The sequence below is a fragment of the Oceaniovalibus guishaninsula JLT2003 genome (assembly GCF_000299575.1).
GTDB classification, from domain to species: Bacteria; Pseudomonadota; Alphaproteobacteria; order Rhodobacterales; family Rhodobacteraceae; genus Palleronia; species Palleronia guishaninsula.
Window position 1 is genome coordinate 1 of sequence record NZ_AMGO01000062.1, and the last position, 55,988, is coordinate 55,988.

General features: G+C 66.0%; 52 protein-coding genes and 1 tRNA gene. 33 read left to right on the plus strand and 20 right to left on the minus strand.

Annotated elements, in window-relative coordinates; genetic code table 11:
• Positions 1 to 306 precede the first annotated feature (306 nt).
• The 9 genes from cas2 to OCGS_RS12845 all read right to left on the minus strand — a co-directional run bounded on the left by cas2 (position 307) and on the right by OCGS_RS12845 (position 9,112).
• A complete protein-coding gene (gene cas2 / locus OCGS_RS12805; protein WP_007427670.1) occupies positions 307 to 597 on the minus strand; it encodes a CRISPR-associated endonuclease Cas2 in 291 nt (96 codons plus the stop codon).
• Position 598: 1 nt separating this feature from the next.
• Positions 599 to 1,627 carry a type I-C CRISPR-associated endonuclease Cas1c gene (gene cas1c / locus OCGS_RS12810; protein WP_007427671.1) on the minus strand — a complete coding sequence of 343 codons (1,029 nt, stop codon included), beginning with the start codon at positions 1,625 to 1,627 and terminating at the stop codon, positions 599 to 601.
• Positions 1,624 to 2,235, minus strand: a complete 612-nt coding sequence (cas4, locus tag OCGS_RS12815; protein ID WP_007427672.1) for a CRISPR-associated protein Cas4 — start codon at positions 2,233 to 2,235, stop codon at positions 1,624 to 1,626. The genes cas1c and cas4 overlap by 4 nt, the downstream gene beginning before the upstream one ends.
• A 1-nt stretch (position 2,236) precedes the next feature.
• Positions 2,237 to 3,190 (minus strand): type I-C CRISPR-associated protein Cas7/Csd2, encoded by a 954-nt coding sequence (gene cas7c, locus OCGS_RS12820; protein ID WP_007427673.1) that lies wholly within the window; start codon positions 3,188 to 3,190, stop codon positions 2,237 to 2,239.
• Positions 3,187 to 4,956: a type I-C CRISPR-associated protein Cas8c/Csd1 gene (cas8c, locus tag OCGS_RS12825; RefSeq protein ID WP_007427674.1), complete on the minus strand. Its 1,770-nt coding sequence runs from the start codon at positions 4,954 to 4,956 to the stop codon at positions 3,187 to 3,189. Before cas8c ends, cas7c begins: the two co-directional genes overlap by 4 nt.
• On the minus strand, positions 4,953 to 5,612 hold the full coding sequence (cas5c, locus tag OCGS_RS12830; protein WP_007427675.1) for a type I-C CRISPR-associated protein Cas5c: 660 nt from the start codon (positions 5,610 to 5,612) through the stop codon (positions 4,953 to 4,955). Before cas5c ends, cas8c begins: the two co-directional genes overlap by 4 nt.
• A gap of 97 nt (positions 5,613 to 5,709) precedes the next feature.
• Positions 5,710 to 7,890 carry a CRISPR-associated endonuclease Cas3'' gene (locus OCGS_RS12835; protein ID WP_007427676.1) on the minus strand — a complete coding sequence of 727 codons (2,181 nt, stop codon included), beginning with the start codon at positions 7,888 to 7,890 and terminating at the stop codon, positions 5,710 to 5,712.
• A gap of 126 nt (positions 7,891 to 8,016) precedes the next feature.
• Positions 8,017 to 8,093: transfer RNA gene (locus tag OCGS_RS12840), tRNA-Pro, on the minus strand.
• An 11-nt stretch (positions 8,094 to 8,104) separates the two neighbouring features.
• Positions 8,105 to 9,112 (minus strand): DMT family transporter, encoded by a 1,008-nt coding sequence (locus OCGS_RS12845; protein ID WP_007427677.1) that lies wholly within the window; start codon positions 9,110 to 9,112, stop codon positions 8,105 to 8,107.
• Between the two features lie 142 nt (positions 9,113 to 9,254).
• Here OCGS_RS12845 and OCGS_RS12850 point away from each other — a divergent pair, with 142 nt between their 5' ends.
• From OCGS_RS12850 to galE, 8 genes are all read left to right on the plus strand, one after another.
• Complete coding sequence (locus tag OCGS_RS12850) at positions 9,255 to 10,265, plus strand: DctP family TRAP transporter solute-binding subunit (RefSeq protein ID WP_007427678.1); 1,011 nt, start codon at positions 9,255 to 9,257, stop codon at positions 10,263 to 10,265.
• Between the two features lie 46 nt (positions 10,266 to 10,311).
• Complete coding sequence (locus tag OCGS_RS12855; protein WP_007427679.1) at positions 10,312 to 10,836, plus strand: TRAP transporter small permease; 525 nt, start codon at positions 10,312 to 10,314, stop codon at positions 10,834 to 10,836.
• 166 nt (positions 10,837 to 11,002) lie between these two features.
• Positions 11,003 to 11,446 carry a hypothetical protein gene (locus OCGS_RS12860; protein ID WP_007427680.1) on the plus strand — a complete coding sequence of 148 codons (444 nt, stop codon included), beginning with the start codon at positions 11,003 to 11,005 and terminating at the stop codon, positions 11,444 to 11,446.
• 75 nt (positions 11,447 to 11,521) lie between these two features.
• Complete coding sequence (locus tag OCGS_RS12865; protein ID WP_040611048.1) at positions 11,522 to 12,823, plus strand: TRAP transporter large permease; 1,302 nt, start codon at positions 11,522 to 11,524, stop codon at positions 12,821 to 12,823.
• Between the two features lie 17 nt (positions 12,824 to 12,840).
• Complete coding sequence (gene cysQ, locus OCGS_RS12870; RefSeq protein ID WP_007427682.1) at positions 12,841 to 13,638, plus strand: 3'(2'),5'-bisphosphate nucleotidase CysQ; 798 nt, start codon at positions 12,841 to 12,843, stop codon at positions 13,636 to 13,638.
• 1 nt (position 13,639) lies between these two features.
• Entirely contained in the window at positions 13,640 to 14,437 is a 798-nt protein-coding gene (locus tag OCGS_RS12875; protein ID WP_007427683.1) for a 3-deoxy-manno-octulosonate cytidylyltransferase, read from the plus strand.
• A gap of 88 nt (positions 14,438 to 14,525) precedes the next feature.
• Complete coding sequence (gene galU / locus OCGS_RS12880) at positions 14,526 to 15,416, plus strand: UTP--glucose-1-phosphate uridylyltransferase GalU (RefSeq protein ID WP_007427684.1); 891 nt, start codon at positions 14,526 to 14,528, stop codon at positions 15,414 to 15,416.
• A gap of 4 nt (positions 15,417 to 15,420) precedes the next feature.
• Entirely contained in the window at positions 15,421 to 16,416 is a 996-nt protein-coding gene (galE, locus tag OCGS_RS12885) for a UDP-glucose 4-epimerase GalE (RefSeq protein WP_007427685.1), read from the plus strand.
• A 16-nt stretch (positions 16,417 to 16,432) separates the two neighbouring features.
• On the opposite strand, the gene OCGS_RS12890 is transcribed toward galE, so the two are convergent.
• From OCGS_RS12890 to hemN, 7 genes are all read right to left on the minus strand, one after another.
• On the minus strand, positions 16,433 to 16,897 hold the full coding sequence (locus OCGS_RS12890; RefSeq protein WP_040611042.1) for a PTS sugar transporter subunit IIA: 465 nt from the start codon (positions 16,895 to 16,897) through the stop codon (positions 16,433 to 16,435).
• A 36-nt stretch (positions 16,898 to 16,933) separates the two neighbouring features.
• On the minus strand, positions 16,934 to 17,512 hold the full coding sequence (hpf, locus tag OCGS_RS12895; RefSeq protein WP_007427687.1) for a ribosome hibernation-promoting factor, HPF/YfiA family: 579 nt from the start codon (positions 17,510 to 17,512) through the stop codon (positions 16,934 to 16,936).
• Positions 17,513 to 17,601: 89 nt separating this feature from the next.
• Entirely contained in the window at positions 17,602 to 18,360 is a 759-nt protein-coding gene (gene lptB, locus OCGS_RS12900; protein ID WP_007427688.1) for an LPS export ABC transporter ATP-binding protein, read from the minus strand.
• Positions 18,360 to 18,863: a lipopolysaccharide transport periplasmic protein LptA gene (lptA, locus tag OCGS_RS12905; RefSeq protein ID WP_007427689.1), complete on the minus strand. Its 504-nt coding sequence runs from the start codon at positions 18,861 to 18,863 to the stop codon at positions 18,360 to 18,362. The genes lptB and lptA overlap by 1 nt, the downstream gene beginning before the upstream one ends.
• A gap of 2 nt (positions 18,864 to 18,865) precedes the next feature.
• Positions 18,866 to 19,489: an LPS export ABC transporter periplasmic protein LptC gene (gene lptC / locus OCGS_RS12910; protein WP_007427690.1), complete on the minus strand. Its 624-nt coding sequence runs from the start codon at positions 19,487 to 19,489 to the stop codon at positions 18,866 to 18,868.
• Positions 19,490 to 19,575: 86 nt separating this feature from the next.
• On the minus strand, positions 19,576 to 20,187 hold the full coding sequence (locus OCGS_RS12915; RefSeq protein ID WP_007427691.1) for a ribonuclease D: 612 nt from the start codon (positions 20,185 to 20,187) through the stop codon (positions 19,576 to 19,578).
• A gap of 60 nt (positions 20,188 to 20,247) precedes the next feature.
• A complete protein-coding gene (hemN, locus tag OCGS_RS12920) occupies positions 20,248 to 21,597 on the minus strand; it encodes an oxygen-independent coproporphyrinogen III oxidase (protein WP_007427692.1) in 1,350 nt (449 codons plus the stop codon).
• 69 nt (positions 21,598 to 21,666) lie between these two features.
• Here hemN and fnrL point away from each other — a divergent pair, with 69 nt between their 5' ends.
• The 9 genes from fnrL (at position 21,667) to ccoS (ending at position 30,376) form a co-directional block, all read left to right on the plus strand.
• Complete coding sequence (gene fnrL / locus OCGS_RS12925; protein ID WP_007427693.1) at positions 21,667 to 22,395, plus strand: transcriptional regulator FnrL; 729 nt, start codon at positions 21,667 to 21,669, stop codon at positions 22,393 to 22,395.
• Between the two features lie 139 nt (positions 22,396 to 22,534).
• Complete coding sequence (ccoN, locus tag OCGS_RS12930; RefSeq protein WP_007427694.1) at positions 22,535 to 24,136, plus strand: cytochrome-c oxidase, cbb3-type subunit I; 1,602 nt, start codon at positions 22,535 to 22,537, stop codon at positions 24,134 to 24,136.
• A gap of 10 nt (positions 24,137 to 24,146) precedes the next feature.
• Positions 24,147 to 24,974, plus strand: a complete 828-nt coding sequence (gene ccoO / locus OCGS_RS12935) for a cytochrome-c oxidase, cbb3-type subunit II (protein WP_007427695.1) — start codon at positions 24,147 to 24,149, stop codon at positions 24,972 to 24,974.
• A gap of 51 nt (positions 24,975 to 25,025) precedes the next feature.
• Positions 25,026 to 25,220 carry a cbb3-type cytochrome oxidase subunit 3 gene (locus OCGS_RS12940; protein WP_420798915.1) on the plus strand — a complete coding sequence of 65 codons (195 nt, stop codon included), beginning with the start codon at positions 25,026 to 25,028 and terminating at the stop codon, positions 25,218 to 25,220.
• On the plus strand, positions 25,213 to 26,094 hold the full coding sequence (gene ccoP / locus OCGS_RS12945; RefSeq protein WP_007427697.1) for a cytochrome-c oxidase, cbb3-type subunit III: 882 nt from the start codon (positions 25,213 to 25,215) through the stop codon (positions 26,092 to 26,094). Before OCGS_RS12940 ends, ccoP begins: the two co-directional genes overlap by 8 nt.
• A gap of 121 nt (positions 26,095 to 26,215) precedes the next feature.
• The gene (ccoG, locus tag OCGS_RS12950) at positions 26,216 to 27,634 is read left to right on the plus strand and encodes a cytochrome c oxidase accessory protein CcoG (RefSeq protein WP_007427698.1); all 1,419 of its coding nucleotides are present in this window, start codon (positions 26,216 to 26,218) and stop codon (positions 27,632 to 27,634) included.
• A complete protein-coding gene (locus OCGS_RS12955) occupies positions 27,631 to 28,083 on the plus strand; it encodes a FixH family protein (protein WP_007427699.1) in 453 nt (150 codons plus the stop codon). The genes ccoG and OCGS_RS12955 overlap by 4 nt, the downstream gene beginning before the upstream one ends.
• Entirely contained in the window at positions 28,080 to 30,215 is a 2,136-nt protein-coding gene (locus OCGS_RS12960) for a heavy metal translocating P-type ATPase (protein ID WP_007427700.1), read from the plus strand. Before OCGS_RS12955 ends, OCGS_RS12960 begins: the two co-directional genes overlap by 4 nt.
• Positions 30,212 to 30,376 (plus strand): cbb3-type cytochrome oxidase assembly protein CcoS, encoded by a 165-nt coding sequence (ccoS, locus tag OCGS_RS12965; protein ID WP_007427701.1) that lies wholly within the window; start codon positions 30,212 to 30,214, stop codon positions 30,374 to 30,376. Before OCGS_RS12960 ends, ccoS begins: the two co-directional genes overlap by 4 nt.
• Here ccoS and glgB read toward each other — a convergent pair.
• The 4 genes from glgB to OCGS_RS12985 all read right to left on the minus strand — a co-directional run bounded on the left by glgB (position 30,373) and on the right by OCGS_RS12985 (position 39,520).
• Positions 30,373 to 32,565, minus strand: a complete 2,193-nt coding sequence (gene glgB / locus OCGS_RS12970) for a 1,4-alpha-glucan branching protein GlgB (RefSeq protein ID WP_007427702.1) — start codon at positions 32,563 to 32,565, stop codon at positions 30,373 to 30,375. The two genes, ccoS and glgB, sit on opposite strands and share 4 nt — an antisense overlap.
• Positions 32,562 to 35,846 (minus strand): maltose alpha-D-glucosyltransferase, encoded by a 3,285-nt coding sequence (treS, locus tag OCGS_RS12975; protein ID WP_007427703.1) that lies wholly within the window; start codon positions 35,844 to 35,846, stop codon positions 32,562 to 32,564. The genes glgB and treS overlap by 4 nt, the downstream gene beginning before the upstream one ends.
• A 2-nt stretch (positions 35,847 to 35,848) precedes the next feature.
• Complete coding sequence (locus OCGS_RS12980) at positions 35,849 to 37,834, minus strand: alpha-1,4-glucan--maltose-1-phosphate maltosyltransferase (protein WP_007427704.1); 1,986 nt, start codon at positions 37,832 to 37,834, stop codon at positions 35,849 to 35,851.
• Between the two features lie 66 nt (positions 37,835 to 37,900).
• Positions 37,901 to 39,520 carry an alpha-amylase family protein gene (locus OCGS_RS12985; RefSeq protein ID WP_007427705.1) on the minus strand — a complete coding sequence of 540 codons (1,620 nt, stop codon included), beginning with the start codon at positions 39,518 to 39,520 and terminating at the stop codon, positions 37,901 to 37,903.
• 76 nt (positions 39,521 to 39,596) lie between these two features.
• On the opposite strand from OCGS_RS12985, the gene OCGS_RS12990 reads away from it, so the two are divergent.
• The 16 genes from OCGS_RS12990 to uvrC form a co-directional block, all read left to right on the plus strand.
• Complete coding sequence (locus tag OCGS_RS12990; RefSeq protein WP_202948665.1) at positions 39,597 to 40,091, plus strand: TRAP transporter small permease subunit; 495 nt, start codon at positions 39,597 to 39,599, stop codon at positions 40,089 to 40,091.
• Complete coding sequence (locus OCGS_RS12995; protein WP_007427707.1) at positions 40,088 to 41,620, plus strand: TRAP transporter large permease; 1,533 nt, start codon at positions 40,088 to 40,090, stop codon at positions 41,618 to 41,620. The genes OCGS_RS12990 and OCGS_RS12995 overlap by 4 nt, the downstream gene beginning before the upstream one ends.
• A gap of 12 nt (positions 41,621 to 41,632) precedes the next feature.
• Positions 41,633 to 42,694 (plus strand): TRAP transporter substrate-binding protein, encoded by a 1,062-nt coding sequence (locus OCGS_RS13000; RefSeq protein WP_007427708.1) that lies wholly within the window; start codon positions 41,633 to 41,635, stop codon positions 42,692 to 42,694.
• 108 nt (positions 42,695 to 42,802) lie between these two features.
• A complete protein-coding gene (locus tag OCGS_RS13005; RefSeq protein WP_007427709.1) occupies positions 42,803 to 43,933 on the plus strand; it encodes a TRAP transporter substrate-binding protein in 1,131 nt (376 codons plus the stop codon).
• A 69-nt stretch (positions 43,934 to 44,002) separates the two neighbouring features.
• Positions 44,003 to 44,584 carry a TRAP transporter small permease subunit gene (locus OCGS_RS13010; protein WP_007427710.1) on the plus strand — a complete coding sequence of 194 codons (582 nt, stop codon included), beginning with the start codon at positions 44,003 to 44,005 and terminating at the stop codon, positions 44,582 to 44,584.
• Positions 44,585 to 44,615: 31 nt separating this feature from the next.
• A complete protein-coding gene (locus OCGS_RS13015; RefSeq protein WP_007427711.1) occupies positions 44,616 to 46,034 on the plus strand; it encodes a TRAP transporter large permease in 1,419 nt (472 codons plus the stop codon).
• Positions 46,024 to 47,388 (plus strand): amidase, encoded by a 1,365-nt coding sequence (locus OCGS_RS13020; protein ID WP_040611043.1) that lies wholly within the window; start codon positions 46,024 to 46,026, stop codon positions 47,386 to 47,388. Before OCGS_RS13015 ends, OCGS_RS13020 begins: the two co-directional genes overlap by 11 nt.
• Positions 47,385 to 47,537: a hypothetical protein gene (locus tag OCGS_RS15125; protein ID WP_007427713.1), complete on the plus strand. Its 153-nt coding sequence runs from the start codon at positions 47,385 to 47,387 to the stop codon at positions 47,535 to 47,537. Before OCGS_RS13020 ends, OCGS_RS15125 begins: the two co-directional genes overlap by 4 nt.
• Positions 47,538 to 47,603: 66 nt before the next feature.
• Positions 47,604 to 49,901, plus strand: coding sequence for a heavy metal translocating P-type ATPase (locus tag OCGS_RS13025; protein ID WP_007427714.1), 2,298 nt, complete (start codon positions 47,604 to 47,606; stop codon positions 49,899 to 49,901).
• Positions 49,898 to 50,308, plus strand: a complete 411-nt coding sequence (cueR, locus tag OCGS_RS13030) for a Cu(I)-responsive transcriptional regulator (protein ID WP_007427715.1) — start codon at positions 49,898 to 49,900, stop codon at positions 50,306 to 50,308. The genes OCGS_RS13025 and cueR overlap by 4 nt, the downstream gene beginning before the upstream one ends.
• Positions 50,309 to 50,321: 13 nt before the next feature.
• Entirely contained in the window at positions 50,322 to 51,083 is a 762-nt protein-coding gene (locus OCGS_RS13035; RefSeq protein ID WP_007427716.1) for a MauE/DoxX family redox-associated membrane protein, read from the plus strand.
• 58 nt (positions 51,084 to 51,141) lie between these two features.
• Positions 51,142 to 51,939: a S49 family peptidase gene (locus tag OCGS_RS13040; RefSeq protein WP_007427717.1), complete on the plus strand. Its 798-nt coding sequence runs from the start codon at positions 51,142 to 51,144 to the stop codon at positions 51,937 to 51,939.
• 4 nt (positions 51,940 to 51,943) lie between these two features.
• The gene (locus OCGS_RS15335; protein WP_007427718.1) at positions 51,944 to 52,108 is read left to right on the plus strand and encodes a hypothetical protein; all 165 of its coding nucleotides are present in this window, start codon (positions 51,944 to 51,946) and stop codon (positions 52,106 to 52,108) included.
• The gene (locus OCGS_RS13050) at positions 52,109 to 53,056 is read left to right on the plus strand and encodes a calcium/sodium antiporter (RefSeq protein WP_007427719.1); all 948 of its coding nucleotides are present in this window, start codon (positions 52,109 to 52,111) and stop codon (positions 53,054 to 53,056) included. It begins immediately after the preceding gene.
• Positions 53,053 to 53,835, plus strand: coding sequence for an SDR family oxidoreductase (locus OCGS_RS13055; RefSeq protein WP_007427720.1), 783 nt, complete (start codon positions 53,053 to 53,055; stop codon positions 53,833 to 53,835). Before OCGS_RS13050 ends, OCGS_RS13055 begins: the two co-directional genes overlap by 4 nt.
• Before the next feature lie 273 nt (positions 53,836 to 54,108).
• Positions 54,109 to 55,988, plus strand: a 1,880-nt coding sequence (uvrC, locus tag OCGS_RS13060; protein WP_040611044.1) for an excinuclease ABC subunit UvrC, incomplete at its 3' end; no start/stop codon positions are given.

Consider the following 55,988-nt stretch of genomic DNA (forward strand, 5'->3'; position numbering starts at 1 on the left):
CGACGACGAATTGGCCCCGGACGTTCGCAAGGCATTTGAGGTTTCGATCCACGCCCCCGTGTGGGGGGCGACCGTTCCAGGCATGGGCGGCGTTGCGACAATGATGGGTTTCGATCCACGCCCCCGTGTGGGGGGCGACCCCTCTCGCTTTATCACCTTGGCGGGGGGGAATAAATGTCGGGTGTTCCGCGAACCCCTTGCTCTTGCCGCCTCGTTCGTTGCCGCACGCATCCTTGCAGGGCCGACGGGCCAGAAAAACATGGCGCGCGAACCTTCGGGGCGAAGGGCGGGCGCTGGGGGTTCGCGTCACACGATCAGCAGGGCGTCGGGGTCGTCGGACGGCCTGGCGCCCACATGCTCGACCCGGCGGCGCCATTCACGGCCCAGAAAGTAGAACCGCAGGCTGTCCGTCTCGGCGTCGATGGCGTCCAGCAGGCGGGCGCGCATCCGGGTCCAGCGCGCCGGATCGACCTCGCATTCGAAGACCGAATACTGCACGCGCTGGCCGTGATCCTCGCAGATGCGGGCCACGCGGCGCAAGCGTTTCGCGCCGCCTTCGGTGGCGACCGACACGTCGTAGGTGATCAGCACCAGCACGTCACCAGATCCACGCGGGATAGCCGTCGATGTCGCCCCGCAGACACCGCGCCAGAAGCTGCGCCTGCACCTGCGCCACCAGCCCCAGGGCGATCCGCTCGTCCAGCCAGGCATGGCGCAACTCCACCCGCTTGCGGTCGTGATAGGCTTGCAGGACGGTGCGCCGCCCGCCCTCGGCCAGCAGGACGGCGCCCGTCTCCTGACGCTCGAAATCGCGGGCGGACAATTGCCGCCGGTTGATCAGCGACAGCGCCACGCGGTCGGCCAGGGCGGCGCGCAACTCCTCCATCAGGTCCAGCGCCAGCGACATGCGGCCGGGGCGGTCGCGGTGCAGGAACCCCATCTGCGGGTCCAGCCCGTGCGCCTCGCAGGCCGCGCGGGTGTCCAGCGCCAGCAGCGCGTAAAGGAACGACAGCACCGCGTTCACGGCATCGCGCGGCGGGCGGCGGTTGCGGCCGGCGAAGACGAAGGCCGGATCGTCGGTGCGGATCAGATGCGCGAAGACCGACCAATAGGCATGGCCCGCCTCGCCCTCCTGACCGCGCAGGATGTCGAGATCGGGCGCGACCAGCGCCAGCCGCGCCGCATCGGCCAGCCGCCTTTGCGCCGCCTCGACCGCCGCCGCGCCGGGATGGTCGGGATAGTCGCGCAGATGGCGGCGCAGGACGGCGCGCTGGTTGGCGATCTTGGCCGCGACGATCCCCTGCGCCACGGGCAGCGCGGCCACCGGGTCCGCGGTGGCGCGGTGCTGGGCGCGGCGCAGCAGCACATTGCCCGATTGCGGCCCCTCGATCCGCGCCATCAGCTTGCCCGACCACCCCAGCCACGCCATCGAGATGCCCTGCGCCGCCGCGAAATGCATCACGTCGGGCGAGGCCGAGGTTTCGCCGAACAGCACAATCTGCCCCAGCAGATGCGCGGGGCTGCGCTTGACCACGCGGCCGTCGATTTCCACCGCGACCGTCTCGCCGTCCTTGCGCAGCCTCGCGCCCTCGGTCGCGACATACAGCGTGTTGAGCAGGCGCTTCATTCCGGCACCCCCGCCCGCGCCAGCCGCCGCGCCACCCAGGTGGCGGCGATGCGCGGCGCCTGCGGGCGGCACAGCGCGTTCAGCGAACAGGCCTCGCACCGCCCCGCGTCATAGACCGGCGGCGGCAGGTCGCCATCGGCCATCGCGCCGCGCGCTTCGGCGGCCACCCTTGCCGTCAGCGCGCGCAGGTCGGGATCGAAGGCCACCGCCTGCCGCCGCCGGCGCCCGCCGTAGAACAGCGCGCCTTCGGGCACGGCGCGTCCAATCATTTCTTCCAGACAGATCGCCTGCGCGCAAAGCTGCACCTCGTCGGCGCGATGGGCCTTGGGACGGCCGCGCTTGTATTCCACCGGAAAGGCCCGCGGCCCGTGCATCTCGACCACATCGGCCACGCCATGCACCCCCAGCCGGTCGGACGCGACATGCACGGCGCGCAGCACCCGCATCCCCTCGCGGCTTTCGGGGATGCCGCTATCGGCCCGCTCGTGCAGCAGACGGCCCTCGGCGGTCAGGCGGTTTTCCTCCCACAGACGCTCGACATGGATCAGCGCGCATTGGCGCGGGCAGAACAGCCAGTGCTGCAACGCCGAGATCGGCAGGCTGTCCACCTCACCAGGGCTCGATAAGCGTCACCCCCTGCGGCAGATCGGCGTCGTCCACGTCGATCCGGTAATCGGAAAAGGCCCGCGCGGGCGGCCGATTGTGCAGGCCCCTGTCGCCCACCGGCACCGCCTCGCCGTCCACCATGCGGCTGACGGTGACGCGCTCGAACAGACGGTGCGCCTGCGCGTTGCCCAGATCGCTGTCGTGCCGGAAGGCGATCAGACGGCGCGCGGCCATCATGCCCCGCGCGGCGGAGCGGTCGAGATCCAGCATGTCGCGCAGCGCCGTCCACAGCAGATCCAGATCGGCCTTGGAAAAGCCCGTCCGCTGCGCCAGCTTGGCGTTGACGAAACCGTGCACCCGGTAAAGCCCATAGGGCACGACCGCCTTGCGGCCCATCGTCCGTTCCTTGTCGCGGTCCTTTTCGTTGGTGACGGACGACCGGGTGATCGACACCTCCATCGGCATGATCGGTTCTTCCGACCGCGCGAAGGACAGTTGCACCGGGCCGCGCACCTGCCCCGCATTGACGCCCGTGGACATGACGGCGCCGAAGGTGCGGATGTCCCAGAAATTGGCGCACATCCAGTCGGTCAGTTTGCGCGCCTCGGCATCGGCCTTGGGCAGCCTCGAATAATCGTTGGGCTTCTGCGGTGCGACCCCGGTGGCCTCCCAGGCCTCCTGATGCGCCTCGTTCAGGACCGCGCGCTCGGTGAAATAGATGCGGTGCGGCGCCGCGTTGCCATGCGCTTCGGCCACGTAATTGCGCAGCTTGCGCTTGATCGACACGTCGGACATCAGCCCCCGGTTCGTCTCGGGGTCCATGCGCGGCATGTTGCCCGCATCCGGGTCGCCGTTGGGATTGCCGTTCTCGACATCGAGGAACAGCACGAAATCATAGCGGTTCGCCAGCCCGACCCTGCTGGCGGCGTCCTGGTCCAGCGCCGATTGCTCGGTCATGCGTCCTCTCCTTCTTCCTCGATCAGCGCGTCGGCCGCGTCCTCGGCCTTGGCATAGAAGGCCGAGATCTGGTGATAAAAGCCGATGAAGAACCGCCCCTGCGCCTCCAGCGGCAGGGTTGCGGGCATCTCGCCCTCCAGCTTGTCGAGGATCGCGGCGACGGCCCGGTCGGCCTTGACGCCTGCCCCGGCCTTCATTCCCCCGGCTTTCCGCAGCGACGACAGGTTGTGCTCATAGCCCCGCATCAGCACCGGAAAGACCCGCGCCGGCGTGGCCGAGGCCGCGCCGAGATATTTCTGCCGCAGCCCCGCGCCCCGCTCCTGATAGCTTTTCTCGGCATAGCTGTAGGCGCCGAACAGCCGCCCCAGCAGATACGCGGCATCGCGCGCGTCCTCGTCCAGCGCCATCGGCACCTCCCTGTCGAAATTCCGCCGCAGAACGGCGGCAATCATCGCCGCGCGTCTGCCGTCCATGTTGCCGTGGCGCGCCCGGTCAGGCTCGCCCTCTATCCTTATGCGGCCCAGAAGGCCCGCCAGCAGCGTCGCGGGATAGCGTCCGCCGGTCAGGATCGCCCGCATCAGATCGCCGCCCAGCCCGGCGGGGATGTTCTTCGCGTCCCGCTGCGCCGCAAGGTCGTAAAGCAGCGCCCAGGGTTTCGGCGGCAGCTCCACCCCGCCCCTGACGAAGGGCGAAGGCGCGATGGCCATGTCGTCCCAGAACCGCGTCACCGAACGCGCGAAATCGCCCAACGTGCCCGGATACCAGTAGCGCACCGCCAGCCGCGCCGCGTTCGGCGCCAGCCCCAGCACGAACAGTCGCGCCTGCGGGTCGAGCGTCTCGTCGCTGCGCGCCGTCCCCGACGCCACCGCCTCGACCCTGGCGCGCAATTCCCGCTCGGCGGCCTCGTCATCGGTCCCCGATAGCATGGCATCGAACGTCCATTCCGCCTCTGGCTGGTCGGCCCAGAACGCCACCGTGTCCCCGCCGATCCGCAGATGGTTTCCCGACCCCTTCGCCAGCAGCGCGTTCAGCGCCGTGCCATAGGCGAAGGCCGCGCCCTCGGAGACCGGGGCGTTGTCGCCCTGCTTCTTGCCGTGGGACGTTTCGGCGTCGTTGTTGAACGACACCAGCGACGCGCCCGACGATTGCGCGCCCATCACGCCCTTGATCGACGGATGCAGCCGCGCCACCGGCCCCGCCCGCCCCGAGACGAGGCACATCGCCGCCCCCTCGCCGCCGCCCGCCAGCAGCGCCTTGGCCGCCGGCAGGTCGTGGACGAACGGCCCGTCGCCAAGGCGGAAGACCACGTTCTGATCCAGCAGACCGACGGCATCGGGAAAATCCGCAAACCGCTCGGGCACCCATGTCTGGCAAAAGCCACGCAGCGCAACCAGCGCCGGATCGTCGGCGCCGTCCAGCAGATCCAGATGCGCCGCGCGGAAGGCCTCGTGCTCGGCCAGCGTTCGCCTGCCCTGGCCCGGCCCGTCCGGCGTTTCGGTCACGCCCAGCACATAGGCCGTCTTGTCCCAGAACGTGTTCGGCTTCACCCCGGCCGTCCGCTTCACCGCCGCCGGAACCGACATCGCCCGCGCCTGCATCTTTCCCTTGTCATCCGGCGCCATCAGCGACCGGATCTTGCGCACCGACCCATCCTCGGCCAGCACCACCACCGCGCCGATCTTCTCGGTCGAGAATCCCGGCCGCGGCCAGCCCTCCTTCTCGGCGCGCGCCTCGTACAGCGCCGCCAGCTCTTGCAGGACCGTCACGCCATGCGCCCTTCGGCCAGGCAGCGGACCACGTCGATCACGCCGCCTTCCATCCGCGCGCGATAGAAGACCGATCTCCGCCCGTTGGCATAGTCGATATCGTGCAGCATCCAGCCCAGATCGCGGTCCTCGGCGATGGCTTCGGGGAAATCCTCGACCAGCTCGAAATCGGCCGGAAACTCGCGCACGCCCAGACAGGGCTGGTGAAAGCACTGGCCCTTTTCGGCCCGCCTGCGGAACATCTCGGCATGTTTGCCCGGATTGTCCTGCGGCCCGGCACGCGCCGTCATCTCGAAATGCGCCTCGATCCCGTAAGCCACATCCGCAAGGCACAGCATCGCGCGCTGCTGGCGGTCCTCGTCCACGGCCAGCGCGAGGCCGCCCAAATCGCCCGCCTTCATTGCCGCGCGCGCCTTGTTGGCGGGGATCTTCGACGCCACCTCGTTGCGGCGGATCGCCTCGAACCGGATGGGGCGCAGCACATGGATGCGGTCCACCACCCAGGCGATCGCGGGCTTCCAGTGGATCGCCTCGAGGATGCCGCGCGCCGCCGAGGGCGTCATCACATTATACGAGACACGCTCGACCTTCATCTCGGGTCGGGTGAAACACGCGTTCCGCCCGCGCACGAGCAGCCGGATGCCGGGGGCGGTCATGTCGGGAACACATCGTCGGATCTTTCAACCATAGGCGGAACCTTGCCGATGCCGCACAGTCCGTCAACGGGTTAATGGTTAACGCCGGCTAATCCTTTCAGAAAACCCCGCCCACATCGCCGCTCTCGCCCAGACCCGCATCGGCATTGTAAAGGTCGCTGGTCCGCAACACCGCGAACTGTTCCTCGAACCGCTCGGGCATCCACCAGGCAACCTGACCGCTGTCGCGCAGGGCTTTCCACAGACCCCACGGCACGTTGACGCTATGCGGCGCGACCAGCCGGGCCACCGCCCCGGCCGACCCGAAGCGCAGCGTCTTCTGCGTATCGGACGACGCCCCCCACGTGACGCCCCACATCCTGTCCCATACGATGACCGACCGTTCGCCGCCCGGAATGATGCGAAAGGCCGCCTCGATCTGCTCGAACGGGCAGCACGGTCCGGCCTTCCGGATCGCGTTCAGGATGCCGCGGATCCGCATAGGCCCGACCTCGGCGGCGTCCAGCGCATCCTTGCCATAGGCATCCCAAAGCCGCCGGAAATACGACGCGACCGCCGCCTCGCCGATCGGGTCGTCATGGCCCTCGGCCAGCACATCGCGTCCGATGGCGGCGAACTGTTCCACCGCCGGGGGCGCGGGATGTTCGGACCGGAACACCTCGACCAGGCCCGGCCCGTCCAGCCGCCCCTCGCGGTTGCACCGCCCGGCGGCCTGCGCGACCGAATCGATCCCCGCCGCCGCGCGCAGCACCACCGGGAAATCCACGTCCACCCCCGCCTCGATCAGCGATGTGGAAACCAGCCGCACCGGCGCCCCGTCCTTCAGCCGCGCGCGCACATTCGCCAGCACTGCCCGCCGATGCGCGGGCACCATCAGCGTCGAAAGATGCGCGGCCCCTTCCGCGCCGCGCACCGCATCGAACAGCGCGCGCGCCTGGCGGCGATTGTCCACGATGGTCAGGATCCGGTCCGCCTTGCGGATCTGGTCGGCCAGCGCCGCATCGTCCAGCGGCCCGGCATCGCGCACCTCGACCCGCTTCAGCGCCGCGAAAAGCCGGGTTGGATCGGGCGCGATCTCGCGCGCGCCCTCCAGCGCCTCGCAGCCTGGAAAGCCGCCATCCTTCGTCAGCGCCGGCTGCGTCGCCGTGGACAGCACCACGCTGGCGCCATACCCTTCCATAAGCTCGCGTAGGGCGGCAAGGCAGGGCCGCAACAGCGGCAGCGGCATCGTCTGCGCCTCGTCCAGCACGATCACCGCGCGCGCAAGTGAGGGCAGCTTGCGGCACCGTTTCTTGCGCGCGGCATGCAGGCTTTCGAAGAACTGCACCGCCGTCGTCACCACCACCGGCACGTCCCACGATGCGCCCATGACCCGGCGCTGTTCGGCTTCCGTCTCGTCCTCGCCGTCCCAGTCGGCGTTGGAATGATGTTCCAGCACCGCGTCCTCGCCAAGCACCCGCCGGAAGACATCCGCCGTCTGCTCGATGATCGAGGTATAGGGCACCACGAAGATCAGCCGCCGCAATCCGTGCGCCAGCGCGTGATCCAGCCCGAAGCCCAGCGAGGTCAGCGTCTTGCCGCCCCCCGTGGGCACGGTCAGCGTGAACAGCCCCGGCGCCTCGGCCGCCACGCCGCGCGCATGGGCCAGCACCCGGCGGCGCAGGTCGTTCACCGCGCCCCCGCCGCCCAGCCCGTCCATATGCGCATCGAAGCTGGCGCGCATCGGGGGCGTCAGGATCGTCGGCCGCTCGGGCACGGTCCGCCCCTCGGCCTCGGCATAGAACGCCGCCGTCTCGCGGTCGTCGGCATCGCACAGCACGCCGTAAAGCATGCGGACCAGGAATTGCAGGCGATAGAGGGCCAGCTCCGAATCCTCGCCAAGCCGCGCCGGCGGGACCGGCGTCGGGATGGCGCACCAGTCCGGCAGCGGCATGTCCTCGGCCGTCGCAAGGCGCGCTTTCAGCCGGTCGGGGTCGGGCAGGCGGCCGTGATGCCCCGCGACGATGCCCGCCAGCGCTCTCCCGAACCCGCCCATCCCCGCCAGCACGCGCGCGCCCTCGGCCGAATGTGCGACCTCAATGCGTTGCCCCTCCAGCTTGCGCTGGAAGGCGGGCTTGGCCTTGCCCAGATCGTGCAGCAGCCCCAGCATCCGGGCAACGTCCCCGCCGCCGAACGCCTCGGCGCGCGCCTGCGCGGCTTCGGCGACGCGCAGCGCATGGGCCTCCAGCGTCTCCCATTCGGCGAGGGGGCGGTCGGTGACGGAATGGGCGTATATCATCCGCCCTCCATGCCCGCCCCGGCCCGTCCCGGTCAATCGCGTCCGGCCCCCACACCCGCCCGCACGGATCCCACGGGAATCCTACGGGACTCTTACGCGGATAATACGTCGGAAAAGCGGGGATGATGGTCGGAGTGAGAGGATTCGAACCTCCGGCCCCTGCCTCCCGAAGGCAGTGCTCTACCAGGCTGAGCTACACTCCGACGCCCGCGACCTACTGCTTGCGGGGTTGCTTGGCAAGGGCTTCGTAACCCGGCGGCACCCGCGTCGCCCGCTCCCGCAGGATGGCGCTGATACGCGGCATCGTCCCTGTTTCGGATACCGTCCGCGTGGCCAGAACCGGCGTGGTCCGCGACACCCCCAACCGGCTTTCGCGCACCACGACATAAAGACCGCTCAGGATGATGACCGCCGCCCCGATCCATGTCAGCGCATCGGGAATCTCGTTGAAAAACAACGTGCCGAAGATCGCGGCCCAGATGATCTGCGAATATTGCATGGGCGCGACCACGGTGGCGTCGCCGCTGCGATAGGCGGCGATGATCATCAACCCGCCGACGAAGGCCAGCACTGCGATAACCCCCACCAGCGCCAGATCCGTCAGCGGCATCGGCACATAGACGAAGGGCAGGATGCAGGCCATCACCGCGAAGTTGGCGACCATCGGATACAGCATCAGCACGACGCCGCGTTCCTCCTTGCCGATCTTGCGCACGATCACCGACCCCACCGCCCCGCCGAACGCCGCCAGAAGCGCCGCCGCATGCCCGGTTTCCAGATGCGTCCCCCCAAAGGGCCGCAGCACGATCAAGACCCCCGCCGCCCCGATCACCACGGCCGCCCAACGATGCCGGCCGACGGATTCGCCGAGAATGGGGATCGACAGCACCGTCACCAGCAAGGGTGCCGCGAAGAGCAGTGCATAGGCCTGCGCCAACGGGATGGTCGAGAAGGCATAGAACGCCGCCGCCCCGGTCATCACCCCCGCCGCGGTGCGCAGGGCGACCCACCAGGGATGGATGGGGCGCAGGTGCCCTGATGTCGGATCGCGCATCAGCATCAGCGTCGCCAGCGGAAACCCGAAGACAACGCTGAAAAAGATGATCTGGAACGGCGCATAGACCGCCCCGAGGATCTTGATGATCGCATCGTGCGTGGCAAGCACCGCAAAGGCCCCCAGCGCATAGGCCGGCCCCTTGGGCAAGGAGGTGAAAGGCGACATCGGGCCTGAAGACGCCCAAGGCGCGCGAAGGTCAAGGGCCGCCTTGCATCCATGACGCGAATGGCGGCGGCAGGCCGCTTTTTTGATGTTTCCATCCGCCCGGCCGCGTGGTTCATTCGCCCGAACTTACCGGGGGACCGACATGGGAAAGATGCTTTTGATCGCGGCGCTGGCGTCGCTGGCGGCGGGATCCGCCGTGGCGCAGGACCTCAAGGACGAATACCGCGTTTCCACCGTCCTGCCCGCACCTTTCCCGTGGGGCCAGGCGGCCGAAAAATGGGCCGAACTGACGGCCGAGCGCAGCGACGGACGCATCAACCTCAAGGTCTATCCGGGCACGCAGCTGGTGCAGGGCGACCAGACGCGCGAATTCACCGCGTTGCGGCAGGGCGTCATCGACATGGCGGTCGGGTCAACGATCAACTGGTCGCCGCAGGTGACCGAATTGAACCTTTTCTCACTGCCGTTCCTGATGCCCGATTATGCCGCGATGGACGCGATCACCCAGGGCGAGGTGGGCGAGCGTATCTTTGACATCGTGCAGCAAAACGGCGTCGTGCCCTTGGCCTGGGCCGAGAACGGGTTTCGCGAAGTGACCAATTCCAAGACCGAGATACGCAAGCCCGAGGATATGCAGGGCCTCAAGCTGCGGGTCGTCGGATCGCCCATCTACAACGACATGTTCACCGCGATGGGTGCCAACCCCACGCAGATGAGCTGGGCCGACGCGCAGCCGGCGCTGACCACGGGCGCGGTGGACGGGCAGGAAAACCCGCTGACCATCTATACCACGCTCAACATGCAGGATCTGGGGCAGAACAACATCACCCTTTGGGGCTATGTCGCCGATCCGCTGATCTTCGCGGTCAACAGTCAGGTCTGGGACAGTTTCAGCGCCGACGATCAGGAGCTGCTGCGGCAGGCCGCCGTGGATGCGGGCGCGTTCGGTATCGAGGTGGCGCGCAAGGGCCTGACCGAGGACGATCAAAGCCTGATCGACGAGATCAGGTCGAAAGGCGTCAACGTCGTGACGCTGACCGACGACGAAAAGCAGGCGTTCAAGGATGCGACCGCGTCGGTCTATGAAGATTGGAAACAGAAGATCGGGCCGGACCTGGTCGATGCCGCCGAGGAGGCGGTCGCCAACCGCTGACCAGGGCAGGGCCGTCCCGCGACGGCCCCGAAGACAGGAGCGGCGCATGCCCGATCCCGAAGATCTGTCGCCCACACGGCAACCGTCCGGCACAGGCGACGAGCATACCGTCGTCCCGGTCAGGATAGAGGAGGCGCTGGGCGCCGCCGCGATGGCGCTGATCTGCCTTATCTCGATGGGCAATGTGATCGCCCGTTATGCGACCAGCGTGTCCTTCGCCTTCACCGAGGAATATTCGGTTTTCCTGCTGGTCTTCATGACATTCGTGGGCGCGTCTGCGGCCTTTGCCACCGGCGATCACATCCGCATCGCGTTCTTCGTCGACCGGATGCCGCCCCGCCTGCGCTGGCTTTGCGATGCCGTGTCGCTGCTGGCGGTGACGCTGATGTTCGCGCTGATCCTGTGGTATGGCGCGCGCGTGACCTATGACGAATGGTATTGGGGCGAGACGACGCCGGGGCTGGGCAACCCGGCCTGGATCTACACGATCTGGATGCCGATCCTGTCGGTAGCGATCCTGGCCCGCGCCTGGGGCCGCGGCTGGGCCTATCTAGTGCGGCGAAGGGGATGATCGGCGCGTCGATCCGCTGGATACACTCGGGTTGCCGGCATCCTTACCTAGCGGAAATCCGCCGGTGGAGCCTGCGCGATAGCGGCACCGATTTTCACCGCTTGCCCCTGCGCCGTGTTTCCGCTGCTACTGAAAGACGGTAACGGCAAAGAGGGAGAGATATCCGATGGCTTTCAATATCGGCGAGATTTTCAAGGAGTTGTTTTCCGACGACGGCGGCGGCGGATTCGCTCTGGCGATGATCGGCATGGGCCCCATCGGCTTCACCGACATCGGAAGATTCGGCGGCGCATACGATCTGATGCGGGGGGTCGGCGACAGCACGATGGAATTCGTCTTTGCCCCGACGCCCGGAGAGTTCCTTGATCATGCGCTAAACTATACCGAGACTTACCCTGACGAATACGAGTTGACCGCGCCTTCGGACCGCAATGGCAATACTGCCTCGATGACCCTTTACGATCACCACAACAACACGGCAACGACCTATTTCTATGGCGGTCCGAATGATTTCGGGGTGTTCGACTACGACCATTTCGACGGAGACGATTGGCATTATACGCCCAACAACTTCGGCTCGGACATGACCGACAGCTTTATCTTCTACTGACAGGAACCAGCCGCCCATGTCCGACCGCTTTCCGGGCCTGTCTGCATGGGCGGGACAAACGGCACCCTTGCCCAGATGATTGGTGCGAACCTGGCGCTGCTGGGCACGTTCGTGCTGTTGCTGGTCGTCGGCGCCCCCATCGCGGTGGCGCTGGGGCTGGCGGGGGCGGTCGGCGTCCTGCTGGGGCTGGACCTGACGGCTTTGGGCATGATCGGCGCCAACACCTATGCCGCCGTCGCCAAGTATCCGCTGATCGCGATCCCGCTTTTCATCCTCACCGGCGCGGTATTCGAGCGGTCGGGGGTGGCGGCGAGGCTGGTCGAGTTCGCGCAGGCCATCGTCGGGCCGCGCAAGGGCGGGCTGGCGCTGGTGGCGGTGCTGGTGTGTCTGGTCATGGGCGGCATGTCGGGGTCGGGGCCGGCGGATGCCGCCGCCGTCACCACGGTCATGCTGCCCGCGATGGTCAAGGCCGGCTATCCGCGCCCCTTCACGGCAAGCGTCGTCGCGGCATCCGCCTCGACCGCGATCCTGATACCGCCCTCGATCGCGATGATCGTCTATTCGGTGGTCATTCCGGGCGTCGATCTGCGCGCGCTTTTCGCCGCCGGCCTGATACCCGGACTGCTGGTCGGCGCGGCCATCGCGGTGCCGACCCTGCTGCTGAGCCGCCGGCACGATTTCGGCATGGGCGAAACGCCGGTGCGGCCGCCCTTCTGGGCCAGCCTGCGACGGGCGCTGCCGGGACTGATGGCGCCGGTCATCATCCTGGGCGGGCTGCGGTCTGGCCTGTTCACCCCGACCGAGACGGCGGTGGTGGCGGTCTTTTACGGCCTCTTTGTCGGGCTGGTGCTCTATCGCACGATGGGCTGGCGCGATGTCTATGACGTGCTGGCCGAAAGCGCGCGCATCTCGGGCGTGCTGCTGATCATCCTGTCGCTGGCGGGGCTGTTCGCCTGGGCAGGCTCGACCATGGGGGCGTTTTCGGCGACCGCCGATCTGATCCTGTCGGTCAGCGACAATCAGTGGGTCATCCTGATCCTGGTGATGATCGCCGTGCTGCTGGCGGGCATGGTGCTGGACGGGGTGTCGATCTATCTGATCATGCTGCCGCTGCTGGTGCCCATCGTGCAGGCCTTCGGCTGGTCCTATATCTGGTTCGGGGTGGTCATGGCGATCAACATCGCCATGGGGCAGTTCACGCCGCCTGTCGCCGTGAACCTGATGGTCACGGCGCGCATCGCGGGCGTGCCGCTGGAATCGACCTTCCGCTGGGTCGGCTGGCTGCTGCTGGCGATGGCCGTGGCGCTGGGGCTGGTGCTGGCCTTTCCGGAAATCGCGTTGTGGCTGCCCCGGTCGCTGGGCTATCGCATCACCTGAACCGCGATGGGGACGACATGGATCACGATACGCTGGAACGGGTGATGCGAAGGCTGGCGCTGTCGGCCGGCGACGCGATCATGGAGATCTACGGCTCGGACGATTTCGACGTGCGCGCCAAGAGCGACGACAGCCCCGTAACGGCGGCGGACGAGGCGGCGGATGCGCTGATTTCGGCCGGGCTGCGGGCGGCCTTTCCCGACGTGCCGCTGGTGACGGAAGAACAGGCCGCGACGCACGGACAGGACGTGGATACGTTCCTGATCGTCGATCCGCTGGACGGCACCAAGGAATTCGTCCAGCGGCGGGGCGACTTCACCGTCAATATCGCCTACGTCGAGGCGGGCCGTGCGGTGCGGGGCGTCGTTTATGCCCCGGCGAAGGGGCGGCTGTTCTATACCCGCGCCGACGGCGCTTCGGTCGAGGAAACCGGCTCGTTCGACGCGGATACGCGGGGCGGGATGCGGCCGATCGTGGTCAGCGACCCCGATCCGGCGGCGCTGATGGTGGTGGCGTCGAAATCCCACCGCGACGCGGCGACGGATGCCTATATCGGCAAATATCCGGTCCGCGACATGACCAGCGCCGGATCGTCGCTGAAGTTCTGCCTTGTCGCAACCGGCGAGGCCGATCTTTATCCGCGACTGGGGCGCACGATGGAATGGGACACGGCGGCCGGTCATGCGGTGCTGACCGGCGCCGGGGGCCATGTCGTGCGCTTCGACGATCATGCCCCGCTGACCTATGGCAAGCCGGGGTTCGAAAACCCGTTCTTCATCGCCCACGCGCCGGGTGTCGCGCTGAAAGGCGCCTGACGTGTCGGTCGTCATCGTCATCCCCGCGCGCTATGCCTCGACCCGTTTTCCCGGCAAGCCGCTGGTGCGTCTGCGCGGCCCGGACGGCGTCGCGCGCAGTCTGATCGAACGCACCTGGCGCGCGGGAATGGCCGTGACGGGTGCCGACCGCGTGGTGGTGGCGACCGACGACGACCGCATCGCCGCCGAGGCGCGCGGTTTCGGGGCCGATGTGGCGATGACCTCGCCCGATCGCGCCAACGGAACGGAACGCTGCGCCGAGGCGCTGGAATCGCTGGGCGATGTCGAGATCGTCGTCAACCTTCAGGGCGACGCGCCGCTGACGCCGGCATGGTTCATCGAAGACCTTGTCGCCGGTCTGCGCGCTGATCCCGGCGCGGGGGTGGCGACGCCGGTTCTGCGTTGCAACGGCGCGACACTCGACGCCCTGCGCGCCGACCGCCGCGAGGGGCGGGTCGGCGGAACCACGGCGGTGTTCGGCGCAGGCAACCGGGCGCTCTACTTCTCGAAGGAAGTCGTCCCCTATTGCGAAGCGCCCGGCGGACCCGACGATCCGACGCCGGTGTTCCACCATGTCGGCGTCTATGCCTATCGGCCCGAGGCGCTGCGCCTTTATACCAGTCTGCCGGCGGGCCCGCTGGAAGGGCTGGAGGGGCTGGAGCAGCTTCGCTTTCTCGAACATGGGCATCCCATCCTCTGCGTCGAGGTCGAGGCGCGCGGTGCCGAGTTCTGGGAATTAAACAATCCCGAGGATGTGGCCCGGATCGAGCGGATGCTTGAAAGACGGGTCGGCTCATAACGGCCTCACCCGGCGGCAGCATGTGGACTTGTCCACCGCATCCATGCGACATGCTGCGCCAACGAGTTCGATCGAAAGTAGAATCCCGATGACAAACAAGGTGACAAAGGCAATTTTTCCCGTCGCCGGCCTTGGCACGCGCTTCCTGCCCGCGACCAAATCCGTCCCGAAGGAAATCATGACCCTCGTGGATCGTCCCTTGATCCAGTACGCGATCGACGAGGCGCGAGCTGCCGGGATCACCGAATTCATCTTCGTCACGTCGCGCGGCAAAAGCGCGCTGGAAGACTACTTTGACCGCGCCCCCGAACTGGAAGCGGCCGTACAGGCCAAGAACAAGCCCGAATTGATGGATATTCTCGACCATACCAACATGGAATCGGGGGCCATCGCCTATATCCGCCAGCACCGGCCGATGGGGCTGGGCCATGCCGTGTGGTGCGCGCGGCGGCTGATCGGGGACGAACCGTTCGCGGTGATCCTGCCCGACGACGTGATCGCGGCGGAAAAACCCTGTTTGCAGCAGATGGTCGAAGCCTATGCCGAACGCGGCGGCTGCATGGTCGCCACGATGGAGGTGCCCGACGACAAGGTGTCGGCCTATGGTATCCTCGACGTCGAGGATCCGGCCGAGACTGTCCTGCGGGTGCGCGGAATGGTCGAAAAGCCGCAAGCCAAGGACGCCCCGTCGAACCTGGCCGTCATCGGGCGCTATATCCTGACGCCATCGGTCCTCGATACCCTCGACGGCCTGGGCCAGGGGGCCGGCGGCGAGATCCAGTTGACCGACGCCATCGCCGCCGAAATCGACGGATCGTCCGGTGTCAGCGCGCTGAAGTTCGAGGGCCAACGCTATGATTGCGGATCGAAGGCCGGGTTTCTTCAGGCGACCGTCGCATTCGGCCTGTCGCGTCCCGACTTGAACGGCGAATTCGCGGATTATCTGACCGAGCTCGTGGCGGCACGCACGGGTGGCTGAGCGGATGACGGACGATCGGCCTGTCATCCTGGTATCGGGTGGCGCGGGATATATCGGCTCGCATGCGTGCAAGGTCTTGTCGCAGCGGGGATATCTGCCGGTCACGCTGGACAATCTGGCGACCGGCTGGCGCGACGCCGTCCGCTTCGGCCCGTTCGAACAGGCAGATCTGCTGGATCGCAAGGCTGTCGATCGCGTATTTCAGGCCTACAAGCCTCGGGCCGTCATGCATTTCGCGGCGCTGTCCGATGTCGGCGAAAGCGCGCGCGAACCCGGCCGCTATTGGCGCGTGAACGTCGGCGGATCGCTGAACCTGATCGAAGCCGCCATCGCCGCGGGCTGTCTGAACTTCGTCTTTTCGTCCACCTGCGCGACCTATGGGGAACAGGACGGCGTGGTGCTGGACGAGGATTGCGCGCAGGCGCCGATCAATTCCTATGGCGCGTCCAAGCGCGCCATCGAGGACATGCTGCGCAATTTCGAGGCCAGTCACGGCCTGCGCCATGTGGTCTTCCGCTATTTCAACGTGGCGGGTGCGGACCCCGAGGGCGAGGTGGGCGAGTTTCATCGGCCGGAAACCCATCTGGTCCCGCTGATGCTGGACGCGATCGACGGCAAGCGTCCCGCCCTCACGCTGCATGGAACGGATTACGACACGCCCGACGGCACCTGCATCCGCGATTACGTACATGTCATGGACCTGGTGGACGCGCATGTGCGCGGGCTGAAATGGTTGGAGGACGGACATGCCAGTCGGGTCTTCAACCTAGGGACCGGACAGGGATTTTCCGTGCGCGAAGTTATCGCACGATCTGCCAGCGTGACCAACCGCCCCGTTCCCGTCACCGAAGGGCCGCGCCGGGCAGGGGACGCGACGGCGCTGGTCTCGGGCAGCCGCCGCGCCGAAGCCGAACTGGGATGGCGTCCCGCGCGCTCGACGCTGGAAAGCATGATCGCCGATGCCTGGCGCTGGCATCAGGGGCCCGGCTATTCGGCCTGACTGAAAAGCGGCGATTTCAAACCGGGATCGTGCGCCGTCCGGCAATCAGCATCGTATGCAGGGTGGCCGGGTCGTCATTGGCCCGCAGCATCGCGCAGAGTTCCGGGTCGCGCAGCGTCCGGGAGACGACGGCCAGCGACTTGAGGTGCTCGACACCCGCATCGAGGGGGGCGAACAGCCCGAAGACCAGATCGACCGGCTGCCGATCGACCGCGCCATATTCGACCGGCCGTTCCAGCCGCAGGAATACGCCATGCACCCGCGTCAGCCCGTCAAGGCGCGCATGGGGCAGCGCGACACCCTGTCCGACGCCCGTGGGGCCAAGGCTTTCGCGTTCCAGCAGACCTTCGATCACGCGGTCGCAGTCCATGCCGTAGACAGTAGAGGCGACTTCGCCCAAGGCGTGAAACAGACGTTTCTTGCTGGTCATCGCGGGGACCGTCCTGGTCGCCTCGGGCGCGAGAAGTTCGGAAAGTGTCATGCCTGCCTGCAATCCAAGCGCGACACGGGCCGCGCTTCAGGTTTTCGTATGAGGGTCGATCCAGCCGATGTTTCCGTCGTCCCGGCGATAGACGATATTGATCCCGCGATCCTGCTTTTCGTTACGGAAGACAAGCACCGGGGCGCCAGCCAACTCCATCTGCATCACCGCCTCGCCGACCGACAGCGAAGGCACCTGCGCCTCCATCTCGGCGATGATGATCGGCTGAAGCGTCTCGGGCTCCTCCGCGTCGGCGTCTTCGCTCGCCGCGAGGATATACGAGGCGCCGGCAAAGAGTTCAACGGGCTGTGACCTGTCGCGGTGATGGTCCTTCAGCCGGCGCTTGTAGCGGCGAAGCTGCTTTTCCATCTTGGCGTTGCAGGCATCGAATGCGGCATAGATTTCAGTCGCCTTGGCGGTCGCCTGAACGGTCAATCCGGTCGACAGGCGAACGACGGCCTCGCAGCAATATTCATGCGCATCGCGCGAGAAGACGACGATCGCTTCGGTCGGCCGACCGGGGTATTTCGCGATGACTTCCTCGATCTCGGTCTGCACATGGGTTTGCAGCGCCTCGCCGATATCGATCTGCTTTCCGCTGATCTGATAACGCATCTCGCCTCCTGTTCTGTCCGGTAATCGTGACGGGCGGTCGCCCGACCGTCCCGAAGATCAAGCCGCCGGGAAGGCAAGGGTTCCGGCACTCAGGATAGACGGAAACCCTGGCCCAGGTATACCCGCTGAACGCTTTCGTCCTGAACGACCTCGGCGCTGGTGCCGCTCATCATGATGGCGCCGTCATGCAGGATATAGGCGCGATCCACGATGCCCAGCGTCTCGCGCACGTTGTGGTCGGTGATCAGCACGCCGATGCCGCGCCGCGCCAGATCGCCGACCATTCCCCGGATTTCGGCAACGGCGATGGGATCGACGCCGGCGAACGGCTCGTCCAGCAGCAGATAGCGCGGGTCGGCGGCCAGGCAGCGCGCGATCTCGACCCGCCGCCGTTCGCCCCCCGACAGGGCCAAGGCGGGCGCGCGGCGAAGATGGGTGATCGAAAATTCGGACAGAAGCTGTTCCAGCCTCTCGGCCCTCCGCTTGCGACGGGGGACGTTGATTTCCAACACCGCGCGGATGTTGTCCTCGACGTTCAGCCCCCTAAAGATGGACATTTCCTGCGGCAGATAACCGATGCCCATGCGGGCGCGACGATACATCGGCAGCGTGGTGACATCCCGCCCCTCCACCGTGACCCGCCCGCCCTCGGGCACGACCAGGCCGGCGATGGCGTAAAAGCAGGTCGTCTTGCCGGACCCGTTCGGCCCCAGCAGCGCCACGACCTCGCCCCGTTGCAGCGACATGCTCACATCGCGGATGACCGGGCGTTTGCGATAGGATTTGCGAAGACGCTCGATCCGCAGGCCGCTGCCATCCGCCGCAAGGCTGAGATGCGGCTGAGGCATCAGCGATCCCCGGTCTCGAAGATGGTGCGGACCCGCCCCTCCATCTGTCCGGTGCCGGTTCCAAGGTCGATGGTCAGCGTTTCACCCGATAGCGCCGTGGTGCCCTGGGTCAGGATGACGTCGCCAGTCATCACCACCGATCCTGCGTCGATATCGTAAACCGCCCGCTGCGCTTCGGCCGCTTCGTGACCGTTGACCAGCGTGACGTTCCCTTCCGCCACCATCCGGGCGATGCGGCCCGACTGCGTTCCGGCACCGGCATAGAAAACCTCGACGCTGGATGCGGACAGCTTCATTTCGCCCTGCGTGATCAGGACGTTGCCCTGAAACACGGCCGTTCCGGCGGTCTGATCGACATTCAGGCTGTCCGACGCAACCTCGACCGGCAGGCTGGTATCCTGCCGCAATCCGCCAAAGCCCACCTCGGCCCCCTGTGGCCAAGCGGCAGCGGGAAAAAGCAGGATAGCGGCGGCCATCAACGACCGCGAAACGCTTTGGACCATCGTCACTCTCCGTCAGGGCCTGCTGAAAGGGTATCCGGGCGATATACCAGCTTCACCCCATCCGCGAAACGGAGAAGGTTGCGGTCCCCGTCCTTGCGCAGTTCCATCGACCCTGCCGCCAGAGTCCCGGCCGGCGCCTGACCCGTGACGGCGGTATCGGCGACCACCCGCGTCAGGTCCAACGCCGCGCGCAGCGCCTCCGTCCGCAGGTCATACCCGCTTGTCGTCACGATGCGGATATCGCCTTCCAGCAGCAGTTCGGACCGGCCGGTATCCAGTGTTCCGCGCCTTGCGGACAGATCGACACGCCCCCCGCCCGCCAGATCGAGCGTCGCCGTCAGGTCGGACACGTCCGTGCGGTCGGGATCGGCAGGATCGGGAACGGCTTCGGACGCGGTGACGGTGATCGCGCTGCCGTCGCGGGTCAGGCTGGCATAATCGGGGTTCTGCACGCGCCGTTCGCGCAGGATACGGTCCAGTTGGACTTCGGAATAGGGCAGATCGACCTCGCGCCCCCGGCGATCCGACAGAAGAAACAGCGTCGACAGGATCCCCAGGGCGATCAGCGGCAGAACGATCTTCAGCCAGGCGACGATACGGGAATGGCGATTGTCACGGGCAGCCATGAAAGGCCGTAAACGTGATGGCGTCAGGGGGCGTCATCGACAACATCTAGGCAAACCGCCACGGTCTTGCCACAGCCGCCGCCCGGTCAATGGGCGAATATGTCGATCTCGGCCCATCCGCGAAGATCCAGCATCGCGCGGGTCGGCAGGAAGTCGAAGCATCGCTGCGCCAGCTCGGTACGTCCCTCGCGCGCCAGCATGACGTCCAGCGCCTCGCGCAGGCGGTGCAGGTAAAGAACGTCGGAGGCGGCATAGGCCAGCTGCGCCTCGGTCAGTTCGGGCGCGCCCCAGTCGCTTTGCTGCTGGTACTTGGACACGTCGACGCCGACCAGTTCGGATAGTAGAACCTTCAGGCCGTGACGGTCGGTGAAGGTGCGTACCAGCTTGCTGGCGATCTTGGTGCAATAGACGGGCGACGCCAGCGCGCCGAAAGCGTTCTGCATCGCCGCGATGTCGAACCGTCCGAAATGGAACAGCTTGAGAATCGCCGGATCGGTCACCAGGCGGGCAAGGTTGGGGGCCTCGGTCTGGCCGCGCGCGATCTGGATCATATGCGCGTTGCCGTCGCCGCCCGACAACTGCACGACGCAAAGCCGGTCGCGATGCGGGTTCAGCCCCATCGTTTCGCAGTCGATGGCTACGACAGGGCCGAGATCCAGCCCGTCCGGCAGGTCGCCCTTGTAAAGATGATTGGCCATCGCACGTCCCCGGTCGTCGTCCGCGATCCTTAGACCGGGCGACGAGGGGGGACAAGCGCGCTAGACCGCCAGCGAGTGACGCGCGGCCCCCGTCGCATAGGCGTCGAACCCGACCGCGACGAGACGCACCAGTTCGCGGTGCCGCAGGACCGGCCCGCGCGGACCCGGATCAAGCAGTTCGGCAAGATCGGGATCGAGTTCGGCCACGCGCTGCCTGACGTGATCGGGCGACGTTCCGGCCCTTTCGGCAACGCCGTCGATGTCGATCTCGAACCGGCACATCAGGTCGTCGATCAACTCCGCGTTCAGGCGGTCGTCGGCGGTCAGGACATGCCCCTTGCACGTGGCGAACCGATCCTCGCCTATGGCCTTGGCATAGGTGCCGGTCGAAACCTGGTTCTGTGCATAACCCTGCGGAAACCGCGAGATGGCCGAAGCGCCAAGCCCGACGAGCACGGAAGCGTCATCGTCGGTATACCCCTGGAAATTGCGCCGCAGCGTACCGGCGCGGTGCGCCGCCAGCAGGCCGTCATCGGCGCGCGCGAAATGGTCCATGCCGATCGTCTCGAACCCGGCACCCTCGAACCGGTCGCGGGCAAGTTCGAACAGACGCAGCCGGGCCTCGCCGTCGGGCAAGGCGTGTTCAGGGATGAGAATCTGGCGCTTGGCGGCCCAGGGAACATGCGCATACCCGTAAAGCGCCAGCCGGTCCGGCCCAAGATCGAGCACCTGCGCGACGGTGCGCGACAGGCTTTCGTCGGTCTGGAAGGGCAGGCCGTAAAGGATGTCGAGGTTGAGGTTCTTCACCCCCCGTGCGCGCAATCCATCGACGGCGAAGCGCGTCGCCTCGAAGCTCTGGTCGCGGCCGATGGCCGCCTGCACCTCGGGGGCGAAATCCTGCACGCCGAGGCTGGCGCGCGTCAGCCCCGCGGCCGCCACGGCATCCAGACGGTCGTCGTCCAGAACGGTCGGGTCGATCTCGACCGAAAATTCGTGCGTCTCCGCGGCGGGCAGGATCGCATGGATCGCATCCGCCAGTTCGGTGATCATCGGCGCGGGCAGAATGGTCGGCGTGCCGCCGCCCCAGTGAAGCCGCGACAGGCGGATATCGGCGGGAAGGTGCCGGGCCAGCAGGTCCAGCTCGGCCCTCAGCGTATCGAGATAGCCGCGCAAAGGTGCGTCCGTTTGCGTGCCTTGCGTCCGACAGGCGCAGAACCAGCACAGCCTGCGGCAGAAGGGAATATGGATGTAAAGCGAGATGGCGCTGCCCGGCGCGATCGCCTCGACCCATTCGCGGAACGTGTTGTCCCTGACGCCCGTGCCGAAGTTCGGCGCGGTCGGATAGCTGGTGTAACGCGGCACCCGCGCGGTGAATAGGCCGTGACGGCGCAGAAGATCGAGCTTTGTCATCGGGCGACATAAGGACCTTTCCGCCGGCCGCGCCTTGATCCGTATCAAGTTCCCGCCGATATGGGGTGCATGGAACTTGCTCCGCTCGCCACACGTCAATGTCAGGATTGCCCGATTCGCACCCGCGCCGTCTGTTCGCGGTGTTCGGACGACGAGCTTGTGGCATTGGAGGAGATCAAGTTCTACCGCACCTACCCCGCGGGCAGCACGATCGTCTGGGCGGGCGATGCCATGCCATTCGTGGCCTCGGTCGTCAGCGGATGCGCATCGTTGACCCGCAGCATGGCGGACGGGCGCACGCAGATGGTTGGGCTGCTGCTGCAATCGGACTTCCTCGGGGATCCGTCGAGGACCGAGGCGCGGTTCGACGTTACCGCCGTCAGCAATGTGCTGCTGTGCCATTTCGACCGCGAAAGGTTCGCGCGCCTGACCGAGACGAACGCCCATGTGCGCGGCCGCCTGCTGGAAATGACGCTGGACGAGCTCGATGCGGCCCGCGAATGGATGCTGCTGCTGGGCCGCAAGACGGCGCAGGAAAAGGTGGCCAGCCTGCTTGTCATCTTCGCGCGGCGATTGGGCCAGCAGACCCCCGACGGGCTGCAATTCGACCTGCCCCTGACGCGCGAGGCGATGGCGAACTATCTGGGCCTGACGCTGGAGACGGTCAGCCGGCAGGTCGCCGTCCTTCGCAAGACGGGCGCCATTCGCACTCAGGGCGCACGCCATATGCTGGTTCCCGACCTCGATGCGCTGCTGGGGGCCAGCGGGGACGACGACGACGGCGATGTGCTGGCCTGACCGGCCGACGTTTAATTCGGCCGTATTGACATGGATCAAGGCGCCGCTGGTCGGCGCCTGACATTTCCGCGATATGAACGCTGCGCATCCGTCCCGGTTCCGGGTCGGCGCCTGAACCTGCGGAAAAACGGATCTGTCCATGAGCAACGTGCTTATTCTCACGGCCCTGGGTCTCGTCACCCTGTTTGCGGCCATTGCCGCGAACTGGGGCCTCGACCTCGCCTATCAATTCCATGCCGTGCTGATCATGCTGGTCGCCGCGGGTCTGTTCATCTGGACCCTGCGGCGGGTGGACGAACCCGTCTATGCCGATGCCCGCGTCCAGGCCGAACCCTATCTCGACGGGCCGATCCGGGCAGGCGTCATCGCCACCGCGGTCTGGGGCGTGGTCGGGTTCCTGGCCGGCACGTTCATCGCCTTCCAGCTTGCCTTTCCCGAACTCAACTGGGACTTCGCGCAGCCCTATACCAATTTCGGACGCCTGCGCCCGCTGCATACCAGCGCGGTGATCTTCGCGTTCGGCGGCAACGGCCTGATCGCCACGTCCTTCTGGGTGGTCCAGCGGACCTGCGGGACGCGGCTTTGGGGCGGCAATCTGGGCTGGTTCGTCTTCTGGGGCTACAACCTGTTCATCGTTCTGGCCGCGACGGGCTATCTGCTGGGCGCGACGCAATCCAAGGAATACGCCGAGCCGGAATGGTATATCGACATCTGGCTTACCATCGTCTGGGTCGCCTACCTTGCCGTGTTCATGGGCACCCTGATGACCCGCAAGGAGCGGCACATCTACGTCGCCAACTGGTTCTACCTGGCGTTCATCGTAACGATCGCCATGCTGCACATCGTCAACAACCTGGCCGTTCCTGTCAGCATCTGGGGCAGCAAGTCGGTGCAGGTCTTCGCCGGCGTGCAGGACGCGATGGTGCAATGGTGGTATGGCCATAACGCCGTCGGCTTCTTCCTGACGGCGGGCTTTCTGGGCATGATGTACTACTTCGTTCCCAAGCAGGCCGGTCGCCCGGTCTACAGCTACAAGCTGTCGATCATCCACTTCTGGGCGCTGATCTTCCTGTATATCTGGGCGGGTCCGCACCACCTGCACTATACCGCGCTTCCAGACTGGGCCGCGACGCTGGGCATGGTGTTCTCGGTCATCCTGTGGATGCCCAGCTGGGGCGGCATGATCAACGGCCTGATGACGTTGCAGGGCGCGTGGGACAAGCTGCGCACCGATCCCATTATCCGCATGTTCGTGGCCAGCCTTGCCTTCTACGGCATGTCCACCTTCGAAGGGCCGATGATGTCGATCCGGGCGGTCAACTCGCTGTCGCATTATACGGACTGGACCATCGGACACGTCCATTCGGGGGCGCTGGGCTGGAACGGCCTGATCACCTTCGGCGCGCTTTACTTCCTGACGCCCAAACTCTGGGGCCGCCGCGAGATGTATTCGATCTCGGCCATCAACCTGCACTTCTGGCTGGCGACGATCGGTATCGTTCTCTACGCGGCGTCGATGTGGGTGTCGGGGATCATGGAAGGGCTGATGTGGCGCGAAGTCGACGCGCAGGGGTTCCTGGTGAACAGCTTTGCGGACACCGTCGCGGCCAAGTTCCCGATGTATGTGGTGCGCGCGCTGGGCGGCGTCTTCTACCTTGCCGGGGGGCTGATCATGGTCTGGAACATGTGGATGACCATTCGTGCCCCGCGCACGAAGGCCGCCCTGGCGGCTGCGGAATAGGAAGCGAAGTATGGCAAAGAACCCCGACATTCCGAAGGCCGAGGACGATCCGAAGGTCAGCCAACTGAAGGATCTGCCCGACGAGATCCCCAACGAGCTGCCGCCCGAGACGGCGATCCTCGAGCGCCACAAGATCATCGAACGCAACGCGACGCTGCTGCTGGTCTTCTCGTTCCTGGTCGTGGCCATCGGCGGCATCGTCGAGATCGTTCCGCTATTCTACCTCGAGAACACCATCGAGGAGGTCGAGGGCATGCGCCCCTATACCCCGCTGGAGCTGACGGGGCGTGAAATCTACGTCCGCGAGGGATGCTATCTGTGCCACAGCCAGATGGTGCGGCCGATGCGGGACGAGGTCGAGCGTTACGGCCCCTACAGCTTGGCGGCCGAATCGATGTACGATCACCCCTTCCAATGGGGCTCCAAGCGCACGGGGCCGGATCTGGCACGGGTCGGCGGCCGGTATTCGAACGACTGGCATGTCGATCACCTGCGGGATCCGCAATCGGTCGTCCCCGAATCCATCATGCCGAAGTACGCCTTCCTCGAACAGGAACTCATCGACGGCAGTCAGGTGCAGTCGCTGGTTGCCACCCATAGGTTCGTCGGGGTGCCCTATACCGATCAGATGGTCGAGATGGCCGCCGCCGACTTCCGCGCGCAGGCGGACCCGGACAGCGACTATGACGGTCTGCTGGAACGGTACGGCGAGGATGTGAACGTCCAGAATTTCGACAGCCAGCCCGGCATTTCCGAAATGGACGCGCTGATCGCCTATCTGCAGATGCTGGGGACGCTGGTCGACTTCTCGACCTTCGTCCCCGACGAGAGCCGCTAGGGGAAGGGGATGGAGCTTTATACCCTCTTGCGCCAATTCGCGGACAGTTGGGTGCTGCTGGTGCTGACGCTGTTTTTCCTGGGCGTGATTCTCTGGGCCTTCCGGCCCGGCAGCCGGCCCATGCACGACGATGCCAGCCAAATTCCTTTCCGCAACGAACAACCCGCCGGCCGCGACCGCGACGATAGACCCGATCGCGACAGCAATCCCCGGACCGACAATCCGAAAGGGCATGAGAATGTCTGACAAGCACGACCCTCACGGTCGCGAAATCGACGACGAGACGGGAATCGAGACGACCGGCCACACCTGGGACGGCATCAAGGAGCTGAATAATCCGCTGCCTCGCTGGTGGCTGTGGACCTTCTATGCGACGACGGTTTGGGGCATCCTCTATACCATCTTCTTTCCGGCCTGGCCGTTGGTCAGCGGCGCCACGACAGGACTGCTGGGCTATGCGACCCGGACAGAAGTCGCCCGCGACATCGAGGCGGTCGAGACGGCCAATGCCGCCCTGACGGAACGGCTGGCGACCATCGAACTGGCCGCCCTGCCGTCCGAGCCCGACCTGCAACGCTTCGCGGTTGCCGGAGGCGCGGCGGTCTTCCGCACCAACTGCTCGCAATGCCACGGATCGGGCGCTGCCGGCGGCAAGGGATATCCGAACCTGCTGGACGACGACTGGATCTGGGGCGGCACGATCGACGACATCGTCTATACCGTCCGGCACGGCATCCGGAACGAACAGGATCCCGACGCGCGCTATTCCGAAATGCCCGTTTTCGGCGAAATCCTGGCGGACGAGGAAATCGCGGCACTGGTGCAGCATGTCCGTGCCATCAGCGGGCAGGATCACGATGCCGCCCTGGCCGCGGTCGGGTCCGAGCTTTTCCTCGACAACTGTTCTGCCTGTCACATGGAGGACGGAACCGGCAACCGGGAACTGGGCGCACCGAACCTGACGGATGCGATCTGGCTTTACGGCGGCGATACCGAGTCGATCACCGACACGATCCGTTATTCGCGCTATGGCGTCATGCCGCCCTGGACGCCGCGCCTGACGGATGCCGAAATCAACGCGGTCTCGGCCTATGTCCACCAGCTTGGCGGCGGCGAGTAACGTCCCCGCGAGCGGTGTGTTTCGAGGGCTGCCGCAGGGCGGCCCTTGATCTGCGTCAAGGCGCCCCGTGGCGCTGACAGGCTAGACGCGCCATAGATACACGCCGATCGAGGTGCGTCCATTGTCCGACACGTCCAAGCCAGCCCCCCTCTATGCCAAGCGCGAACCGATCTTCCCGCGCCGGGTGAAGGGGTTCTATCGGACGCTCAAATGGTGGGTGCTGATCCTGACGCTCGGCGTCTATTACATCACCCCGTGGATCCGCTGGGACCGGGGCCCGTTCCTGCCGGATCAGGCCGTGCTGATCGACCTGGCGAACCGGCGCTTCTATTTCTTCTGGATCGAGATCTGGCCGCACGAATTCTATTTCGTCGCGGGGCTGCTGATCATGGCGGGGCTGGGTCTGTTTCTGTTCACGGCGGCGCTGGGCCGCGTCTGGTGCGGCTATACCTGCCCGCAGACCGTCTGGACCGATCTGTTCATCCTTGTCGAACGCTGGATCGAAGGCGACCGGAACGCGCGTGTGCGGCTGTGGAACGCGCCTTGGACGGCCCGCAAATGGCGGCTGAGGATCACCAAATGGGCCGTCTGGCTGCTGATCGGGGTGGCGACCGGCGGGGCTTGGGTCTTCTATTTTGCCGATGCGCCGACCTTGCTGGCCGATCTGGTCACGCTTCAGGCAAACCCCGTCGCCTATATCACCGTCGCCATCCTAACCGCGACGACCTTCGTGTTCGGCGGACTGATGCGGGAACAGGTCTGCATCTACATGTGTCCGTGGCCGCGCATTCAGGGCGCGATGATGGACGAAGGCACGTTGACCGTCGGCTATCGTCATTGGCGCGGCGAACCGCGCGGCAAGCTGCGCGACACGCCCGAAGGCGACTGCATCGACTGCATGGCCTGCGTCAACGTCTGCCCCACGGGCATCGACATACGCGACGGCCAGCAGATGGAATGCATCACCTGCGCGCTGTGCATCGACGCCTGCGACGACGTGATGGCCAAGATCGGCCGGCCGCGCGGCCTGATCGACTATCTCGCGCTGTCGGACGAGCCGGCCGAGACGGCGGGCGTCAAGCCGCGTCCGGCCTGGCGCCATGTCCTGCGACCCCGAACCGTGGTCTACACCTCGCTATGGGCGGCAATCGGCGCGGGGCTGATCTTCGCCCTGTTCATCCGGCCCGATATTGATCTGACGGTCGCGCCGGTCCGCAATCCGACCTATGTGACGCTGGCCGATGGATCGGTCCGCAACACCTATGACATCCGGTTGCGCAATAAGCACGGGGATGCGCGCGTGTTCCAGATCTCCGTCACCTCTCCGGACCGGTTGAGCATCGAGCTGGAGGGGCAGGACGAGAACCGCGTGCTGGTGGACCCGGACAGCACCACGTTGCAGCGCGTCTATGTTACCGCCCGTCCCGACAATCCGGCCGCCGAAGCCGATACGACCGACGTGCGCTTCTGGGTCGAGGATCTGCTGTCGGGCGAACGTGCCTATAATGACAACGTTTTCAACGGAAAGGATGCGGAATGACACGCACGCTGACCGGGCGCCATGTCTTCGCGATGTTCGCTGGCGGGTTCGGCGTCATCATTGCGGTAAACCTCGTGCTGGCCACGCAGGCGGTTCGGACCTTTCCGGGGTTGGAAGTCGCGAACTCGTATGTGGCCAGCCAGCACTTCGACCGCGACCGGGACGCGCAGACCGCGCTGGGCTGGCAGGTCGAGGCGCATGTGGACCGCGGCGATGTGGTGCTGGACATCCGCGACGCGGCCGGGCCGGTCCAGCCTGACGAGCTGCATGCGGTGCTGGGCCGCGCGACCAGCGTGGCCGAGGATGTCGAGCCGGTCTTCGTCTTCGACGGCAAGGTCTGGCGCGCGCCTGTAGTGCTCGGCCCCGGCAACTGGAACATCCGTCTGACGGCCACGGCCCCCGACGGCACGCCTTTCCGGCAGCGGATCGTGCTGCACCACAAAGGATGAGCGTCGCGGCCTGCCCCGGCTGCGTGGCCACCCCAGCGGCGCGCGGCGACGCGGCTGCGCCCGGATTGGATGCGCTTGTCGTCTCGCTGCCCGACATTCACTGCGCGGCCTGCGTCGCCTCGGTCGAGCGCGGCCTGACGGCGCTGCCCTTCGTCACCGCCGCGCGGGTCAATCTGGGCCAGCGGCGGGTCCGGGTTTCGGTCACGCCGGGGGCCGGGATGCCCGACATTCTGGCGGCTCTGGGCGAATTGGGGCATGCGGCGCGGCCGCTCGATGCGGACCTGCTGCGCGCGCCGGCGGATGCCCGACTTTTGCGCGATCTGCTGATGCGGCTGGCGGTGGCCGGCTTTGCGATGATGAACGTGATGATCCTGTCGGTCGCCGTCTGGTCTGGCGCGACCGAGGCGACGCGGGATCTGTTCCACTGGATAAGCGCCGGAATCGCCCTTCCGGCCGTCGCCTTCTCGGCCCTGCCGTTCCTGCGCAGCGCCGGTCTGGCATTGCGGGTGGGGCGGGTGAACATGGATGTGCCGATCTCGCTCGCCATCGTTCTGGCTTGCGGCATGTCGCTGTTCGAAACCGCCTCGGGCGGGACGGAGGCGTATTTCGACGCGGCGCTATCGCTGACGTTCTTCCTGCTGATCGGCCGCTATCTGGAACAGCGTGTCCGGTCGTCGGCCCGGTCGGCGGCGCAGCAGCTTGCCGCGCTGGAAACGCCCTGGGCCACGCGTCTGATCGACGGGCGCCGGCAGGAGGTCCGCATCGACGCGTTGGCCATCGGCGACCGGGTCGCGCTACCGGTGGGGATGCGCGCGCCGGTGGACGGCATCGTCGTCAGCGGCACGGGGCAGATGGACCGGTCGCTTGTGACCGGCGAAAGCCGCCCCGCCACGGTCGCGCCCGGCGATACCGTCACCGCAGGTGAAGTCGTGATGAATGCGCCGCTGGTCATCCGTGCAACCAGCGTCGGGAACGACACGACGCTTCGCCAGATGGCCGCCATGGTCGAGGTGGCGGAAGGCAACCGGCATCGCTATGCGTCACTCGCCGACCGCGCGGCGCGGCTTTATGCGCCGGTCGTGCATTGCCTGGCGGCGCTGGCCTTCGCGGGATGGTATCTGGCAAGCGGCGACGTGCGACTGTCGCTGAACATCGCGATCGCGGTCCTGATCATCACCTGCCCCTGCGCGTTGGGGCTGGCCGTTCCCGCGGTTGGCACCGCCGCGTCGTCCGCGCTCTTTCGGTTGGGATTGCTGGTGAAGTCCGATACGGCATTGGAACGGCTGGCCGAAGCCGACCACGTCGTTTTCGACAAGACCGGCACGCTGACGGTCGCCGATCCCGGTCAGGCGGTCCTGCCGGAACTCGACCCGGCCGAATGTCAGGTTCTGCTGGCGCTGGCGCAGGTTTCGACCCACCCAGTGTCGCGCCGGTTGGCCGAGGCCGGGCGAAGGGCAGGGGTCGCGGCCGCGGAAGTGACGAACATCACCGAGACGGCCGGCGAAGGCGTATCGGGGTTCTGGGACGAGGTTCCTGTAACGCTGGGACGCGGCCCCGAGGGGACGGTGCTGCGGATCGGCGACCGCGTCGTCCCGGTGCCGCTGGCGGAAACGCTGCGGCCGGGGGCGCGAGAGCTTGTCCGCAGACTGGACGATGCAGGCATGGGGGTCGAGCTGGTCAGTGGCGACATTCCCGTCGCCGCCCATCGCATTGCCCGCGAACTGGGGATCGAGACGGTGCTGGCCGGTGTCCGGCCCGCCGACAAGGTCGCGCGGATTGCCGCGCTGTCGGACAACGGCCACCGAGTCCTGATGGTCGGCGACGGGTTGAACGACACGGCGGCACTGGCCGCCGCACATGTGTCGATCTCGCCCGCAAGCGCCGTCGAGGCGTCGCGCGCCGCGTCGGATATCGTGCTGTTGGGGGACGGGCTCGATCCCGTCGGCAGGGCCGTGGACATCGCCCGCCGCGCCCGCCGCCGGATCCTCGAAAACTTCGGCATCGCCGCCTGCTATAATCTTGTCGCGATTCCGGTCGCCCTGTCGGGCCACGCCAGCCCGCTCCTGGCGGCGCTGGCGATGTCGTCGTCATCCATCGTGGTAATCCTCAACGCGATGAGGGTGGCGCGATGAACGTCCTTGTCATCCTGATCCCGGTTTCCCTGATCCTCGGCGGACTTGGGCTGGCGGGGTTCTTTTGGACCTTAAGGCACGATCAGTACGAGGATATGGAAGGGGACGCCGCGCGGATCCTGCTGGACGACGACGACCCCCCTTCCGAACCCGAAGACTAGCCCTCGGGTCTGAGGAACAGGGTTCCCAAAGGCGGCAGGGTTATCGTCGCGCTGGCCGGCTGTCCGTGCATCGGATCGTCCACGGCCACGACGACACCGCCGTTCCCGGCGCCGGAACCGCCGTACTCGGACGCATCGGTATTCAGCGCTTCGGTCCACCGGCCGGCGGCAGGCATCCCCAGGCGGAACCCTTCGCGCAGGACGGGAGCGAAGTTGCAGATCACGACCACCGGATCGGCGCCGTCCGCCCCGCGCCGCACGAAACTGAACACGTTGTTGTCCGCGTCGCCGCCGTTGATCCACTGGAACCCATCGGGCGAACAATCGCGTTCGTGCAGACCGCGTTCGCGGGCGTAAAGGGCGTTCAAATCCCGCACCAGTTTGCGCAGACCCTCATGCGCGGGATCGTCCAGCAGATGCCAGTCCAACGATATGTCGTGGTTCCATTCGCGTTCCTGTCCGAACTCGCCGCCCATGAACAACAGTTTCTTGCCCGGATGGCCCCACATCCAGCCGTAATAGGCCCGCAGGTTGGCGAATTTCTGCCAGCGGTCGCCGGGCATCTTGCCCAGCATCGACCCCTTGCCATGCACGACCTCGTCATGGCTCAGCGGCAAAACGAAATTCTCGCTGAACGCGTAGTGCAGACCGAACGTCATCTTGTCGTGGTGGTATTTCCGGTTGATCGGGTCTTCGGCCATGTAGCTGAGCGTGTCGTGCATCCAGCCCATGTTCCACTTGAAGTCGAAGCCCAGACCGTCCTGTTCGACAGGACGGCTGACGCCCGGAAAGGCCGTGCTTTCTTCGGCAATCGTCAGCGCGCCGGGTGCCGCCTGGCGCACCAGCGCGTTGGTCCCGCGCAGGAAGTCGATGGCATCCAGGTTTTCGCGCCCGCCATAGCGGTTGGGGATCCACTCGCCCTCGTTGCGCGAATAGTCGAGATACAGCATCGAGGCGACGGCATCGACCCTCAGCGCATCGACGTGAAATTCCTTCAGCCAGTAGACGGCCGAGGATCGCAGGAAATTCGCCACCTCGCGTCGGCCGAAATTGTAGATCAGCGTGTTCCAGTCCTTGTGGAAGCCCAGCCGGGGATCCTCGTGTTCGTAAAGCGCGGTGCCGTCGAAGCGAGCCAGCCCGTGCGCGTCGGACGGGAAATGCGCCGGGACCCAATCGACGATCACGCCGATGCCGGCCCCGTGCAGCGTGTTCACCAGCGCGGCGAACTGCTCGGGCGTGCCGAAGCGCGAGGTGGGCGCAAAAAGGCCGATGGGCTGATAGCCCCAGGAGCCGCTGAACGGATGTTCCGAGACCGGCAGAAATTCGACGTGGGTGAAGCCCATCTCGGTGACGTAATCGACCAGCAGGTCGGCCTGGGTCGCATAGTCGAGGATTTCGCCATCCCCGCCCCGCCGCCAGCTTCCAAGATGCATCTCGTAGATCGAAACGGGCTTTTCGCGTGCGTCGCCCTGATCGCGATGCTGCACCCAGCCTTCGTCGGTCCAGTCGAACCGGATCGGCCCTTCGATCACCGAAGCGGTTTCCGGCGACACCTCGGACTTGAAGGACAGCGGATCGGTCTTCAGCGGCTGGATATGGCCATAGGCGCCGAGGATCTCGTACTTGTAAATCTCACCGCGCGTCAGGCCCGGAATGAACAATTCCCAAACGCCCGACGCTCCGCGGCGGCGCATGGGGTTGCGGCGGCCGTCCCAGGCGTTGAAGTGCCCCACCACGCTGACCCTACGTGCATTCGGGGCCCAGACGGCGAACGCCGTGCCTTCCATCCCTTCATGCGTGACGGGATGCGCACCCAGCTTGTTCCAAAGCTCCTCGTGTCGCCCTTCGGCCAGCAGGTATTCGTCCATCTCGCCCAGGAACGGCCCGAAACGATAGGGGTCGTCGCGTTCCCATTCGTGCTCACCGGCCTTCATCCGCAGGCGGTAATCGCCCAGCTTGCCCTTGATACGGCCGGAAAAGAAGCCTTCGGGATGCACGCGGTCCAGTTCGCCAAGCACCTTGCCCTTGCCGTCGATCACCCAGACCTGTCCCGCATCGGGGGCGAAGACGTTGACGACGGGGGCCTTGGCGTCACGCTGCGAGGGGCCCAGCACGGCGAACGGATCGCCGTGCTGTCCGCGCACGATAGCCTCCATCGTCGGGGCATCGGGGGCGATCGTTTCGGTCATTCGAATTCTCCGGTGTCGGGGACAAGGATGGCCTCCAGCCCGGCGAGAGGGATCTCGACCCAAGCCGGACGCATCGAAAGTTCGTAATCGACTTCGTAGGCGGCCTTTTGCAGCAGGAAGAGATCCAGCAGCGCCGTCGCAAATCTGTCGTCGTCGGGCCAGAGCGCGCTGCCCTTCATGGCGGCGCGGTAGGCATCGAGGAAGGCGCCCTGCGTCGCTTCGCGCCAGCCATCGACCATGGCAATCGCGCGGTCGGGGTCGGCGCCCGCCTCCAGCCGTTTGCGAAGCGCCGTCCATAGTGCGTAGTCGAACGACCGCAGCATGCCGGCAACGTCCCGAAGCGGCGAGGATTTCGCCGTCCGCTCCTCGAGCGAGCGGGACGGTTCGCCCTCGAAGTCGATGATGACGATATCGTTCTGCGCCACCAGTACCTGCCCGAGATGATAGTCGCCGTGGATACGGCAACTTGCGCCCGACGGGTCCATGTCGCGCAGGGACCGCAGCAGATTGCCCGCCGCTTCGCGGTGGGACAGGATCCGGTCGGCGCGTGCCTGCGCCGCTTCGGACAGGCTGGCGCGCGATCGTTGCAGCCTGTCCATCGTCGCGGCCAGTTCGGTTTCGACCTCGTCCGTCCAGACGCGCACCTGATCCCGCGTGATCGGTTCCGAAGCGAAACTGTTCGACCCGCTGCCCAGCGCGATATGCAACTCGGCCGTCCTGCGGCCCAGAACCTCGCCCAAATCCAGCGGACCGCCCATCACGATGGGCGTCTCGTCGTCCTGCGCCCGCAGGTCGTGGGCTTCCATCTCGCGGTCGAGCGCGTCGGTGACGTAGGTCCACGCATCGCCCTGGTTGCGGACGAATTCCGACGCCGCAGCCAGGGTCGTCACCTGGCCGTCGGCATCAGTCCAGTCGATGGTGCCCAGCAGGCGGGGCGAATTGGCGAAGTCGGTTTCCTCGGTCAGGAAGCGCGCGATCTCGATATCCGGCTGAATGCCGGGCCGCAGACGGCGATAGAGCTTCATGATGACCGCATCGCCGAATGCGATGGATGCGTTGGACTGTTCCATCGACAGCAGCCGCGGTTCGCCCGCCTTCTCGACTTCCGCCAGATGCGAGGTGGATGTGAAGGCGATCCTGCCCTCGTCCGTCTCCATCTCCTTGCCGCCGCGCATCGCGTCGAGCAGGGCTTCGGCCATCGCCTCGTCGGACGCGCCGTCAAGAATGGCACCGACCCGGTTCGTCTGGCGCAGCTTGGCCAAGGTCGCAGGCAAACGGGGCGAGAGCGTCAGTGCCGTTTCGCCCCAGACAGCGGAAAGCGGCAGGAAATACCGCTGCATGTCGTTATCGACCTCGACCTCCACAACGGAGATCATGTGCTTGCCGTTGTCGAATTCGGCCAGGCGCCGCAACTCCGTCTTGCCGAGCCGCTTGCCCTTGCCCGCGAACCACCGTTGCAGCGGCAGGAACCGCGGCAGCACGCCGCGGACGAAGTCGGCCCCTTCCCGTCCCGTCAGCGCCGTGGAAAGGCGGCCGTCGCGGGTCGTCAGCGTCAGGAATTCAGGAAGCATCGGTGCGATCGGGGTATGCCATTGCGGAGCCTCGCTTTCGGCGGCCAGCAGGAACCAGTAGAAGCCATAGGCCGGCAGCGTGATCAGGTAGGGCAGATCGCCGATGGGCGGGAACGGGGATTGTCCGGTCAACTCGACGGGAACGCGCCCTGAATAGTCGCTGAGGTCGATCTCCGTCGCCTGCGCCGCCCGGCTGAGGTTGGCGACGCAAAGCACCGTATGCCCCTCGTGGTGACGCAGATAGGCCAGAACCTTGCGGTTGGCGGGATAGAGCAATTCGATATTGCCGCGCCCGAACAGGTCATGGCGGCGGCGCACGCCGATCATGCGCTTCATCCAGTTCAGAAGCGAGGACGGCGAGGATTGCTGCGATTCCACGTTGATCGCCTGGAAACCGTAAACCGGATCCTGGATCGTGGGCAGGTAAAGTCGCTGCGGATCCGTCCGGCTGAAACCGGCATTGCGGTCGGCGGACCATTGCATCGGGGTTCGCACGCCGTCCCGGTCGCCGAGGTAGTAATTGTCGCCCATGCCGATCTCGTCACCGTAGTAAAGGACGGGCGTGCCGGGCATCGACAGAAGCAGCGAGTTCAGCAGTTCGATCTTGCGGCGGTCGTTCTGCATCAGCGGCGCAAGGCGGCGCCGGATTCCCATGTTGATCCGGGCGCGCTTGTCGCTGGCATAGGTATCCCAAAGGTAATCGCGTTCGCGGTCCGTCACCATTTCCAGCGTCAGCTCATCATGGTTGCGCAGGAAGATCGCCCATTGGCAGTTTTCGGGAATGGCAGGGGTCTGCCGGATGATGTCGGTGATGGCGTGACGGTCTTCCTGCGCCACGGCCATGTACATCCGCGGCATCAGCGGAAAATGGAACCCCATATGGCATTCGTCGTCGTCGCCGAAATAGGGACGCGTATCCTCGGGCCACTGGTTCGCCTCGGCCAGCAGCATGCGGCCATCGTAATGCTTGTCCAGATCGGCGCGAATGGCTTTCAGGACATCGTGCGTCTCGGGCAGGTTTTCATTGTTGGTGCCGTCACGCTCGACCAGATAGGGGATCGCATCCAGACGCAGCCCGTCCACCCCCATGTCCAGCCAGAAATGCATGACGTCCAGTACCGCTTCCAGCACGGCCGGGTTGTCGAAGTTCAGGTCGGGCTGGTGGCTGAAAAAGCGGTGCCAGTAGAACTGCTCGGCCACCGGATCCCAGGACCAGTTGCTGGGTTCCGTGTCGGTGAAGATGATCCGCGTCTTGTCCATCCACTTCTGATCGTCGTCGGACCAGACGTAGAAGTCCCGTTCGGGGCTGCCCTTGGGGGCGTGGCGCGCGCGCTGGAACCATTCGTGCTGGTCGCTGGTGTGATTGATGACCAGTTCCGTGATGACTTTCAGACCCCGCCGGTGCGCTTCGTCCACGAAGGCGCGGAAGTCGTCCATGTCGCCGTAGCTTGGATTGATCGCCTTGTACTCGGAAATGTCATAGCCGTCGTCGCGCAGGGGCGAGGGATAGAAAGGCAGGATCCATATTGCCGTCGCGCCTAGGTCCTGCACGTGGTCCAGCCGCTGCATCAGGCCCTTGAAGTCGCCGATGCCGTCGTTGTTGCTGTCCATGAACGCCTTGACATGAAGCTGGTAGATCAGCGCGTCCTTGTACCAGTCTGCTGGCTCCACCGACGTGTCGGCGGGCTTGAGTTGTGCGGATACGTTCATTCTCAGGCCTTTCCGGGCGGGATCAATCGCCAGATGGCATAGGGGCGCTCATCCGGGTCTAGGCGCAGCGTATGATGCTTGCCGTGCCATGTGAACCGGTTGCCGTGGATCAGATCCTCCACCTCGATCGAGGCTTCGTCGGGAAGACCGAACTCCCACATGGGCACCTCGAACCCGAACTCGGCCCCGGCATGAGGGTCCAGCAGGACGTGGAAGAACACGTAATTGTCGGTCGCGGGGTCGAGGCGTCCGTACCACATGACCCGGTCGTCATGCGCCGGATAAAAACGCAGGTTGGTAAAATCGCGCATGGCGGGTTGATCGCGCCGGACGCGGTTGATCAGGCGGATGTCGTCCTTGATGTTGCCGGGCGCGTCGAAGTCGCGGTGCCGAAGCTGATACTTCTCGCTGTCGAGATATTCCTCGCGCCCCGGCAACGGCGTTCCCTCGCAAAGCTCGAATCCCGAATAGAGGCCCCAGTTGCCCGCCAGCGATGCCGCGAGAATCGCACGAGTACGGAAGCCCGCCCGCCCGCTGGACTGAAGGAAGATCGGGTTGATGTCGGGCGTGTTGACGAAGAAGTTCGGCCGCATGGTGTGGCGGCATTCTTCGGTCGTCAACTCGGTCAGATATTCCGTCAGTTCGTCCTTGGTGTTGCGCCAGGTGAAATAACTGTAGGATTGGTTGAAACCCACCTTCGCCAGCCGCTTCATCACCTTGGGCCGGGTGAAGGCTTCGGACAGGAAGATCGCTTCGGGATGGCGGGCGTGAACCTCGTCGATGATCCACTCCCAGAACGGGAAGGGTTTGGTATGGGGGTTGTCCACGCGGAAGCACAGCACCCCGTGCGACGCCCAGAACAAGAACATGTCGCGAATGGCGATCCAGAACGGCCTGTTGGGGTCGCCATTGTCCAGGTAGTACCGGAAGTTGACAATATCTTCGTATTTCTTCGGCGGGTTCTCGGCGTATTTGATCGTGCCGTCGGGCCGCCGCTCGAACCAGTCGGGATGTTCTTTCACCCACGGATGATCGGGCGACGCGTTCAAGGCCACGTCGATCGCAATCTCGAGGCCCTTGTCCGCCGCTGCCGCGACCAGCGCGTCGAAATCGTCCAACGTGCCCAGTTGCGGATGGACGTCCATGTTCCCGCCATCCTCCGATCCGATGGCGTAGGGGCTGCCGATATCGTCCGGTTCCGCCTTCAGCGAGTTGTTTTTGCCCTTGCGGTTTGTGCGCCCGATAGGGTGGATCGGCGGGAAGTAGAGAACGTCGAATCCCAGATCCTTCACGTAATCCAGCCGATCGATCACCGTGCGGAACGTGCCGTGCTGGCCTTCGGGCCCGGTCGAGCGAGGGAAAAGTTCATACCAGGCGCTGAACGCGGCGAGTTCGCGATCCACCCAGACGGGCAGATCTCGGTCGTATTGCGTCAGGTTCGCGCGCGGTCCGATGCGGTCCATCAGATCGGCCGTTTCGTCCGACATTAAGGCGTCCTGCGCATTCTTGCCACTGGCCGCCTTGCGCAGCGATTTTAGCGCCCGCAGGTCGGCACCCTTTGCCTCGGCCCGGTCGAGGATTTCAAGGGCTTCCTGGATCTCGACGCCGACATCCTGCCCGGCCGCGATCTTCTTTGCCGTATCGCGCCGCCAGGCGGCGAACAGGTCCCGCCAGGCGAGGATGGTATATTCGTGGCGGCCCAACTGATCGAAGGTCAGCGTCGCGCGCCAACGGTCGTTCTCGACATGGCGCATGCGCGCTTCGGTCCAGGTCTTGCCGCCAGCCTGCCGGGACATGACGCTGGCGCCGAACACCTCGTGACCGTCGCCAAAAAGATCCGCCTCGACCACGAAGGGACGGTCGATGACGGCTTTTGCTGCGAACCGTCCGGCGTCGATTTCCGGGTCGATCGCCTCGATTGCCATGCGGTTTGCCGCAAGCCCGCTCAGGCGGCTCATGGCGGCGGAATCGACCTTCGGCGGCTTCATGCAATCACGTCCTCTTGTTGGGCATCCCGCTGCGGAACGCGGCAGGCATGGGGTCGTTCCATCGGTTCAGGCGTCGGCAAGGCGTATCCAGCGCCAGCCATAGGGATCCAGATGGCGATCCGGGGCCTCGGATCCCCCGCTGGCGGCGACCAGAACGCGCGCGCCTGTCAATAGTTGCGGATCAAGGCGGACTTCGCGTCGTTCGGCGGAAAGGTTGTGCAGCGTCAGGACGCGGCCCGCCTTCCACTGTGACAACAGCGCCAGAACGGCGCTGTCGCCCGCATCGAGGATCTCTGCGCCGCCCCAGCCGATCTCGACGGCCGAACGGCGTTCGCGCACAAGTCGCTGGACCAGCGACACCAGCGAATGCGGATCGCCCCGCTGGTCGGCGACGTTCGCCGTCTGCGGCCCTCCCGGTTCGGTGGCGATGGAACGGGCCAGCCGCGAGGCGCTGGAAAAGCCGCCATTCTCGCCATCCGACCACTGCATCGGGGTGCGGACCGGATTGCGCTCGTTCAGGTCTGCATTCTCGCCCATCCCGATCTCGTCGCCATACCACATGACGGGCGTTCCCGGCAGCGCGAACAGCAGCGAATGCGCAAGGTCCAGCCGCGCGCGGTCGTGGCCCAGCATCGGCGCCAGCCGCCGTCGGATGCCTCGTCCGTAGATGCGCATCGACTCGTCGGGCGCCAGCGCGGCGAAGACCTCCTCCCGCTCGGCATCGCTCAGCTTGTCGAGGCTCAGTTCGTCGTGGTTGCGCAGGAACACGGCCCACTGGGCCTGCAACCCGGCGCAGGGCGGCCGCGTTCGCAGGGCCTCGCGGATCGGTTCGGCATCGCCGCGCACGAAGGCCAGCCACATGCGCTGATTCAACGGAAAGTCGAACAGCATGTGCATGCGTTCGTCGGCATGGAACGCACGGCCGCCGAAGTAATCGTCCACGCTGTCGCGCGGCACGTTCGCCTCGGCCAGCATGATCGCGCCCGCCTTTCGCCACGCCAGGAAATCGCGCATCTCGGACAGCAGCAACAGCGGGTCGCGGTCGGGTTCTTCGTCCAGCCCTTCGTATTCGATCAGGAACGGCACGGCGTCGATGCGAAACCCCTCGACCCCCAGTTCCAGCCAGCAGCCCATGATCCGCAGGATTTCCTCGCGCACCAGGGGGTTGGCGATGTTGAGGTCGGCCTGATGCGAATAGAAGCGGTGCATGTACCAGGCGCCTGCCTTGTCGTCATGCGTCCAGACCGCTTCCTGCACGCCGGGAAAGATGATGCCCTTGGCGATGTCGTCCGGTTTGTCGCGGCTCCAGACATACCAGTCGCGATAGGGGCTGTCGGGGTCGCGCGCGCTTTGGAACCACGGGTGATCGACCGATGTGTGGTTGCACACCAGATCGACCATCACCTTCATCCCGTGATCCCGCGCGGCGCGGCTGAACTCGACGAAATGTCCCAGACTGCCGAAGGCCGGATCGACATTGTAGAAATCGGTGATGTCGTACCCGTTGTCCCTGTTGGGGCTGGGATAGAACGGGTTGAGCCACAGCGTCGTGACACCCAGCCCTTCGAGATAGGCCAGCCGGTCCGTCAGGCCGCGAAAGTCGCCTGTTCCGTCGCCGTCGCCGTCCATGAACGTCTCGACATCCAGGCAGTAGATGACGGCGTTCTTGTACCATAGATCCAGCATCGGAACCCTCTCCTTCGGTCTGCGGGCGCTTGCGCCGCCCGTCCGGTCCGATCAGATTGCCCGCGAAACACGGGGCATGACAATGATCGGCGGCTATCTGAAGGTCTGCGGCTGGCTGGACATGGCTGCCAGGATCCTGTGCGGGGTGGCGGCGGTCGGCCTGACCGGCCTCGTCCTCGGCATCGTGGTGCTGCGCTATGCCTTCGGAGCGGGCTTTGTCGAGCTTCAGGATGCCGCGACCTATGCCTTCGCGGTTCTGGTGGCGTTCAGCATTCCCGTCTGTCTGGCGCAGAACGGTCATGTGCGGGTCGAGGTTCTTTCGGAACGCCTGTCGCCCCTCTATCGCCGCACCGCCGACAGGGTCGCGCTGGCGGCGTTCCTGATCCCGGTCTTCGGGCTGGTCGTCTGGGCCTACTGGCCCGAATTGCGCTATAGCTGGGCGATCCGCGAAGCATCCGTCGAAACCGGCGGGCTGGGCGGATTGTTCGTCGTCAAGACGGCGCTGCCCGTCGCCGCCCTGCTGACCATCGTGCAAGGCATCGCCGCCAACATACGCGGGGATGCCGCATGACCGGCAACGAGATTGCGCTGCTATTGATGATCGGCAGCCTTTTCGCCGGGATCCTGTCGGGCATTCCCGCCATGCTGGCCATTGCCGGGGTGCCCTTCGTCGCGGCCCTTCTGGGGTCCGTCTTCGGTGTGTTCGACCTGACCTTCCTGTCGTTCTTTCCCGCGCGGGTGTGGGGGATCATGTCGAACACCCTGCTGATGGCGGTGCCGCTTTTCGTGCTGATGGGGGTGCTGCTGGAACGGTCCGGACTGGCGCAAAGGATGCTGGGCGTGCTGAACGACCTTGTGCGCGGCAGCCCGCGCGGCATCGCGCTGGCGATCCTGGCGTTCTCGACCCTGATCGCGGCGGCGACAGGCATCATCGGGGCGACGGTGGTGATGCTGGTGCTGATCGGCCTGCCCGCCATGCGCGAGGCGGGCATCCCCAAGCGTCTGTCGGCCGGCATCATCTGCGCCAGCGGGACGCTGGGCCAGATCATCCCGCCCTCGATCCTGCTGGTCCTGCTGGGCGACCAGATCGGCAATACCTATCTCGAAGCGCAGCAGCGGGCGGGCAACTTCGCGCCCGATCCGGTTTCCGTCGGCGATCTCTTTGCCGGCGCCCTGATGCCGGGGCTGATGCTGGTGGCGCTCTATGCAGTATTTATTGCGCTGACGTTGCGACCGGGCCGGGGCGTGCCGTTGCTGGACCGCCGGACGGTTCCGGCGCGTGTGCTGGCCTTCACCTTCCTGCCGCCGATCCTGCTGATCGTCGCGGTCCTGGGCTCGATCCTGGCAGGCGTCGCCACGACGACCGAAGCCGCCGGCCTGGGTGCCGTCGGCGCGCTGCTGCTGGCGGGGCACGGGCTGGCGGGGCGATGGGGCCGCCGGCTGATCGTCGGGGCCGGCATCGCCTCGCTGGCGCTGGTCGCGTTGCGGATCGGCGATGCGGGGCGCGGCCTGGCGACGGCGGCGGGCGCGCTTGCGATGCTCGCCGCGCTGGTGATCGCGGCGGGCGTCCTCTGGGCGGGTTGGCGGCTGTGGCGGGGCCGGATCCTGGCCGGCGCAGTGGACGAAACCGTCAGGATCAGCGGCATGGTCTTCGGCATCGTCGTCGCCGCCTCGATGCTCAGCCTGGTCTTTCGCGGGTTCGGCGGCGACGAATGGGTGTCGCTGGCGATCGCCGACCTTCCGGGCGGCACCGGGACGGCGCTGGCGATGGTCATGCTGGTCGTCTTCCTGTTGGGCTTCATGCTGGAGGCGGTCGAGATCATCTATATCGTCGTCCCGCTGCTCGGCCCGCCGATCCTGGGCGGCGACATCAGTCCGGTCTTCTTCGGCGTCCTTCTGGCGATGAACCTGCAAACTTCCTTCCTGACGCCGCCTTTCGGGTTCGCGCTGTTCTATTTCCGCTCGGCCGCGCCGCGCGACATCAGCACGGCGGACATCTATCTGGGCGTCGCGCCCTTCGTGGGCTTGCAGATTTTGGCGATCGGCATTCTGATCGCATGGCCGGAACTGGCCACATGGCTGCCCGGACTGATCTTCTAGGGGGGAAACGACATGAAGCGCAGGGATTTCATCGCCGTCGGCGCGGGGGCCGCGGCGCTGCCGCTGGCCGCGCCCGCCATCGCGCAGGGCAACATGCAGTGGAAGCTGCCCACCGCCTTTCCCAAGAACGCGCCAGGCGTCGGCACCAACGTCACCAACTTCGCCGACAAGGTCGCCGCGATGTCGAACGGGCGGCTGACCTTCACCGTCTACGGCGCGGGCGAACTTGTGCCGCCCTTCGCGGTCGAGGATGCCGTGCAGCAGGGCAATGCCGAGGCGGGACACGGGCCGACCTATTACGCGGCCGGCAAGAACCCGGCGCTCCACTGGTTCACCGCCGTTCCCTTCGGGATGACCAGCAACGAACATGTTGCATGGCTGGAACATGGCGGCGGTCAGGATCTGTGGAACGAGGTCTATGCCGAACGCGATCTGGTCCCGTTCTATTCGGGCAACTCGAACACCCAGTCGGGCGGCTGGTTCAAGAACCGGGTCGAAGGGCTGGACAGCCTTCAGGGCCTGAACATGCGCATCGCCGGGCTGGGGGCCGAGATCTACCGCAAGCTGGGCGTCAACGCCGTGCTGATGCCCCCGCCCGAGATTTTCCAGGCGATGCAGTCGGGTGCCATCGACGCCGCCGAATGGGTCGGCCCGATGCTGGATCAGGCCTTCGGGCTGCAAAAGATCACCAACCTGTGCTATCTGCCCGCCTTCAACGAACCGGGGGCCGGTCTGGCCGTGGTCTTCAACAAGGATGCCTGGGACAGCCTGCCGGCCGATCTTCAGGCGATCTGCAAGAATGCGGCCCATGCCGCCGCGTTGGAAAACCATGCCCAGTTCGACTATTACAACGCGCTGGCCATGGCCGACCTGAAACGGGAAGGGGTGGAGTTTCTGGCCTTTCCCGACGACGTCGTCGCCGCGATGCGCGATGCCTGGGCCGAAGTGCAGGACGAGTTGACGGCGCAGTCGGACGACGTGGCGCGTGTGCGCGAAAGCTATGACGCCTATCTGGCGCAGGCGCGCGATTATGCCGCGGCGATGACGCTGCCGATGCTGGCCGGGCGCGACTGACGGCCAGGGGGCCGCGCGACGAAAGGCTTGCACGGTCCGGCAACACTGTCCAAGGTGCCCTGCAAGGTCGCCGGAACGCGCGGCCACCGCAACATCTGGGAGGATGAGATGTCCGACAAGTCAGCCTATTCGCGCCGGTCTTTCCTGACCCGTGGCGCGATGGCCGGGGGTGCCGCGACTGGCGCCATGCTGGCCGCGCCCGCCGTTCTGGCGCAAAGCCCGATGGTCATCAAGATGCAGACGGCCTGGCCGTCTTCCAACATCTGGCAGGAGATGGCGCAGGATTACGCCAACCGGGTCGAGGAGATGTCGGGCGGATCGCTGACGATCGACCTGCTGCCGGCGGGCGCCGTGGTGGGCGCCTTTCAAGTTCTGGACGCGGTGAACGACGGCATCCTGGATGCCGGCCATGACGTTCCCGTCTATTGGTATGGCAAGAACAAGGCGGCATCGCTTTTCGGCACGGGTCCGGTTTTCGGCGGGTCGGCGGGAACGATGCTGTCGTGGTTCTACGAAGGCGGCGGCGCCGAATTCTATCGCGAGCTGACGCAGGACATCATGGGCCTGAACATCGTCGGCTACATGGCCTTCCCGATGCCGGCGCAGCCCTTCGGCTGGTTCAAGAACGAAGTGAACACCGTCGACGACATTCAGGGCTTCAAGTATCGCACCGTGGGTCTTGCGGCCGATCTGATGCAGTCGATGGGAATGAGCGTCGCGCAGCTTCCGGGCGGCGAGATCGTTCCCGCGATGGAACGGGGCGTTATCGACGCGTTCGAATTTAACAACCCGTCTTCCGACAGGGATTTCGGCGCGCAGGACGTGGCCAAGAACTACTATCTCGGATCCTATCATCAGGCGTCCGAAAGCTTCGAGTTCCTGTTCAACAGGGACTTCCTCGAAGATCTCGACCCCGCGCATCAGGCGATTCTGAAATACGCGGTCGAGGCGGTATCGACCGCCAACACCGCCAAGGCGATGCGGCGCTATTCCGAAGATCTCAAGTGGTTCCAGGAAAATTCGGGCGTCACCGTCCACCGCACCTCGAATGAAATCCTGGCCGCCCAGATCGAGGCATGGGACAAGCTGATTCCCGAACTTGAAGCCGACGAGTTCATGAAGCGTGTTCTCGACAGCCAGCGCGCATGGACCGAGCTTGTCACCTATTACGAGCTGATGAACGCGCCCGATTACGCGCTGGCCTATGAACACTACTTCCCCGGCAAGCTGAAACTCTGAGCACTTCCGGCGACGGACCGGCGGCCCTTTAGCGGGTCGCCGGCAGCCGCGTGCAGAACGGATTAGGACGTGTCCCGTTACATCGCATTCGCCGATGCCCTGTCGGCCGCTTTCGGCAAGGTGTTCGGCTGGCTGGTGATCTTGATGACGTTCGGGGTCAGCTATGAAGTGTTCGTGCGCTACGTTCTCAACAGCCCGACCCCCTGGTCGCTGGACGTGTCGTTCATCATGTACGGCACGCTGTTCATGATCGGCGGCGCCTACACCCTGTCGCGCGGCGGCCATGTGCGCGGCGACTTCCTCTATCGCCTCTGGCCGATCCGGGTTCAGGCAGGCGTCGATCTGGTGCTCTATCTGGTCTTCTTCTTTCCCGGCATCCTCGCGCTGATCTTCGCGGGCTGGAAATATGCCTCGCGGTCCTGGGGTTACGGCGAGGTCAGCGTCAACAGCCCCGCCGGCATCCCGATCTATCAATTCAAGTCCGTGATCGTCGTGGCCGGTATCCTGCTGTTCATCCAGGGGATCGCGCAGGTCTTCCGCTGCATCATCGCCCTGCGGGATGGCGTCTGGCCCGCCGCCGCCGAGGATGTCGAGGAAACCGAGGTTCTGGCGATGAACCGCGCGGCGGGTCATCACCCCGACATGGAATGACGTCCGTTTTCCCCTATCGGAGTTGCCGACAGTGACCGACCCCCAGGCCGCGCTTTCCATGCTGGCCATCTTCATCGTGCTGGTCTTTCTGGGCTTCCCCATCGCGTTCACGCTGATGGCGCTGGGCCTGTTCTATGGCTACTTCGCCTATTACGACGAAGGCCGGATGTGGCGTGCCTTCGACCGGCTGGGCGACGATGCCGGCGCGTTGGAAAGCTGGCGGTTGTGGTTCGAGGGGTTTCTGAACAACCGCATCTTCGACCTGCTCGTCAACCAGACCTACACGGTGATGTCGAACGAGGTTCTGACGGCGATCCCGTTGTTCCTGTTCATGGGATATATTGTCGAGCGGTCGAACATCGTGGATCGCCTGTTCGGGTCGCTGAACATCGCATCGAAAAACGTGCCGGGGTCGATGGGGGTCGCCGCGCTGATCACCTGCGCCCTGTTCGCCACGGCGACGGGCATCGTCGGGGCGGTGGTGACGCTAATGGGCATGCTGGCGCTGCCGCAGATGCTCAAGGCGCGCTACGATCCGTCCTTCGCGGCCGGGATCATCTGTGCGGGGGGAACGCTGGGCATCCTGATCCCACCGTCGATCATGCTGATCGTTTATGCCGCCGCTTCGGGCGTGTCGATCGTGCGGCTTTACGCGGCGGCGATCCTGCCGGGCCTGATCCTCGTGGGGCTCTATCTGCTCTATGTCGTCGGACGGTCGATCCTTCAGCCGAAGGTCGCCCCGCGCCCGACTGACGACGAGGTGCCCGATGTCCCGGCGGGCCGCCTGATCTGGATGCTGATCACGTCGTTCTTCCCGCTGGCCGTCCTGATCCTTGCCGTGCTGGGCTCCATCCTGTTCGGGCTCGCTACCCCGACCGAAGCCGCTGCCATCGGCGCGCTGGGCGGCATCGTGCTGGCCGTCGCCTATCGCGCGATGACCTTCCTACGATTGCAGGAAAGCGTCTATCTGACGGTGCGGACGACGGCGATGGTCTGCTGGCTGTTCGTCGGCAGCTACACCTTCTCGTCGGTCTTCTCGTATCTGGGCGGCGAACACATCATCAGCGACTTCGTGCAGGGGATGGACCTGACCCCGCTGCAATTCCTGATCCTGGCGCAGATCATCATCTTCCTGCTGGGCTGGCCTCTGGAATGGTCCGAGATCATCATCATCTTCGTGCCAATCTTCCTGCCGCTGCTGGAACTGTTCGGCGTCGATCCGCTGTTCTTCGGCATCCTCGTGGCACTGAACCTGCAAACGTCCTTCCTGACGCCGCCGATGGCCATGTCGGCCTATTACCTCAAGGGGATCGCGCCGCCCGAAGTGCAACTGACCATGATCTTCAAGGGCATCATGCCGTTCCTGTTCATGGTCATCCTGTCGATGATCATCGTCTACAACTTCCCCGGCGTGGTCTATAACCTGCCCGAGATGTTCTATGGGGCGTGAGGGCGCGAACAGGGTGCCGGTCGTCACCCTGACGGCGACCGACCTGCGCGACCGCATCGCCGCGGGCGCGCTGAGCGCCGAGGAAGTGGCGAATGCCTTTCTGACCCAGATCGAGGCACGCGAGCCCGCCATCGGGGCCTGGGCCTTTCTCGACGGCGACGACATGATCGCGCAGGCGCGGCGTCTGGATGCCGACCGGCGCGCGGGCCGGCCGCTGGGCGCGCTGCATGGCCTGCCGGTCGCGGTGAAGGACGTGATCGACGTGGCCCGGATGCCGACCGGGAACGGCACGCCGATCGACGATGCCCGTATCGCCAGCGAGGACGCGACCTGCATCGCGCGCCTTCGGGCGGCGGGCGCGATCATCGCCGGCAAGACGGTGACGGCCGAGCTGGCCTTCATGCATCCCGGCAAGACGCGGAACCCGGTGAATGGCGGCCATACGCCGGGCGGATCGTCCAGCGGATCGGCGGCGGCGGTCGCGTCCCGCATGGCTCCGCTGGCTATCGGCACGCAGACCGGCGGTTCGGTCATCCGCCCGGCATCGTTCTGCGGCTGCGTCGGCTACAAGCCCACCTTCGGGCGCATTTCACGCGCGGGCGTTTTGCGCCAGTCCCAGACGCTCGATACAATCGGGGTATTCGCGTCGTCCGTCGCGGATGCCGCTCTGTTGGGTGACGCGCTGTTCGGTCACGATCCGCGCGACCCCGCCATGCGGCCCGGTCCCGGTCCCCGTCTGCTGGAAACCGCGCGCGCCAGGCCCCCCGTCACGCCCACCCTTGCCCTGTTGCGGATGCCGGGCTGGGAGGAGGCGGTCCATCCCGACATGGCCGCCGCGCTGGACGAACTTGCCGATCATCTGGGCGACCGATGTTTCGAGGTGACGCTTCCGCCCCTCTATGACGACGCCGTTCGGATTCGGGAACGGATCAACCTGGCCGAGATGGCGCGCAACTTCGACCGTTACGCCCGCCACCGCGAGGCGTTGTCGCCGCGCATGATCGCCGCGCTGGACGAAGGCGGCAGCATTACCGCGCGGGACTATCTGGTCGCGCTCGACTGGCCCGAAATCCTTCATGCCGGGCTGAAGGAAATCCTGTCGCGGTGCGATGCGATCCTGACAGCCGCCGCACCCGGCCCGGCCCCCGAGGGGCTGGAAAGCACCGGCAACTCGATCTTCAACGGCCTGTGGACGATGACCGGCATGCCCGCGGTCACGGTGCCCTTGTTCGAGTCGCAGGACGGCCTGCCGATGGGCGCACAGCTTGTCGGGCCGCGCGAGGGCGACGCACGGCTGCTGCGGACGGCGGGCTGGTTGGTCCGCACCTTGTCACCCAAAGGAGAGGCGCGATGACCCGCTTGCTGACGATCCTGGCGTTCTGCACCCTGCTCGGGTTTCTGGGCATCCTCGTCTTCGAGGTGATGCGCGTCGATCTTGCCATTGTGGCGGGGGCGACCCTGCTGCTGGTCGGAATCGACAGCCTGCGCGCCGGAAAGTCCTGACGGCCCTTGACCTTCCAGTTACGGGAACCCCTATCTTCGGGTTTCGCGGACGGGAAGGAACGGCTGATGCAGGAAACGGTCACGCTTAATGTCGATGGAATGTCCTGTGCGTCATGCGTGGGGCGGGTCGAGCGGCTGCTGGCGGGAACGCCGGGGGTCGAGGCCGCGAGTGTCAACCTTGCCACCCGCCGGGCCGAGATTGCGGTCGGCGCGGACGCGCCCGCGCCGGACGCTCTGGCGCGCCTTGTCACCGAGGCGGGCTATCCCGCGACCGTCAGACAGGATGATGAACGGCGCGACGATGAAGGCAGGACTGCCGAGACCCGGCTTCTGGCCCGCCAGACGCTGATTGCCGGCCTGCTGACGCTGCCGGTCTTCGTGCTTGAAATGGGCAGCCACTTCGTTCCGGGCATGGCGGGCGCGATTGACCGGACCATCGGCTTGCAGGCCAGTTGGCTGATCCAGTTCGCGCTGGTCACGCTGGTGCTGGTCTGGCCGGGGCGCCGGTTTTTCGTGACCGGCATTCCCGCCTTGCTGAAAGGCGCGCCGGACATGAACGCGCTGGTCGCCCTCGGCACGGCTGCCGCATGGGGCTATTCCACTGTCGCGCTGTTCGCGCCGGCGCTGCTGCCCGCCGCCAGCCGCGCCGTCTATTTCGAGGCGGCGGCGGTCATCGTCACGCTGATCCTGCTGGGCCGCTATCTGGAAGCGCGTGCGCGGGGCCGGACGGGGCAGGCCATCCGCAACCTTCTGGCGCTTCAGCCGCGCGATGCGATGGTCGAACGCGACGGTGTCATCGTGCGGATCGAGAGCGGCGACATCCGGCCCGGCGATACGGTCGTCATGCGCCCCGGCGAACGGATTCCGGCCGACGGTATCGTGATTTCGGGAAGTTCGTGGATCGACGAAAGCATGATCACCGGCGAACCCGATCCGGTGCGGAAGGATGTCGGCGCGGCCATCGTCGGCGGCACCGTGAACGGGGCGGGCATGTTGCGGTTCCGCGCGGAACGCGTCGGCGCGGATACCGTCCTGTCGGGTATCGTGCGGATGGTCGAGAATGCGCAGGGCGCCAAGCTGCCGATCCAGGGCGCGGCCGACCGCGTGGTGCGCTGGTTCGTTCCTGCCGTGCTGCTGGCGGCGCTGGCGACGATCGGCGCGTGGCTGGTCTTCGGCCCCGAGCCCGCGCTGACGCTGGCCCTGGTCTCGGGCGTGTCGGTCCTGATCATCGCCTGTCCATGCGCGATGGGGCTGGCCACGCCGACCAGCGTGATGGTGGGCACGGGCCGCGCGGCCGAGATGGGCGTTCTCTTTCGCAAGGGCGATGCCTTGCAGACGCTGTCGGACGTGCGCGTCGTCGCCTTCGACAAGACCGGCACATTGACGCTCGGCCGTCCCGAACTGACCGGCATGCGCGTCGTGCCGGGCGAGGACGAAAACCGCATCCTCGCGCTGGTCGCCGCGGTCGAGGCCGCGTCCGAGCATCCGGCCGCCCAGGCCATCCTGTCCGCCGCCGGGGACCGTGGCATCGTGCCGCCCACGGCGGAGGGCGTCGAGATCGGCGTCGGGGCGGGGATCCGCGGCCGTGTGGACGGTCACGATGTCCTTGTGGGGGCCGACCGCTATCTGGTGCAGCACGGTGTGGCGGCCGGCGGTCTGGACGATGCTGCAAGGGACATGGCCCAGGCGGGGCGCAGTCCGATCCGCGTCGCGGTGGACGGGCGGATGGTCGCCCTGCTGGAAATCGCCGATCCCGTCCGGCCGAACGCTGCCGCCGTCGTGGCGGAAATGCGGCGCATGGGCCTTCGGGTCGCCATGGTCACGGGCGACAACGCGGGCACGGCGCATGCGGTGGCCGAAGGTTTGGGCATCGACGACGTGTTCGCCGAGGTGACACCCGAAGGCAAGCTCGACACCGTCGAGGCGCTGCGCGGCCGTCATGGCGCGTTGGCCTTCGTCGGCGACGGGATCAACGATGCGCCGGCGCTGGCCGCCGCCGATATCGGCATCGCGGTCGGAACCGGCACCGACATCGCCATCGAGGCAGCGGACGTGGTGCTGATGTCGGGCGATCCGGCAGGCGTGCTGCGCGCGGTCGCGATCAGCCGCGCCACCTTGCGCAACATCCGGCAGAACCTGTTCTGGGCCTTCGCCTACAACACCGCGCTGATCCCGGTCGCGGCAGGCGTGCTTTGGCCGCTGACGGGAACGCTGCTGTCGCCCATGCTGGCCGCGGGCGCGATGGCGCTGTCGAGCGTCTTCGTTTTGGGCAACGCGCTGCGGCTGCGGCGCTTCGGCGCCGGACGCGTCGTGCGGCCCGCCGTATCCCCGGCAAGCCGCTATGTGGCGGAGCCTGCGGAATGAACATCAAGGAAGCAGCCGCGCGGTCGGATCTGCCGCCCAAGACGATCCGCTATTACGAGGAAATCGGCCTGATTGCGCCGCAGCGTGACCTGAACGGCTATCGCCGGTTCGCCGAGGCGGATCTGCATCGCCTGACCTTCCTCAGCCGTGCCCGCGCGCTGGGGTTCAGCATCGAGGAATGCCGCACGCTGCTTGCCCTCTGGGCGGATCGAAGTCGGGCCAGCGCGGATGTGAAGCGTCTGGCGCAGGGCCATCTGACCGCCATCGAGGCCAAGATCGCCGATCTGAAAGCCATGCACGACACGCTGTCGGGGCTGGTCGCGGCCTGCGCGGGCGACGGGCGGCCCGATTGCCCGATCCTGCACCGCCTTGCCCCCGAAAACGAAACCCAGCGGTCGAACGGTTGAGAGAGGACGTACCATGCCCAAGGACAACATTTCCAAGCAGGCCGAACTCTATCGCATGGTCATGCCCGACCATCTGTGTCCGTTCGGCCTGAAATCCAAGGATCTGCTGGAACGCAAGGGGTTCGAGGTGGACGACCACCCCCTGACCACGCGTGAGCAGACCGACGCCTTCAAGGCGAAACACAACGTCGATACCACGCCGCAGACCTTCATCGGCGGCGAACGGATCGGCGGTTACGACGATCTGCGGGACTACTTCGGCGAGGACGTGCCCGAAGAAGGCGAGACCAGCTATCGCCCGGTCATCGCCATCTTCGGCGTCGCCTTCCTGATGGCCCTGGGGCTCAGCTGGTTCGTCTACGGCACGGTGCTGACCGTCCGTGCAGTCGAATGGTTCATCGCCGTCTCGATGTGCTTTCTGGCCGTGCAGAAGTTGCAGGACATCGAAAGCTTCTCGACCATGTTCCTCAATTACGACCTGCTGGCGCGGCGCTGGGTACGCTACGGCTATCTCTATCCCTATGGCGAGGCGCTGGCGGGGATCCTGATGGTGGCCGGTGCGCTGGTCTGGATCTCGGCGCCCGTGGCATTGTTCATCGGGACGGTCGGCGCGGTGTCGGTGTTCAAGGCGGTCTATATCGACAAGCGCGAACTGAAATGCGCCTGCGTGGGCGGCAACAGCAACGTGCCGCTCGGCTTCGTGTCGCTGACCGAGAACGTGATGATGATCGTCATGGGTCTCTGGATGCCGCTGCGGGCGCTTGGCGTCTTCTAGGGATGCGGCATCCGGCGGCAGGGTTGCTGGCGGGGGCGCCACGGCTTATGTGCGGGGCATGAAGCGCTTCGTGCCTTTCCTGTCGTCCGATCCCGTGGTGGCCGTCATCCGTCTGCAAGGGATCATCGCAACCGGCGGGGCAGGGCGTCTGAACGATGCCGCTGTCGCGCCGCTGATCGAGAAGGCGTTTCGCAGGGGCAGACCCCGCGCCGTGGCGCTGATGCTCAATTCCCCCGGCGGCAGTCCCGTCCAGTCGTCGCTGATCGCCGGGCGCATCCGGCGGCTGGCCGACGAAAAGCGCGTGCCCGTGATCGCCTTTGTCGAGGATGTCGCGGCATCGGGCGGTTACTGGCTGGCCTCTGCGGCGGACGAGATTTTTGCCGACGCGACGTCCATCGTCGGGTCCATCGGCGTGATCTCGGCCGGGTTCGGCTTCAACGAATTCATCGAGCGTCACGGCGTCAAGCGGCGCGTCTATACGGCCGGGCGGTCGAAATCCATGCTGGATCCCTTCCGCCCCGAAGATCCGCAGGACGTGGCCCGCCTGCGCCAGTTGCAGGACCAGATCCACGACGCCTTCATCGCGCAGGTGAAGGCGCGGCGCGGCCCGCGGCTGTCGGACGATCCCGGCCTGTTCACCGGACAGGTCTGGGTCGGCGAACGCGCGCGCGCGGTCGGGTTGATCGACGGCATCGGCCACATGGTTCCCGAGATGAAGCGCCGCTTCGGCGACAAGGTGCGCTTCAGCGGCTATCGCCAGCGTCGCCCGCTGCTGGCGCGGCTCGGCATGGGCGTGGCCGAGGCGGCGCTGGCCGGGATCGAGGATCGCGCCGCCTACGCGCGCTTCGGGCTGTGACGGCATGATCAAGATCGTCACGCTGTTCCTGATCGGCATGGTCGTGCTTGCCATGTTCGGCCGCCTGCGTTTTCCCGGCCAGAAGAAGCTGGCGTCGATGAAATGCGCCGCCTGCGGCCGGTATCGGCTGGGCAGCGCCCCATGCCCCTGCGGCGGGAAACGGCGCTGAATGGATTTTCTGATTGCCGGACTGGGGCTGGCCCTGTTGTTGGCGGCCGGCGACCTGCTGGTGCGGGGCGCGGTGAATACCTCGCTTCGGCTGGGCGTGCCCGCCCTGATCGTCAGCCTGACCATCGTGGCATTCGGAACGTCGGCGCCTGAACTTCTGATCTCGGTCCAGGCGATCCTGAACGACGCGCCCGGCATCGCACTGGGCAATGTCGTGGGATCGAATACCGCCAACATCCTTCTGGTGCTGGGCGTGCCCGCGCTGATCTCGGGCCTGAGCATGGAGAATTGCGACAGCCGCAAAAGCTATGTCCTGATGCTGGCCGCCAGCCTGCTCTTCATCGGGGTCTGCGCCCTGGGGCCGATCACCTGGCTGCACGGCCTTGTGCTGCTGGCGGGTCTGGCTTTCGTGCTGACCGGGCAGTTTCGCGATGCGCGCGCGCATCGCAGGCGCGAAAGGGAAACGCCCGCCATCGACGAACCCGAAGGCGCCGATCCCGACCTGCCGTGGTGGCGCATCCTTCTTTATCTGGCGCTGGGTCTGATCGGCCTGCCCTTGGGCGCCAGCCTGCTGATCGACGCGGCGACGTCCATCGCGCAGCGCTTCGGCGTCAGCGACACGGTGATCGGCCTGACGCTGGTGGCCATCGGCACGTCGCTTCCCGAACTCGCCACGACCGTGGTGGCCGCGATCCGGCGGCAGGCGGACGTGGCGCTGGGCAATGTCATCGGGTCGAACATGTTCAACCTGCTGGCGATCATCGGACTGGCATCGCTGGTGGGGAACATTCCGGTCGACCCGTCCTTCCTGACCTTCGACCTGTGGGTGATGCTCGCCGCGTCGCTACTGCTGCTGCCTTTCGTGCTTCTGCGCTGGCATATGGGGCGGGTCTGGGGCGTGATCTTCTGCGCGCTTTACGTGGGGTATCTGGCGGTGGTGGTGACATGACGCGACGGGCGATCGTGACGGGCGCAGGCGCGCGGCTGGGCCGTGCGATGGCGCTGCATCTGGGGCAGAACGGCTGGGACGTGGCGGTTCACTACAACAGCGCGTCGGACGGGGCCGGAGAGGTCGTCCGCGATCTGCGCGGCATGCACCGGACCGCCGTGGCGCTGGGGGCCGACCTGCTGGACGACGATGCCACGGCATCGCTGATCCCCCGCGCCACGGAAGCGCTGGGCGGGCCGCTCACGCTGCTGGTCAACAACGCCTCGATCTTCGAGCATGACACCCTCGCCTCCGCCACGGTCGCGGGGTGGGACCGGCATATCGGATCGAACCTCAAGGCGCCCTTCTTCCTGACGCAGGCATTTGCCGCCCAGGCGCCCGAACCCTCGACGGACGAAAACGACGAGCCCGTTGCCAACGCGCTGGCCGTCAACATGCTGGACCAGCGCGTGCGCAAGCTGACGCCGGACTTCGCGACCTACACGCTGGCCAAGATGGGCCTCTGGGCACTGACGCGCACGGCGGCGCAGGCGCTGGCCCCGGCCGTCCGGGTCAACGCCATCGGCCCCGGTCCGACCCTGCGCGGCACCCGCCAGACCGAGGATCATTTCGCCCGCCAGCGCGCCGCCACGATCCTCGAGCGGGGCGCGGACCCTGCCGCGATCTGCGGCGCGCTCGATTATTTCCTTGGCGCGCGATCCGTCACCGGCCAACTGCTTTGCGTCGATGGCGGCCAGCATCTCGCCTGGCAGACCCCCGACATTCTGGGCGTCGAATAGCCCCCTAGCGAGGGTGCGACAAAAAGTTATCCGCCGCGCCTGTCCGCCGTCCCATATCGTACCCGGTTTCCGCAACTTTTCGGGATACGAGCGTCCGACAATAAAATGTCGTTTCGTTCCAATAGTTTGGAGATATGCACAAAAAAGCGGCAAACCGATGAAGTCCGCGCGCCGACACGATAAATCTGCGTTGACCCTGACTGCCCCACAGACTTGTCCACAGTTTCGGGGGATGTCTTACACCTTGAACCCGGCCGGGTAGAGTTGCAGCCGATGACGGAATCAGATCCGACGACCCAGTCCCAGGACCGCCCCCGCGGTCACGCCTGCGTGCAATCCTATCTGCGCAGTCTCGACAGCTCTCCGGGCGTCTACCGGATGCTGGACGAACAGGGGGCCGTTCTTTACGTCGGCAAGGCCCGCAACCTGCGCGCGCGGGTGTCGAACTATGCCCGGCCTTCGGGGCACAGCCCCCGCATCGCCCGCATGATCCGCGAAACCGCGTCGATGATGTTCCTGACGACGCGGACGGAGACCGAGGCGCTGTTGCTCGAACAGAACCTCATCAAGCAGCTCAAGCCCCGCTACAACGTGCTGCTGCGCGACGACAAGTCGTTCCCGAATATCCTCGTGACCGGCGACCATGCCTTTCCGCAGATCAAGAAGCATCGCGGCGCCAAGACCGAGAAGGGCGATTATTACGGCCCCTTCGCCAGTGCGGGGGCGGTCAACCGGACGCTGACGCAGTTGCAGCGCGTGTTCCTGCTGCGCAACTGCACCGATGCGATGTTCGAATCCCGTACCCGGCCCTGCCTGCTTTACCAGATCAAGCGGTGCAGCGCCCCTTGCGTCGGCAAGATCGGCGAAGGCGATTATCGCGCGCTGGTCAAGGATGCCGAAAACTTCCTCCAGGGCCGCACCACCAAGGTGCAGGCCCAGCTTGCCCGCGAGATGGAGCAGGCCAGCGCCGCGATGGAGTTCGAGCGCGCCGCCGCCCTGCGCGACCGGATCCGCGCCCTGACCCAGGTGCAGGGCAGCCAAGGCATCAACCCCGAAGGCGTGTCCGAAGCCGACGTGATCGCGCTGCATATGGAGGGCGGGCAAGCCTGCGTGCAGGTGTTCTTCATCCGCGCCAACCAGAACTGGGGCAACCGCGATTATTATCCGCGCACCGGCAGCGGCGCCGACGCGGCCGAGGTGATGGCCGGTTTCATCGGCCAGTTCTACGACACCCGCGAACCGCCGCGCATGCTGCTGCTGTCCGACGAGATCGAGGATTGCGACCTGATGCAGGACGCGCTGTCGGAAAAGGCGGGGCGGCGCGTCCAGATCCTTGTGCCCCAGCGGGGCGAAAAGAAGGATCTCGTGGCCGGTGCCCTGCGCAACGCCCGCGAAAGCCTGGCGCGCAGGATGAGCGAATCCGCGACCCAGACCCGTCTGCTGGCCGGACTGGCCGAAGCCTTCGATCTGGACGCGCCGCCGCAGCGGATCGAGGTTTACGACAACAGCCACATCCAGGGCACGAATGCCGTGGGCGGCATGATCGTGGCGGGGCCCGAGGGGCTGATGAAGAACCAGTATCGCAAGTTCAACATCAAGGGCACCGACCTGACGCCCGGCGACGATTTCGGCATGATGAAAGAGGTTCTGACCCGCCGCTTCAAGCGCTTGCTGAAGGAAGATCCCGACCGGCAGGAAGGCCATTGGCCCGATTTGCTGCTGATCGACGGCGGCGCGGGACAGGTCAGCGCGGTGGCGTCGATCATGCGCGATCTGGGGGTCGATGACATCGCCATGATCGGCGTCGCCAAGGGCATCGACCGCGACGCCGGCAAGGAGGAGTTTCACCGCACGGGCAAGCCTGTCATGGCGCTGCGGCACAACGATCCGGTGCTCTATTTCGTCCAGCGCCTGCGGGACGAGGCGCATCGCTTCGCCATCGGCGCCCACCGCGCCAAACGGTCCAAGGCCGTGGGTGCAACGCCGCTGGACGATGTGCCGGGCATCGGCGCCGCCCGCAAACGCGCCCTCTTGCAGCATTTCGGCAGCGCCAAGGCCGTCTCGCGCGCCGATCTGGCCGATCTGAAAGCCGTCGAAGGCATCTCGGCCAGCATGGCACAAAAGATCTACGACTACTTCAACGAACGGGGGTG

Bases quoted from the DNA above. Each gene is read 5' to 3' on its own strand.
- OCGS_RS12995 (WP_007427707.1), top strand. From the start codon at position 40,088: ATGACCGGCAACGAGATTGCGCTGCTATTGATGATCGGCAGCCTTTTC.
- OCGS_RS15125 (WP_007427713.1), top strand. From the start codon at position 47,385: ATGACCCGCTTGCTGACGATCCTGGCGTTCTGCACCCTGCTCGGGTTT.
- lptA (WP_007427689.1), bottom strand. From the start codon at position 18,863: ATGGTCCAAAGCGTTTCGCGGTCGTTGATGGCCGCCGCTATCCTGCTT.
- ccoP (WP_007427697.1), top strand. From the start codon at position 25,213: ATGTCTGACAAGCACGACCCTCACGGTCGCGAAATCGACGACGAGACG.
- cas5c (WP_007427675.1), bottom strand. From the start codon at position 5,612: ATGACCGCCCCCGGCATCCGGCTGCTCGTGCGCGGGCGGAACGCGTGT.
- OCGS_RS13055 (WP_007427720.1), top strand. From the start codon at position 53,053: ATGACGCGACGGGCGATCGTGACGGGCGCAGGCGCGCGGCTGGGCCGT.
- galU (WP_007427684.1), top strand. From the start codon at position 14,526: ATGACAAACAAGGTGACAAAGGCAATTTTTCCCGTCGCCGGCCTTGGC.
- cas1c (WP_007427671.1), bottom strand. From the start codon at position 1,627: ATGAAGCGCCTGCTCAACACGCTGTATGTCGCGACCGAGGGCGCGAGG.
- galE (WP_007427685.1), top strand. From the start codon at position 15,421: ATGACGGACGATCGGCCTGTCATCCTGGTATCGGGTGGCGCGGGATAT.
- OCGS_RS13050 (WP_007427719.1), top strand. From the start codon at position 52,109: ATGGATTTTCTGATTGCCGGACTGGGGCTGGCCCTGTTGTTGGCGGCC.
- OCGS_RS13035 (WP_007427716.1), top strand. From the start codon at position 50,322: ATGCCCAAGGACAACATTTCCAAGCAGGCCGAACTCTATCGCATGGTC.
- OCGS_RS13025 (WP_007427714.1), top strand. From the start codon at position 47,604: ATGCAGGAAACGGTCACGCTTAATGTCGATGGAATGTCCTGTGCGTCA.
- OCGS_RS12980 (WP_007427704.1), bottom strand. From the start codon at position 37,834: ATGAAGCCGCCGAAGGTCGATTCCGCCGCCATGAGCCGCCTGAGCGGG.
- OCGS_RS13005 (WP_007427709.1), top strand. From the start codon at position 42,803: ATGTCCGACAAGTCAGCCTATTCGCGCCGGTCTTTCCTGACCCGTGGC.
- OCGS_RS12955 (WP_007427699.1), top strand. From the start codon at position 27,631: ATGACACGCACGCTGACCGGGCGCCATGTCTTCGCGATGTTCGCTGGC.
- hemN (WP_007427692.1), bottom strand. From the start codon at position 21,597: ATGACAAAGCTCGATCTTCTGCGCCGTCACGGCCTATTCACCGCGCGG.
- OCGS_RS12890 (WP_040611042.1), bottom strand. From the start codon at position 16,897: ATGACACTTTCCGAACTTCTCGCGCCCGAGGCGACCAGGACGGTCCCC.
- cas7c (WP_007427673.1), bottom strand. From the start codon at position 3,190: ATGACCGAGCAATCGGCGCTGGACCAGGACGCCGCCAGCAGGGTCGGG.
- OCGS_RS12985 (WP_007427705.1), bottom strand. From the start codon at position 39,520: ATGCTGGATCTATGGTACAAGAACGCCGTCATCTACTGCCTGGATGTC.
- lptB (WP_007427688.1), bottom strand. From the start codon at position 18,360: ATGCCTCAGCCGCATCTCAGCCTTGCGGCGGATGGCAGCGGCCTGCGG.
- OCGS_RS12915 (WP_007427691.1), bottom strand. From the start codon at position 20,187: ATGGCCAATCATCTTTACAAGGGCGACCTGCCGGACGGGCTGGATCTC.
- ccoS (WP_007427701.1), top strand. From the start codon at position 30,212: ATGAACGTCCTTGTCATCCTGATCCCGGTTTCCCTGATCCTCGGCGGA.
- cysQ (WP_007427682.1), top strand. From the start codon at position 12,841: ATGGATCACGATACGCTGGAACGGGTGATGCGAAGGCTGGCGCTGTCG.
- hpf (WP_007427687.1), bottom strand. From the start codon at position 17,512: ATGCGTTATCAGATCAGCGGAAAGCAGATCGATATCGGCGAGGCGCTG.
- OCGS_RS12845 (WP_007427677.1), bottom strand. From the start codon at position 9,112: ATGTCGCCTTTCACCTCCTTGCCCAAGGGGCCGGCCTATGCGCTGGGG.
- OCGS_RS13040 (WP_007427717.1), top strand. From the start codon at position 51,142: ATGAAGCGCTTCGTGCCTTTCCTGTCGTCCGATCCCGTGGTGGCCGTC.
- OCGS_RS13020 (WP_040611043.1), top strand. From the start codon at position 46,024: ATGGGGCGTGAGGGCGCGAACAGGGTGCCGGTCGTCACCCTGACGGCG.
- cueR (WP_007427715.1), top strand. From the start codon at position 49,898: ATGAACATCAAGGAAGCAGCCGCGCGGTCGGATCTGCCGCCCAAGACG.
- OCGS_RS15335 (WP_007427718.1), top strand. From the start codon at position 51,944: ATGATCAAGATCGTCACGCTGTTCCTGATCGGCATGGTCGTGCTTGCC.
- OCGS_RS12960 (WP_007427700.1), top strand. From the start codon at position 28,080: ATGAGCGTCGCGGCCTGCCCCGGCTGCGTGGCCACCCCAGCGGCGCGC.
- OCGS_RS12860 (WP_007427680.1), top strand. From the start codon at position 11,003: ATGGCTTTCAATATCGGCGAGATTTTCAAGGAGTTGTTTTCCGACGAC.
- OCGS_RS13000 (WP_007427708.1), top strand. From the start codon at position 41,633: ATGAAGCGCAGGGATTTCATCGCCGTCGGCGCGGGGGCCGCGGCGCTG.
- OCGS_RS12865 (WP_040611048.1), top strand. From the start codon at position 11,522: ATGATTGGTGCGAACCTGGCGCTGCTGGGCACGTTCGTGCTGTTGCTG.
- fnrL (WP_007427693.1), top strand. From the start codon at position 21,667: ATGGAACTTGCTCCGCTCGCCACACGTCAATGTCAGGATTGCCCGATT.
- OCGS_RS12835 (WP_007427676.1), bottom strand. From the start codon at position 7,890: ATGATATACGCCCATTCCGTCACCGACCGCCCCCTCGCCGAATGGGAG.
- lptC (WP_007427690.1), bottom strand. From the start codon at position 19,489: ATGGCTGCCCGTGACAATCGCCATTCCCGTATCGTCGCCTGGCTGAAG.
- treS (WP_007427703.1), bottom strand. From the start codon at position 35,846: ATGAACGTATCCGCACAACTCAAGCCCGCCGACACGTCGGTGGAGCCA.
- glgB (WP_007427702.1), bottom strand. From the start codon at position 32,565: ATGACCGAAACGATCGCCCCCGATGCCCCGACGATGGAGGCTATCGTG.
- ccoO (WP_007427695.1), top strand. From the start codon at position 24,147: ATGGCAAAGAACCCCGACATTCCGAAGGCCGAGGACGATCCGAAGGTC.
- OCGS_RS12990 (WP_202948665.1), top strand. From the start codon at position 39,597: ATGACAATGATCGGCGGCTATCTGAAGGTCTGCGGCTGGCTGGACATG.
- OCGS_RS12850 (WP_007427678.1), top strand. From the start codon at position 9,255: ATGGGAAAGATGCTTTTGATCGCGGCGCTGGCGTCGCTGGCGGCGGGA.
- ccoN (WP_007427694.1), top strand. From the start codon at position 22,535: ATGAGCAACGTGCTTATTCTCACGGCCCTGGGTCTCGTCACCCTGTTT.
- OCGS_RS12855 (WP_007427679.1), top strand. From the start codon at position 10,312: ATGCCCGATCCCGAAGATCTGTCGCCCACACGGCAACCGTCCGGCACA.